We start from the raw sequence: 57,671 nt of genomic DNA, 5'->3' as shown, positions 1-57,671 counted from the left end.
TTGGGGTTACTATACGGTCTGATTTGTTGAAGATGTCGAAACGAAGAAATACTTCGTAGGAACCATCACTGTACTTTTCTATATCAGTGGATTGATAATCGTAGGCCACACCCGCGAAGAAATTGGGCGATATTTGGAATCCTGCCAACGCACTTACCGAAGCACTCCATCTGTACGAAGCCCCCACTGTGAACTTTTCATTGATCAAGAAGTTGGCTGAAATATCCCATTGTAATGGGGAACCACTTACATATTTTACCAGCGTTGCTGGTTTGAACTTTAAATTTTCATTTAAGTCGAAAACATAACCTGTGATGAAGAAATAGTGCAAACGTTCAATGGCAATATCATCGGTATTGGCATTTTCCAAGGAACTTTCATCGAAATGTTTGGTGTTCAAAAAGTTGGGTACGGACAGCCCTGCGTAGAACTTATCATTGTTCAAATATAAACCTGCTCCAACTTGCGGCTGCAGTTCATTGTCCACATTGGATTGAAAATAGGGATCGTTTTGTTCAGAAAGTGTCAATTTCGAGTAATCCACATCCAACATATCCAACCCGGCTTTTACGCCGAATGCTAGTTTTGTATTATAAGAAAGGTTTATGGAATACGAATAGTCAACAACCACATTGGACTCCACGGCCGGACCAATTTTATCGTATATAATGGATAATCCGAGCCCCATGTTGTCGTAGAGCCCAATAGGGGAATTCACGGTAAAGGTCCCGGTTTCGGGAGACCCTTTCAAACTTACCCATTGTGTTCGTCCCAAAAGTCCAAAACTCAATACTTCCCTGTTGCCGGCATAGGCAGGGTTCACGACCTGGGTATTGTACATATATTGTGTGTATTGTGGATCTTGCTGAGCCTTCGATGTATAAATGGTGGATAGAAGCAGCAATGCAAACAGGCAATGGTTTCTATAGGTTTTTAGATGTATCATCCTCTCGTTAAATTCTTTGGTTCTTGATTACTTTATTGTGTGGGTTGTATTAGTTCCTATTTATATATAGGTATCCCGAATAGCTTTCATTCCCGGGGTTGACTTCACTGGTAAAAGTCAGTATGTAGAAATAGGTGCCACTTGGAAGTTCACGGTCCTTCTGTAGGGTTGCTCTTCCTTCTGATAAACCATAGAATAAGTTATTGCCTTGCCCATAGCTATCTATTTGATAGACTTGCACACCCCATCTATTGAAAATTTTCACATTGTTATCGGGATAATTTTCTATTCCCTGGATTCGGAAGTAATCATTCAACCCATCGCCATTCGGGGTCATTCCGTTGAATATTTGGAAATCAGAGCCTCCTCCAGTGTATTCGCAGAAGGTGGATACATTTACGGAAGTGATGTCATTTTCCTCATAACTATTATCGTCGGAATTATCAAAAACAGAATCCGTAGTATCTATTAAATCTGCAGTGACCACAGCTTGATTATCCACAAAAACACCATCGATATCCTCTTGTGTTGGATTATAGGTAGCTGTATAGGTCCATTCTTCGCCAGATTGAAGTATGCCATCTTCCGTTTCGGTTGTATTGATTAATCCAGTTATGGTACCGCCCAAAAGGTCGTCGTTTAAAACAATGTTCTCTAGCTCTACAGTTCCTGAGTTGATAACAGTAAATGTGTAATTGATACTATCATCACAACCATCGATATCAGTGTCGATTCCTTCTCCTGTTTTTATAAGTGCAATACCGAACAATGGGGTTCCGTCACCACCTCCATCACCTGGACAAGCATCATTGGGGACTTCTGTTCTGGTTGGGGTATTCTCGAAGTTACTGTCATCATCGGACAAATCGAAGACAATGAAATTGGAGTCTACAAGTTCCGCGGATATAATGGCTTGATTAATTACAAAACCATTGTCTATATCTTCCTGAGTTATTGGGTAAATGTCCGTGTATAACCATACTTCACCAACCTGTAGTATTCCATTTTCGGCTATACTTTCTGAATCTGGACCTGGAATTTCCTCCTGTCCAAAAAGTACTTCGTCAATCAATGAAACATTGTCCAGATCACTACCACCGATATTGGTAACTATGAAGGTATAGCGAATACTTTCTATACAACCGTCTTGATCAATATCGACAAGTTCAGCTTCCTTTATCAATCCAATATTACCTCCATCGGTACAAGCATCGTTCGGTACCGCAGTCCTTGTGGGCTCATCTTCGAAAAGACTATCATCATCCGACAGGTCGGATACCCCGATTTCCGTGTCGACGATTTCCCCATTGACTTCAGCTTGATTGACCACGGCTGCATTGTCGATGTCCTCTTGGGTAATGGAGTGGATGGCCTCATAGGTCCAGGTCTCCCCGACGGATAGGATGCCATCGTTATTGGTATCGGTTCCATCAATGGGACCGGACACCTCTCCGCCAAGGAGCTCGTCCTCCAACGTGATCTCGTCAATGTCCACACCTCCCGTATTGGTAAGGGTAAATGTATACAGGATACTTTCAATACACCCATCGCCATCAATATCCACGGCTTGCCCCACTTTTATCAAACCGATTTCGGCAGAGCCATCGGTGCAAGCATCGTTCGGCACCGCAGTCCTTGTGGGTTCATCTTCGAAAAGACTATCATCATCCGACAGGTCGGATACCCCGATTTCTGTGTCGACGATTTCCCCATTGACTTCAGCTTGATTGACCACGGCAGCATTGTCGATGTCCTCTTGGGTAATGGCGTAGATGGCCTCATAGGTCCAGGTCTCCCCGACGGACAGGATACCATCGTTATTGGTATCGGTTCCATCAATGGGGCCGGACACCTCTCCGCCAAGGAGCTCGTCCTCCAACGTGATCTCATCAATGTCCACACCTCCCGTATTGGTAAGGGTAAATGTATACAGGATACTTTCAATACACCCATCGCCATCAATGTCCACGGCTTGGCCGACTTTGATCAGGCCTATGTCAGGCACGGAACAGGAGGATAGATCAATAACCGTTGGGTCATCCTCCAGAACACTGTTATCGTCTGATAGATCTATGGCCATTTGGTTGAGACCTTGAATATCGGCTGATACAGTGGCCTGGTTTTCAAAAAAACCATTATTGAGATCTTCTAGGGTTATATTGTAAACCGCAACATAAGTCCATGCTTCATCCACGTCCAGAAAACCATCGTCATTATCATCTCCTCCGGATGGACCTGCAATGTCCCCACCAAGCAGTGGATCGTTCAAAACCACATTCTCTAAAATATTTACCCCTTGATTGGTCACTGTAAACTCGTATAAAATTATATTACAACCAGGGCCTGCCTCAATATCCTCCAATGCAGCTCCAGTTTTAACTACTGCTATATCGTCTTTGGATGGACATGAAGGCAAGGTTACCACGGTTGGGTCATTTTCCAATACACTGTCATCATCCGATAAATCCAGTACAAGGGCATTAGGATCTCCTTGGATATTTGCAGTTACCACAGCTTGATTGACAACCTCTTCGTTAAATTTATCCTGAATTGTTGTTGCATATGGGACGGTATAAACCCAGGTTTCACCAACTTCCAGCAAACCATTGACGATTATGTCTTCATTATCAGGGACACCTAGATCTCCTCCTAATAAAGGGTCGTTGAGCACCACATTTTCCAAGACATTTCCACCTTCATTGGTTACGGTAAACTGGTACAATATCAAGTTGCACCCTGCCATTCCACTGTCTATGCTTTCTAGGGGATTACCTGTCTTTATCACAGCTATTTCCGTGCTTAATGGACAAGAAGGTAAAAGAACAATCGTGGAATCATTGTCACTGACAATTTGATCTGGTTGTCCTACAACGTTGGCCGAAACCGACGTCATGGTTTCTACTTGATCATCTATTTTTTCTTGTGGCGTAGTAACATGGGCAGCATTATAAGTCCATACTTCTCCAACTTCCAAAATATTGTCAGGGTTCATACTTTCTGTTGGACCCGTAATGATTCCATCCAATAGATTATCACTGACCACAACATTTTCCAAATCATCTGTTCCTGTATTGGTTACGGTAATCTCGTACAGTACAAGGTTACAACCGGGATTTCCTTCCAAGGCGTCCAACGGATTCCCATTCACATTAATGGAAATATCCGGCACAAATGGTATATAACCCAAAGCATTGGTTTCAGCTTTGCCGACCAATATGTTGTTGGGATGATTGATGGTCTCTGCTAAGACCATGTAAGCAATAAGTAAAGTGAAAATGGGAATTAGACTTTCCTTAATTAATTTCTTCAGTGAGTTGGGGAGGGTAGTATTGTTCATGTGGAATGTTTTAATACTAATACATTGAAAGTGTTTCTGTTTATAAGGACAAATACAAAAACTCCTTTTAAAAAAGCTGATCAAACCGTATAAAACTTTTGGAAATCAGTATTTTATAAGGATGGTTATAGTTGTATTATGGGTCCAAATATCTACCTAAACATTTTTATATGTTGCCCTGAATTGACGAACGGGTGGGTTCAATTGACGTAGAGTGGATATGAATTCACGGATGGTTTTTGTGGAAAGTGAGAAAAGGCGATTTTTCCCTTTTATTTGAAAATAACAGGAAGAAAAAAGACACCCATTTAAGTGAAACAGGTGTCTTTGTTTATTTGATCGGCAAATGGTGATTTAAAGGCTGTTCTTTAAATATTTTGCGGTGTGGGATTTTGTGTCCTTGATGATTTCCTCAGGAGTGCCTTCCACCACTAAATTACCACCTTTTTCGCCACCTTCGGGACCAAGGTCGATAATGTAGTCAGCACATTTGACCAGCTCCATATTATGTTCGATAACAATTACCGAATGTCCTTTGTCAATGAGCTCATCAAAGGATTTAAGCAGTTTTTTAATGTCATGGAAGTGAAGTCCCGTTGTGGGTTCATCAAAGATGAACAAGGCTTTTTCCTTGGTATGGCCTTTTACCAAAAAGGAAGCGAGCTTTATCCGTTGCGCCTCACCACCGGAAAGGGTAGAGGAAGACTGTCCAAGTGCCACGTAACCCAATCCGACATCTTGCAAAGGTTTCAATTTGGCCACGATCTTATCTTGTTTGTGGGCTGCAAAGTGCTCAATGGCATCATCTATGGTCATATTAAGGATGTCGTCGATGTTCTTTCCTTCAAATTGCACCTCCAAAATATCCTTTTTGAATCGTTTTCCATTACAAGCATCACATTCCAAATGCACATCTGCCATAAATTGCATCTCTACCGTGATTTCTCCTTCGCCCTTACATTTCTCACAACGGCCACCATCCACATTAAAAGAAAAGTGTTTGGCCTTGTAGCCACGGAGCTTGCTCAATTTTTGTGAAGCAAACAGGCTGCGGATATCATCGTAGGCCTTGATATAGGTAACGGGATTGGAACGTGAAGAACGTCCAATGGGGTTTTGATCCACAAATTCCACGTGTTTGATGTGGGCGTACTTGCCTTCCATTGCCGAGAACTGACCGGCCTTTTCGCCATAACCACCCGTCTCCTTTAATATGGAAGGATACAGTATTTTTCTGACCAAGGTACTTTTTCCACTTCCTGATACACCCGTGACCACGGTAAGCACATTCAATGGAAATGTGACATCTATATTTTTAAGGTTGTTTTCCCGGGCTCCCTTAATTTGAATGTAGTGTTTTGAATTTCTACGCTCCTTGGGAACGGGTATTTCCATGGTTCCATTAAGGTAGGATGCCGTCAACGAATCAGATTGGAGGATGGTTTCCCAATCGCCTGTGGCAACGACTTTTCCGCCAAGAGTTCCTGCTTCCGGGCCAATATCAATAATTTCATCGGCAGCCTTCATAATATCCTCATCGTGCTCTACTACAATAACGGTATTGCCCAAATCACGAAGCGATTTTAAAACCTCGATTAAATTTTCGGTGTCCCGTGGGTGCAATCCAATACTGGGCTCATCCAAAATATACATGGAACCGACCAAACTGCTTCCCAATGATGTGGCCAAGTTAATCCGTTGACTTTCCCCACCCGACAGCGTATTGGATTTCCTATTCAAGGTAAGGTAGCTGAGACCCACTTTGTCCAAAAATTCCAAACGCGTGGTGATTTCCTTCAACAGTCTTTTAGAAACAGAGGTGTCGTGTTCGGAAAGTTGTAATTCTTCAAAAAATGGCATCAACTGGTTGATGGGTTGTTCAATCAAATCTGAAATGGATTTACCACCAACTTTTACATAATCTGCTTCTTTGCGCAGTCGTTTTCCTTTACATACGGAGCATCTGGTCTTGCCGCGGTAACGGGAAAGCATTACCCTGTTCTGGATTTTATAGCTTTTTTCCTCCAGTTGCTCAAAGAACTTATGGATTCCTATAAAATGGTCGTTCCCATCCCAAACCAATTGTTTTTGTTCTTCGGAAAGTTCAAACCAAGGTTTATGGATTGGAAAATCGAATTTATAGGCAGAATTTACCAATTGATCTCGGTACCATCCCATACTTTCGCCCCGCCACGGAAAAACGGCATTCTCATAAACTGATAGAGCCGTATTGGGAATCACCAAATCTTCATCAATACCGATAACATCCCCATAGCCTTCACATTTGGGACAGGCCCCATACGGATTGTTGAAACTGAACAAATGGACGTTGGGCTCCAAAAACTTCATCCCGTCCAGCTCAAATTGGTTGCTAAAGGTTTTTAGGTCTCCCGATTGAAGGTTCTCAATGGCACATTGCCCTTTGCCTTCAAAAAAGGCATTGTCCACGGCATTGGCCAAACGATTGTAAAAGTCCTCGTCATCTTTTACAATGATTCTATCCACAACCAAATCAAACTCCCTTTCGATATCTTCGGGAGCTTGATCGATTCGGATGACTTCCCCCTTGTACTTGATACGGGCATACCCTTGCTTGGAGAAAAGTTCCAAGGACTTTAAAGGATCGCGTTCTTCGGAAATGGTAATGGGTGCCAATAACAGGAGCTTGTCTCTCTCGCTCAATTCCTTTATATAATCAATGACATCGGTAACCGTATGCTTTTTTACTTCCTTGCCCGAAATAGGGGATAGGGTCTTCCCGATTCTCGCATACAACAACTTTAGGTAGTCGTAGATTTCCGTAGTGGTCCCGACCGTAGATCTTGGGTTGGTGGAATTTACTTTTTGTTCAATGGCAATCGCAGGGGCTATACCTTTTATATAGTCCACTTTTGGCTTGTCCAGTTTTCCTAAAAACTGTCGTGCATAGGAGGAAAGACTTTCCACATATCTACGTTGGCCTTCAGCGTATAGTGTATCAAAAGCTAAACTGGACTTCCCAGAACCCGATAAACCCGTGATAACCACCAATTTATTCCTTGGGATGACAACATCTATATTTTTAAGGTTATGTAGTTTAGCTCCCTTTATGATAATATTCTGCTTGGGATCTACGTTGATATTGATTGCCATTTGTTAAAATTAGGGTCTCAAAGATACGATACACAACACTTAATACGTATATTGCATCAGTTAACATATAAAAATCGTCAACTCACAACATAGATTTTAGGTCGCCTACCTGTTTATCTATATTTGAAGTGTAATTAAAATCCTGATAGGCCTATACAGAATAATTACTTTTTAAAGATTAAAAACTGAATAACTAAAGTCTTTCTTGGTAAAGGAAGGACTGTGATTTTAACCCAAAAAAGTAATTTGTATGGAACAACTACAGATTAATGATTCGATTTTAGTAAGGAATTACATTGACGGAGACGAAAAGGCTCTTGAAATCCTGATCAACAGGCACAACCAAAGAATCACCAGCTTTATTTACAGCAAAGTTTTGGACAGGGATGTTGCAGAGGACATCTTCCAGGACACTTTCATCAAGGTGATCAAAACCCTTAAAAGAGGAAAGTACAGTGAGGAAGGCAAATTTTTGCCTTGGGTAATGCGTATTGCCCACAACTTAGTAATAGACCACTTCCGTAAGAACAAAAGAATGCCCAAATTCGAGGGTAGTGATGACTTCAACATCTTTTCTGTTATACACGATGAGAAGTTGAATGCTGAAAAGCAACTCATCAAAGATCAAATTGAAAGCGATCTTACCCTTTTGATAGATGAATTGCCAGACGATCAAAGAGAAGTGTTGGTCATGCGTATATACAAGGATATGAGCTTCAAGGAAATATCCGAAAACACAAACGTGAGCATCAATACAGCTTTGGGAAGAATGAGATACGCCCTTATCAACCTTAGAAAAATCGTAGAGCGTAAGAATATCGTTTTAACGAATTAATCGGCATTACGTCGAAGCCAACAATATTTCCAATCTAGCGCCGTTATATAATGGAAACAATTACTTACGCTAGAATATGGAAAACATTTACTCTGAAGAACAAAAATCCGTAAAAACGGTAAAAGCGAGTCAGAAAACAGTAGATTTTTTGCTTAGCTTTTCAAAATCGATTCATGTAGTTGACTACAAAAAACACCAGTTTGAAGTAACATTGAATTAATTTAAGGATCAAACTGACGAAAAGAGCCGCTAAATGCGGCTCTTTTTGTTTTTATAATAATCGTTGATCACGGTTTTTCTTCCAATGGTCCTGGTTATAATGTCTTTTTCCAAATCCCATCCTCTTGCAGGGGAATATTCCCGACCATACCAAATAATCTGAAGATGTAGTTTATTCCAGATTTCTTTTGGGAACAATCGCTTGGCATCACGCTCGGTCTGAACCACGTTTTTTCCAGTACTGAAACCCCATCGGTACATCAACCTGTGAATATGGGTATCAACCGGGAAGGCCGGTATTCCAAAAGCTTGGGAAACCACTACACTGGCCGTTTTATGTCCTACGGCAGGCAGTTCCTCAAGTAAAGCTATGTCCCGAGGTACTTTACCGTTATACTTTTCAATCAGTATTTTGGAGAGTCCGTAAATTCCTTTCGATTTCATAGGGGAAAGGCCGACAGGTTTAATGATTTCCCGAATTTCCTCCTCCGAAAGTTTTACCATATCAAAGGGATTGTCCGCTTTTTCAAATAACAACGGAGTAATCTGGTTTACCCTAACATCCGTACTTTGGGCCGATAACAGCACGGCAACCAATAGAGTATAAGGATCTTTATGGTCTAATGGAATAGGGATGGTAGGATAGAGTTCATCCAAGGTTTTAATGGTAAAATCAACCTTTTCTTGTTTGGTCATATTTGTTTAACTTTGATAAAGTAAATATTAAACAATTAATTCAAGAGCAACGCACATGAATATGTTAAAAGTAGGAGATAAAGTACCTGATTTTTCAGCAAAAGACCAAGACGGAAATACAATTAATCTTAGTGATTATAAAGGAAAAAAACTAGTGGTCTTTTTCTATCCAAAGGCAAACACGCCTGGTTGCACGGCAGAGGCCTGTAATCTACGTGACAATTATAAGGAATTGCAAGACCAAGGTTTTGAGCTTTTGGGTGTAAGCGCTGATTCAGAAAAGAAGCAAACCAATTTTAGAAATAAATATGAGTTTCCTTTTCCATTATTGGCTGATGAGGATCACACGGTAATCAACACCTTTGGTGTTTGGGGACCTAAAAAATTTATGGGCAAAGAATATGATGGTATCCACCGAACCACTTTTGTTATTGATGGAGAAGGTGTAGTGGAAAATGTTATTGAAAAAGTGAAGACCAAGGATCACGCTGCACAGATATTGGCATAAAAAGGCATAGAGATAGCAGATTCTTCACTTCGTTCAGAATGACAAAATGGACATTGGATAACATTCCTTATTCTGATTGAAATTTATCGTGTCATTCTGAAGGAGCAACGTGACTGAAGAATCTCAACATCAAAGTGGCTGTAGATGATTTTTGCTACACTCATTATGACATGTATAAACGTAATTCCGTACGGATGCTAGCTAGTGCAATCGCTGTAGGCATATAAAGTAAAAAAGGCGCTTGATCAGCGCCTTTTCTTTTATTATTCTTTTTCTTCCAGAACTTTTCTGGTAAACAATTCCTTTTCTTTTATTATTTCGGCAATACCTTCCGGTAGTTCTTTTTCCCAACCTTCATCTTTCTTGATGATTTTTTTGAGCACATCCCTTGAGAATATATGAAGCACATCCGGATCATAATCGATAATATCCATTACTTTTCCATTGTACTTAAAGAATTTGTAAAGCTCCTTCATTCTTGGATGGACCTTTACATTGTTACTGGTAAGCACTTGACCGGTCTCTGGATCTTTCATCGGATACAGATAAACCTTAAGATCTTTAAAGAACAACTTTCCGAATGCTTCAAGAATACCTCCACTTAAGTGACGGTAGTATTTCTCATCAAATACATCCACCAAGTTGTTCACACCCATGGTCAATCCAATCTTGGCTTTGGTGTAATTATTAAAGTATTCTACCAGTTTATAGTATTCCTGGAATTTGGATATCAATACCGTATGGCCAAGGGAGCAGAGTAGTTCTGCCCTGTCCATAAAATCCTGTTCATCAATCTCGCCTGAGGCTTTTAAGTTGGAAAGGGTTATTTCAAATACAACTATGGCATTTTCCATATCCACTGTCTGCTCCCGAATGAAGATATCGTACGACTTCTGGAACATATCCATATTTACCTTGGTCACAGGCCTAAAACTACCGCGAAGTGCCAAGATGTTTTTCTTGTACAAAACAGCCGCAGGTAGTAGATTGTTTCCATCTGGGCCGAACATTACCGCATCGGTCATATCGTTTTTAATAAGCTGAAGGCTCATCAAACGGTTATCGACATCGGCAAAATTGGGTCCAGTAAAGTTGATCATGTCTATCTCCAAAGTATCATGGTCGATATGATCGTAAAGGTATTTTAGAAGTTTTTTAGGCTTATGGAACTTGAAGAATGCCCCATACATTAGGTTCACACCCAATATACCGAGGGTCTCTTGTTGTAACCTAGCTTCATTTTGCTTAAAACGGATATGAAGCACGATTTCATCATATTCCTTCTGATCAGGATCTAACTGGAACCGAAGTCCTACCCAACCATGTCCCTTGTATCTTTTGGAAAAATCGATGGTAGCCACGGTATTGGCATAGGTAAAGAACAAATAATCGGGGTTATTATCCCTGCTGATTCGTTCTTCTACCAAATTCATTTCATGGTCCAGCATCTTTTTTAAACGTGACTGGGTAACATAGCGCCCATCTTCCTCGATGCCATAGATGGCATCACTGAAAGATTTATCATACGCGCTCATCGCCTTTGCAATGGTACCGGAAGCTCCTCCTGCCCTAAAGAAATGTCTGGCGGTTTCCTGTCCCGCACCAATCTCGGCAAAGGTTCCGTAAATATCACGGTTTAAGTTTATCCTTAGGGTTTTCGCCTTAATGGAAGGAATATTCTCAAAAGCATTTTCTTTGCTTGGTAAGCTAGGCATGTCCGTTTTTTTAATGTGAAGCAAAGTTACACTCTTCACGCAATCTATTAAATAAATAAGTTATAATTTTGGATTTAATGGATGATAAGATGACCATTACTTTTTTGGGCACGGGAACTTCACAGGGAATACCGGTAATCGGAAGCAACCATCCCGTTTGCCTTAGTAAAGACCCAAAAGACAAAAGACTGCGCGTATCCGTATTGATTTCGTGGAAAAATTACAACTATGTCATTGATTGCGGGCCGGATTTCAGACAACAAATGTTGACCAATCCCATAGAAAAATTGGATGGGATTCTGTTTACCCACGAGCACGCCGATCACACCGCGGGGATTGATGATATTCGCCCTTTTTTCTTTCGACAAGGAGACATTCCCATCTATGCACACCCAAGGGTGCTTGATTCCCTCAGAAGACGTTTTGATTACATTTTTGCAGATGAAGACCGTTATCCTGGGGCTCCTGCCGTACAGGTCCACGAAGTTTCAAAGAGCGAGAACATTCCCTTGGGCGATTTGGATGTGGTGCCTATCGAAGCCTATCACAACAGATTGCAGGTTTTTGGATACCGTTTTGGCGAGTTCATCTATATGACCGATGTGAAACGGGTAGAGGAAGAGGAAATCAAAAAAATGAAAGGCGCCAAAGTGTTGGTGATAAATGCGCTTCGGCTCGAGCCCCATCATTCCCATTTCAATTTGGAGGAAGCTATTGAATTTGCTGAAAAAGTAGGGGCAGAGCAAACATATTTCACCCATATCAGTGCTTTGTTGGGTTTCCATGAAGAAGTGGAAAAAAGTCTTCCCAAAAACATACATTTGGCCTACGATAACCTACAGATTAAAATTTAAATCCATGAAAAGAAACATATTTCTATACCTATTTGTTTTTGCCGCTCTATTGGCCCTTTTTCAATATGTGACTGGAAACAATATGCAAAAAGCATTGACCTCAGATGTAAAACAGCTTGAAGAAGAGGTGGTGGAATTGAAGGATTCATTGCAGACCATGCACTTAAAGGTTTTGGATATGCAATACTTCAGTTTGGATAACAATGATGACGCTTTGGCGTATTATGATCATTTAAATTTGGAGAATCCATCGCTCTATATTCAAGATAAGTTACTGGAAACCAATGAAAAAAAAGGAGACAACCCTTTGATTCCCTACGCAGGAATGGAAAGTGATTTTAAAATCAACAAGATCAAGGTACTGAACCATAAATGGATATTGGCGGATTTCTCCGATGGGAAATATTGGGGCGACCTAATTATAAAATATGAGTTAAAGGATGATTTGAGCGTGGACTTTACCCTGGCCGAACATTTACTATACGCTCCGCAGGACTACTAATAACTTACTTGTCGTTGCCCTGAGCTTGCCTGTCTACCGGGAAAGGCAGATTTTAGGGTCTCAGTTTGTGGGATGGGATTCCGTGTCAAGCACGGAATGACAACTAATATTTAAATATGCTCCTCCAACCACTTTTTAAACGAAAGGAAATTCTGTTGTGACACGCCATGCCCCACAGGAAATTCCTCGTAAGTTGTTGGAATATTCAATTTTTTCAGGAATGCAGGGGATTTTTCGGCCCATTCCAAAGGAATCACTTGGTCGACTTGCCCATGCGACACATAAAAATTAAGATTGCTGTGGTCTTTATCTGAATAGCCGTCCATCAAAATATTTTCATTGATGTATCCACTAAGTGCAACCACATTCTTCACTTTTTCCGGATATGACAGGGCAACTGCATAGCTCAAAATAGTTCCTTGGCTAAATCCTAAAAGGGTAATGTTTTCTTTATCAAGATTATAGGCTTCAATAGCCTCATCAATAAAAGTCACAATCCTCTCCCTAGACTCCTTGGCCTGTTCATTATCACTCCATTTGCCCTGTTCCGCATCAAAATTAATAGCGTACCAAGCGTGTCCAAAGGGTTCTAGGTTATAGGGTGCTTTTACGGAAATTACCATTAACTCATCGGGTAGTTCCGATGCAAAGGAAAAAAGGTCTTCCTCATTACTACCATACCCATGAAACATAAAAAGGGCTGGGATTTTTCCTGAAATCTTGGATGATGGTCGAAGTAAATATTCTAGAGATAAGGGCTTTAGGGACATTGTATTGGTTTATGATATGAATGTAAACCATTTTTGAAAGTATTCACCCAATACGGGCAATGGTTTTGTTTTTTCGTTAAGCACTTGCAAAAAACCAAACACCCATATAATAAGATAAAAAATATAGATTGGAAACGATAAATAAACATATCCAGTGTATGTAAGTAAAATAGCAAGGGCGTGAAAAAGCACATGAATGCCAAATGCCTGCCGAATATGAAAACGGGCAAAAGCATTTTTAGGCTCAATGTTCATGGTAATGGCTATTAAGCAACCTATTATGGTAATATATGACACAATAGCCGTGGTTTTTCCTGGGGTGGAATTACTCATTATAAAGTACTTTGATTATTGTTGATGACTCCGTAAACCTTTCCTTTTAAAGCAGCTCCCACGAACATACTGTTTTTTGATGTTGAAAGAATGTCTGTTGCCTCAAAGGTGTACTCCCCATCAGGATTGAACAGGGTAAGACAAGCTTTGGCACCTTCTTCCAGTTTGGGTGCATCGATTTGGTATCGTTCTCGTCCCTTTGTCAATAAATTGATGGTTTCATCCAGTTCAAAAATGGTGTTCAAGCTACCAAAAGCGGATTCCAATCCAAGGCTCCCACTTTTAGCATTATCAAATTCCACACGTTTGTGTTCAACATCCATGGGAATGTGGTCCGAGGTCACAAAATCTATGGTTCCATTTTTCACACCTTTGATCAAGGCCTTGCAATCCACTTTTGTCCGTAGGGGAGGAGATACCTTAAAGTGGGTATCAAAACCTACCAAAGTCTCATCTGAAAAGAAAAGATTGTGTACAGCAACACTACAGGTCACGTCCAACCCTTTTTTCTTGGCTTCGGCAATCAGTTTTACCGAACCTGCCGAAGAAATCGTAGGGATATGGAGTTTTCCACCAGTGTATTCCAATACGAACAAATCCCGAGCAATCTGAAGTTCTTCAGCCAAAGCAGGGATTCCTTTGAGCCCCAGTTTTGTTGACACCTCGCCTTCATGCGCGACTCCTTTTCCTTTAATGTCCCCATCTTGAGGAAAAGAATACACCAATCCGTCAAAGTTTTGGGCATACAACAATGCTATTTTAAGCAAATTGGGGTTGGAAATTTGTTTTTTGAAATCATAAAAGGCAACTGCACCTGCATTTTTCATATCAAAAAGCTCCGCAAGAGCCTCTCCATCTGAATTTGTGGTCAAAGCACCTATCGGATGAACTTTGGTGGCCTTTCCTTGTCCGCGTTCCTTTAAAAACACGACATCGGAACTTGTATCTGGAACGGGGTGGGTGTTGGGATTGAGAACAATATCGGTAAAACCACTTTTACCCGCTGTATAAAGTCCATTGGCCATGGTCTCGCGTTCCTCAAACCCTGGTTCGCCAAAACTTATGCTACTATCAAACCATCCAAGGGAGACGTGCAGGTTCTCTTTTTCCACGACCTTACTATTGGCAGGGGCTTCCACAGAGGCACCAATCTTTTCGATTAGCCCTTTTTTGATAAGGATATCTCGCTTTTTCAGGTGAAGTGCCTTGTTCTCTGGGCATACAATTTTTGCAGACTTCAGCAGAATGTTCATGTAACAAATTTTTGAATGAGTACCTCAATAAGCGCCAGAAGCAACGCTAAAATAACAAACCATTTCCAATATGCGGCAATGTTGTTCTCAGCTTCTAGATATTCAAATAACTCTGGAATGGAATCCATGGTGTTCACATTTTCCAATGTGCCCATATCCAGATATTTGAGCTGGCTTTCCGTTCTCGGATAGTTGAAACTTATATTTTGTAATGCTTGATCGTTCTGTACAATCGAGTAAATACCATCTTCGGACGGGCTTTGATCAAAAGTAAGTCGTACCCGATTGGGGAAAGCTTGTTGGAGCGGAATAAATTCATGCCCCTCTTTGGAAACCTTTAAAATATCATCTGTGCCGATTTCCGCAGAAATATCCACCGTGTTGACGTCGCCAAGCGTTTGGTATGACTTTGGAGCCTGCAAACTCGACTGTGCCATATTATAAAAAGTGGGTACGATCAGCGGAGAGTTGATGAAATTTGAGTTTTCCAAATCCAAAGGAGCCGTAAACACATACAATCCATCATCGCCAACTAAAAAGGGATCACCACCGTCCATCGACAATGCCGTAGGAAGACTAGTCTGTGTGTTGAAATGCTCTTTTACCGATGGATATTGAAAATTCGTTACTTCCTGCTCAAATACATTATGGTACAACGGATGACCGTAGCTTATGGTAGTCAATTGTTGGTCCCCAACAACCTTTTCAGAAAACCTGGTGGATGATAAGCTCGTTAATAAGCCATTGTATGAAGAAATATCACTATTGCCATCAGGAACAACGATTAAAGTGCCTCCGTCATTTTTAAATGTACGTAAGATATTTTGGAGGCTACTTGGAATTGATATCTGGGAATCCAAAATAACCACATTTTGATTGTCCAAACCACTGTAATCCAATTGATTTAAACGATATTTTTGAAGTTCGAACTCCTCTCCACGAAAAAGACGGTTCAAATAATCACTATCCGAATCACTTATGGCCAAAACCTTTATTTTTTCCGGAGTATTGATATTGAAATAGAATCGATTATCATACCCCAATACATTATCGATGATACTCAAACGCCCATTCAATGCTTCATTGGCCGGAATGGTAAATTCGACTTCAGCATCTTTATCGGATTTAAACTTTGCGGCTGTTTTGGCAATCAATTCGTCACCATTATAAAGTGAAATGGGCAAAGCCTCATCTTCGTTGCCGCCAGAAAGAAAAACATGGAGGCTGGCCTGATCGTTGACATTTTCATCCACAAAAACAGAATCAATGGAAATATTTTGGAGTTCCTGTGCTTGCATTGGAACAAAATACGTTGACAAAGAGGAATCTATATCAACATTCCCTTCGGATATCCTTTCCTGAAAATCAGAAACTACAATCAGGTTTTTGACCACCCCATTGCTTTGGGAAAATATGCTCTTGGCCTTTAGGCCAATCCCATTAAGATCAAGTTGTTTGTATGAGTAGGGGAGCGATAACACTGAATTTTGGATATCAGACATTCGAACATTACTAAATGTTTTTTCGTTGGTAAACAGACTGAATTCTGATTCCTCGTCAATATTCTTGATCAAATCCTGAACGGCTTTCTCCAAAAGTGAAATGCCATTGTTCTTGGCCTGCATGCTGAAGGAATCGTCCAAATACACAACGGTCTCCTTTTCTTGAAGTGCTGTGTTAGACGAAGTAAAGGGTTGTGCAAAGGCAATAATAATGGCAGCCAGTAATGACAAACGCGTAAATAAAAGCAACCATTTTTTAAGGGTGTTGCTTTTTCTGGACTCCGAGGCCACTTTTTGCAGCATGGCCACATTCGTAAATGGAGTTTTGGTAAAGCGTCGTAGTTGAAATAAGTGAATTAAAACGGGTATGACTAGAAGAAAAAGTGCCCAAAGAATTTCTGGATGTTTAAACTGCATTCCCAACATTGCTTGGTCAAAGATAGGCATTAAAACATTCTGATTTTAAACTTCATTTGTCAATGACCAATTAACAACCCACAATTTATTGTCATTCTGAGCATAGCGAAGAATCTCTTTTCTGAAAAAACGGTCAAAGCCTAACAAAAAAAGAAGTAATCCTGCATTGGGAATTGACCTAACTCGGCAAAATAACCACGGATTTCTTTTTGTGCATCTTCGTTGGCAACGGTTATGATACTTTGTGGATCTTTCAAATCCTCTAATGCCTCAAAATGGACCAATTCTTTATCGTGGATTTTTTTACCGATTTTTTTTGGATTGTCGCACAGCCACGTAAAATCCAAACCCTGTTTTTTAAGTCCTTTGGCAATCTTCTTTCCTTTGAATCCTGCTCCCCAGACCACTAATGGTCGGTTTGAATTATGGTTCAACTTCAAAAAATAATGGAGTTTGATGTCTAAAAAATAATTTTGGGCATAGTGTTCATGGGTTCTGGAAGTACGGGTATCATAGTCACGCCAAAGATGTAAAACTTGGTCGCAAGGAATAATTTTAAAACTATTTTCGTAAAATCGAAAGGTCAGGTCGTAATCTTCAGGATACCGCTGTGGCTCAAAACCTTTACATTTTTCAAAATCATCACGATGTACCATCCAGCAAGGGGAAGGAATCACACATTCTTTGTAAATCTCATCAAAATTGTTTCCTTCTGATGTCAAATGGTTCAACCATTGTTCATATCGTTCGTAACCATTGCTGATGCCTCGGTTTGAAAAATACTTCACTTGTCCAACCGCAATATGACCGGTGCCGTTTTCTTTTAGAGAGTTGACCATGACCTCCAAACGGTTGGATTTCATGATATCATCGGAATCCATTCGGGTTACAAATTGACCATGACTCTCGGCGTAGCCCGTTTGAAGCGCGGGAATGATTCCATTTCCTTTATTCTGATAAACTTTGATACGTTTATCTTTCTGGGAATAGGAGGTAAGAAGCTCAAAACTTCCATCGATGGAATGGTCGTTGACGGCCAATACTTCCCAATCGGTGTAAGATTGGTTCACAATGGAATCCAAGCATTCAGGGAGGTAATGTGAGGTATTTTTAAAGGGAATAATAATGCTGATCTTGCCGTTTTGCATGCTGCAATGTAACTAAATCTTTACAGGCAACTCAAGTGAAAGGAAGCAAATCGGGCTCCAAATATGCTGTTTTTGCTTTTTGGTCCGCAAGTACATTTTCTCCATAATGCTGGAAAAGTAATTCTTTAAATGAAGTGACTAGTCTTGGATACTCGCATACAAATTCATCAAACGTAATTGCATTGGATTTTTGCCTGAAATGATGCACCACTTTTACTGCAGCCACTGTTAATGTCATATGATATTTGGTGCCATCCCCATGAAGCTTATCAAAATTTTTGATGGCTTCACAAGTTTTGGAAATGGCAGTTTCCTCATCAAACAGATTCAGGTATATCCAAGCCAGTTTTATGTGCGCCTTGTGATGGAACTGCTCTGGTGGGAATTTGCCTGTTTCAAAAGCTTTTATAAAATCGGCATCGTTCATTTCACTGGTTTTTGAGAGTCTTATCGATAGCATCTTTTACCATTCTCTCCATAACCTCATAACCCGCTTTGGTCACATGTACTTCATCTGTGGTCAACTCCGATGGCAGACCATTTCTGTCATCGGCCATTTCAGAGAAATAATCCAAATACATGGCCCCCTCGTTTTCTGCCATTTCTTTGAGCATCTTGTTCAGTTTCGGAATTTTGATATTTGGTTGCAAACCAGGACGCCAAGGATAATCGTAGGCGGGGAGTACGGAACAAACAATCGGCTTAATGCCGTTTGCTTTGGCCAGTTCTACCATGGAAAGGATATTATCATGGATTTGTTCCAGTGTCATGGGGCCGGTGTTGCCTGCAATATCGTTGGTTCCAGCCAAAACCACCACCGCTTTCGGGCTCAAATCAATCACATCTTGGCGAAAACGCAACAGCATCTGAGGAGTTGTCTGTCCACCAATGCCGCGATTTACATACGGATTTTCAGCAAAAAATTCTGGATGGGTGCCTATCCACATTTCGGTAATGGAATTTCCCATGAACACCACCCGATTTTCACTTTCTGTGGGAGCGGGAAGTTCTGTATTCTCATTTTTATACTTTTCCAAATTGGGCCAATCCTGTGCATTGACTTTTGAGGTAATTGACAATCCTAAGAACGATAGCATGATCCAAAGTATGGTTTGTTTTTTCACTATGTGCGGTTTTTGTTAAAAATAGAAAATTATCACTGCACAAAAAGTAAATACAAAATAAAAAAGAGTAGTATCGTGGTTATTATGGCAGAAAACATTATCCTCTTTTCTTTTTTATTCTGAATGATCATCTTTTTGCGAATACGTGCAATATCATGCGGAGTGGACTTTTTAAAATGTAATTTTGTGACGCTTTTTTTACCGTAAACGTCATCAATGGATTTCAACTTTCTCTTTTTTAGCATGCTCCTGTTGACCTTAAAGCTATTTATAGCATGCATCATACTTCCTTCACCTCCCATAATTGATATATTTTACATTATAAGTGTCGATTATTGCACTTTTGTTACACATAAAACCACTTTGTAGTTTATTCTTCAATAAAAAAGCGGTATAACTTAAATATCATACCGCTTCTACAATTTAAATGTCGTTTAAATCAATACTTCGCGCTCTTCTCGTTGGCTTGGGTTTTTAAAATAAACGCTCTAATATCTTCATTGGCTGTTTTCAAATCTTCTTTCCTCAAATACATCATGTGACCGGAGCGATAACCCTTCCACTCGAATCTATCCTTCATTTTGCCACTTGGATCCACTTGTGACATGGTGTACTTGGCCGCAAAATAAGTACAGGCACCATCATAATAACCCGATTGAACCAAAACGTTCAAATACGGATTCTGTGCCATGGCTTGACGTAAATTGTCTCTAACATTGTCATTGCTATCATCCCAAGGATGAACAGGGCCGAACATGTTGTACTTAATATCGGTTTTAAAATCAAGTTCTTCCTGCAAGTAATAGTTGATGGCAGGGGTAAAACTGTGCAACCAAGAGGTCAACTCGGGGGAATAATCCGGTCGAGTACCCGCCAAGGTTTTGTCGATTCCCAAATAACGGCTGTCCAAACGCCCGATGGTATACCCACTTTTGTCCCTCAATAGTGCTTTCCAGAAAAATTGCGTTGGCACATCCAAGTTGTGATCAATAATGTCCTTGGCATCCAATCCAGAATAGCGGGCCATTTTATTGGCAACGGCTTTGCGTTCAGCATCTGGGATAAAGCCACCTTTGGCAAGGGCAGGCAATAATTCATTGATGGTAAATTCCTCTACTTCGGGCAACACTTCCAGTAAGTCTTTGCTTTGCAAATCAGATGGTAGCGCCTTGTGGTGCCATGCCGTGGCAGCAAAATATGGTAAGTTCAATGCGCTGGAAACAGGGTCGTTGTCACGGAATACCTTGTAATCGGCAGGGGAAACCATGATCACACCGTTCAGATACATCCATTGTTGGTTTTGTAGTGCCAACGAGAGCCCCATTACTCGGGTGCCTCCGTAACTTTCGCCCACAATATATTTCGGGGAATTCCAACGGTTGTTTCTGGACACAAAAGTGTTCAGCCATTCAGCCAAGTATTTGGTATCTGCATTGATTCCGAAGAATTTTTTACGGTCTACTTCTTTTCCTGTTTCGGGTATGGTACGAGAATAACCCGTGTTCACTGGGTTTACATACACAATGTCAGTCACATCCAAAACGGAATAAGGATTTTCCTTGGCACCATAAGGCTGCACAGGGTATCCTTCATCATCGATTTTAAGGATACGCGGACCCGTGTAGGCCAAGTGCATCCAAACGGAACCGGAACCAGGTCCACCGTTAAAAGAAATCAATAAGGGTCTGGACGATCTATCCTTTATACCGTTTTTAGTGTAGTAGGTGTAATGCAAAGATGCAATAGGCTCCCCCAATTCATCCCAAACGGGCTGTGTCCCCGTGGTTGCGGTATAATCGATTCGTGAACCGTTGATGGTTACCGAATGTTGTGTGGTCACAGTAGTGTCAATGGGTAATTTTCTGCTTTGTGAAAATGCCAATGAGGTGCAAAGAGCCATCCCCAGTAGTAAGAGTTTTTTCATTTTAAAGGGTTGAATTAGTAGTCCATAAAAATAAGGAATTTGAAAGTTCTTGTTCCACTATAAGGACTACAAATGACCCTATTCAAGGTATTTATCATTATTTTTAAGTTCACACACTAAATTCAATTTCCATGAAGCGTTTTACTCGAAGAAATTTCAACAGCCTTACCGTAAAAGGAATTGGGGGAGCTGCCTTGTTGACATCCGCACCTTTTGCTTGTGCCATGGGTGCTGGTCAGGAGAAGAAGAAATTAGGAATAGCCCTAGTGGGATTGGGTAGTTACAGCACTTATCAATTAGCACCTGCTTTGCAGAGCACCCAACATTGCTATCTGGCCGGAATTGTAACAGGAACCCCTCAAAAGGAGAAAATTTGGGCGGATAAATACGGAATTCCAGAAAAGAACATCTACAACTATCAAAATTTTGATGATATCGCCGACAACGAGGATATTGATGTGGTGTATGTGGTACTTCCCAACAGTATGCATGCGGAATTCAGTATTCGTGCAGCACAAGCAGGCAAACATGTGATTTGTGAAAAGCCGATGGGCATCAGTGTGGCCGAGTGCGATGCTATCATCAATGCCTGCAAGGAAGCAGGCGTAAAACTGGGAATGGGCTACAGATTACATTCCGAACCCTACACGCAGCAGGTCAAGAAGTTTGTCCGGGAAAAGACTTTTGGGGACATTTTGTTTGTTTCTGCAGATGCCGCTTACCGTTCCAATGGTAATCCAGACCAATGGCGATTGAACAAGAAATTATCCGGTGGTGGCGCTTTGATGAACATGGGCGTATATGCTGTGCAAAGTACCATTTATGGTACAGGTGAAAATCCGATTTCCGTTGCGGCTCAGGAATTCAGCACTCGCCCCGAGTATTTTAAAGACACCGACGAGACCATTACCGCACAATTTGAATTCCCGAGTGGGGCAGTGGGAAACATTTCCACCTCACATAACTTCAATGCCAATGCCATGTATGCTTCAGGAAGTTCGGGCTGGTTTCGATTGCAGCCAGCGAATAATTATGGCCCTTTGAGCGGTGTGACCTCCAATGGGGACGAAATCAAATTCCCGCACGAGAGCCAGCAGAAATTACAAATGGACGATTTTGCACGACACATTTTATTTGATGAGCCCAACAAAGCCCCAGGAGAAATGGGCAAACGCGATATGATGATCGTTGAGGCCATATACAAGTCCATCGCGAATGGAGGAGAGACCATTGCACTTGATTTCGAACCTGGTTATGGGTTTGGGGGGTGATTTAAATGATGTTATTCAAATCTTGGCTTCCTATGATGGCCATTATTTCAACGAAATCATCATTTAATTTATAATATATACTGTCTGAACCACATACACAACGTTTGTATCCTTTTTTGATATGATCAATGGATTCAAAGGAATAGGGCTGTTGAGCAATGATATCAAAGTATTCAAAAAAAGTTTCAAAATATTTATCAGCCTGAGCCATTCCAAACTGTTGGACTCCATACTGATGGATTCTAATTAAATCTTCCTTTGCGGTATTACTCAGTTTATATTTAGCCATTTAGCATTGACTTCGATTCAGCTAGAATAGCTTCTTTACTATCATGGGTAAATCCGCTATTCTCAGCTCTTTCCAACCTAGCCTTTATCCAATCAATTTGTGCTTGTTGCTTTCTGGCTTGTCTGATCAAATCATTGACAAGCTCACTTTTACTGGAATATTCTTCGCTATCCACTTGTGATTTTAACCATTCATCATTCGGTTTGGTAAAAGAAATGCTTTGACGAGCCATAGTTTATGATTATTTGATTCGATGCAAAAGTACACCAAAAACGAACCAAACACAAGCACTTTATGGCTTTACAACCTGATTTTGAACTAAAACCTCTCAAAAACCCCCAACCCAAATAGCGCAAAATCATATTTTACAGGGTCGGTAGGGTCCAGTTTTCTTAAGTTTTTGTCCAATTCCTGTAGGGCTTTGGCATCGTTCTGTTTGCGTTTGAGCAGTTTTAGTTTACGGGCCACATTGCCTGAGTGTACATCCAACGGGCAGGAGAGTTTGGCAGGGGAGATGCCTTTCCATAATCCAAAATCCACGCCTGTACTATTGTCGCGGACCATCCAACGTAAAAACATGTTGATGCGTTTGGCCGCAGACCCTTTGTTTGGGTCGGAAACATGTTTTTGAGTTCGACTTTGATGGGGCAGTTCAAAAAACCGTTCCTTGAACCTGGAAATGGCAGGCTGCATGGAATCCTTGGTCTGGTGTTCGGTAAAGACAGTCTCTAAACCACCATGATTTTTATAGATATTTTGGAGACTGGTTACAAAGTAACCAAGGTCTATTCCATTAAAAGTTCGGTGCACAAAAGGGGAAAGCTTATCCAAGTCATCCTCGGTATGGGCCATTACAAAATCGTATGGAGCGTTGCCCATGAATCCCATTAATTTTGTTGCATTGTTGATAATACTCTTGCGGTTGCCCCAAGCAATGGTAGCCGTCAAGAATCCGCTGATTTCAATATCTTCCTTTTGGGTGAACAGGTGAGGAATCTGAATGGGGTCATCTTCTAAAAACCTGGGATGGTTGTAGTCCAACACCTTAGTATCCAAAAAGTCCTTGAGTTCTGCTTTGGTCATATCAGTCTTTGGAAATAATCAAACCATCCACCATCGTGAGCTTTCGGTCCGCCATATCTGCCAATTGGAGGTTATGCGTTACCAAAACAAAGGTCTGCCCAAACTCATCGCGTAGTTGAAAAAACAGCTTGTGCAAATTATCCGCACTTTCGGAATCCAAATTCCCACTGGGCTCATCGGCCAAAACCACAGAGGGATTGTTCATTAGGGAACGAGCCACGGCAACACGTTGCTGTTCTCCTCCTGAGAGCGCATTCGGCTTATGGTCGTAGCGATCTTTTAATCCTAAAAAATCCAACAATTCCTTGGCACGCTTTTCAGCTTCGGATTTCGGTGTTTTTTTGATAAAAGCGGGAATACAGACATTCTCCAAAGCCGTAAATTCGGGAAGCAACTGGTGAAACTGAAAAATAAACCCAATATGTTCATTTCGGAATTGGGCCAAATTCTTGTCGTTGAGCTGGTTTACATCAGTGTCGTTGATCAATAAGGTGCTTTCGCCTTTGTTGGTAGGAATGTCCAAAGTACCCAAAATTTGTAAAAGGGTGGTTTTTCCTGCGCCAGATGCCCCGACTATGGAAACTACCTCACCCTTTTTTATTTCCAAATCCACCCCTTGTAAAACCTTGAGGTCTCCGTAACTTTTTTGAATATTTGTGGCCTTTATCATAAGTACAACTTCGCTGGTCGAAGATAATGATTACTGTTGTATCGCAAAGATTGCATTTTCAGAATATAAATTTGTCAATTTGATTGATTTTTGATTAAAACAAATAATCACAATTAGTTTGAACAGATAAGTTCATGAAGATGGATTCGACCAAAGAAGGAATAAATATTTGCTAGGGTTTATTTTTCCGAATAAATATTGTTTAATTTTGAAAAAAAATGGATAAACAAAATAATTCAAAATTGGAAACCGCCATTTTTGCTGGTGGCTGTTTTTGGTGTACTGAAGCTGTTTTTCAGCGGCTTGATGGAGTAGTGGAGGTAGTATCCGGCTATACGGGCGGAACCATTAAAAATCCTGCTTATCGTGAGATTTGTACTGGACGAACCGGTCATGCTGAAGGAGTAAAAATCACTTTTGACCCATCAAAAATATCGTATGCTGAGTTATTGGAGGTGTTTTTTGCCACACACGACCCCACGACCCTGAACCGACAAGGCAACGACATAGGCACACAATATCGTAGCGAAATTTTCTATACCAATCCTGAACAGAAACAGTTGGCGGAGGATTTCATCAAACTATTGGGAAAAGAAAACATTTTTAATTCTCCCATTGTAACGGCCGTATCTTCGGAAAAACCCTTTTATTTGGCAGAAGAAGCGCATCATAACTATTACAATGATAACCGGGAACAACCCTATTGTCAGATTATAATTGACCCAAAAATCAAAAAACTGAATAACTATTTTTCAAAAAAACTAAAGCATGGCACCGTATAGAAACCTCGAAGAGTACAATATTGAAATCACCAATGAAGTCAAGGACCATTTTGCCAACATCATGACCGACATTGGGGAGGATGTGGAACGTGAAGGACTGCTAAAAACCCCAGAGCGTGCGGCCAAAGCTATGCTTTTCCTTACCCAAGGCTACAAACAGGATGCAGTGGAAATCCTTAAGGGAGCTATGTTTGCCGAGGATTACGACGATATGGTCATTATCAAGGACATTGAACTGTATTCCCTTTGCGAGCACCACATGCTTCCGTTTTTTGGAAAAGCACATGTTGCCTACATTCCCAACGGACACATTGTTGGTTTGAGCAAGATACCTCGTGTGGTCGATGTGTTTGCACGTCGATTGCAAGTGCAGGAACGACTGACGCATGATATTTTGGAATGCATCAACAATACATTGAAACCCAAGGGGGTTGCCGTAGTGATTGAAGCTGCCCACATGTGCATGATGATGCGTGGGGTGCAAAAACAAAACTCGGTTACCACGACTTCTGGATTCCGCGGACAGTTTGAAAAAATCGAAACCCGAAACGAATTTTTGAAGTTGATCAGCGCCGATTTGTCTTAAACCGCTTTTTCAATTAAGTTGGAATTGCTATTTTTCCCTTATGACAGAAGAAAACGATAACAAGTACCGCAATCTCCTATTGGGTTTTTTGTTTGATGGCATTGGTATGCTATCCTTTGTGATTCCTGGGATTGGGGAATTTTCCGATGTGATTTGGGCACCACTTGCTGGTTGGCTCATGACCCGTTTGTACAAGGGCAGGGTAGGGCAAGCAGCAGGTTTGATCACTTTTACCGAAGAATTGGTACCTGGTATGGATGTGATTCCCACCTTTACCCTCACTTGGATCTATACCTATTTGTTGAGTAAGAAAAAAGGTCAATCCATGAAAGATTGACCTTGATTTTATATTGATGAATTTTCTGTTCGTTACAACGGCACATTCAAATTGAAAGAAATATTCCTTCCGATATTGGCTATGCCATCCGCCTTTAATCTAGAAAGGTGTGAGATATAGTTCTTGTCAAAAAGATTGTTTCCTGTAATGGAATATCCCACCTTTTGATTGAAGATTTTCATGTCACCGCCAACACCAACATTAAATAGGTTATATCGACCAGTTGGTGTTTCAAAATCAGCCACTTTGTTCTGGTCAAAATGTGTTTGAAGCGTTACGAATGCATAGCATTTGTAGTCCTGATTTCTTTTTTTCCATTCCACTCTGAACGTATTTGTCCAGCGATTGGCAGGAATCAGGGGTAAATTGGAATTATCTTCCAATTTACCAAAAACAATGTCATAACTACTTTCCAAGTGCAGCCAATCAATAGGGTGGGGGTGCAAATGGAACCCAAATTCACCACCATACAAAATCGCATTTTGCTGCTGGAAATCATAAATCGGATCCATTTCCCTAAATTCTCCGGTCGGCTCCAAATAAATGTAGTCGTTTACAATATTGTAGAACGAGTTGATATAAGCTTCAAGATGTTTGTTTCCATATTCCAAAGCCAAATCAACCTGAAAGTTTTGCTCGCTATCCAAGTCCGGGTTCCCGATTTCCACACGGTTGGCCCCACTGTGCAATCCATTGGATGATAATTCAGATAAGTTCGGAGCCCTGAATCCAGTGGCCAAGTTCAATCGGCCTACAATATTTTGGGTTAAATCCATACGATACCCCATGGCAGCATTGAAGCTGTTGAAATCTTTGTCCAAAGCTGGGATATATTCCTCATCCCCTTCGATTCCACTTGCTTCGCCATTGATGGATCTAAGGTCATATCGCAATCCAATTTGAAGGTCACTATTATTGAAATGGATGTGTGAGGTGGCCAAAACCCCAAAATCGTTGGTTGTGGCATTGGGCACCAATACTTCTTCCCCAAAGTTTTCATTGGTTTGATGCATTCCTTGAACCCCGAAAATGGTCGTCATTCTACCCCATTGTGGGTTGAACTGAATATTGTAATTGAACGTGCTCAAACGCATGTCCAGTGCGGCGCCTTCGTGACCTTCTTCCTCATGCTCTTCCTCTTCATCATCATGTTCTTCACCTTCTTCGTGTTCGTGCTCTTCCTCATGATGATGTTCCTCAAACTCTTTTCTATTGTTGACCGTATAACCGAAAGTGGCCTCTAGGCTCGATTTTTTGAAAAAGAAATTGTTTTTGGAGCTCAAAATATGAGTGGATAACTCTTGATAGGGCATCAAGGGGTCACGGTCGTTGTTCTGAACCCCTATTTCTTCGGGAATACCCAAATCCGAAGTATTATAGTTGTAGCGGAGTTCCGTTTTAAACGTTGAGGCTTGATAGGCAAGTCCCGTTTTTAGGTCAGCCTCCTTAAATCTGGAATTGGTAACACTGGTTCCATCCCCAGTTTCGTAATCTGCATTGGAAGCGTAGGCGCCACGAACCAAAAACTTCAATTTATCTCCAGAAGTCTTAAATCCAGCATTAGCATTATAACCCAGAGTATTTGTGAAATATCTCATATTCACATCGCCCGATGTTTCTCCTGAGTTTTCAAACCTCTCAGGATTTAAATAGAGTACCCCACCTAATGCATCGGAACCATAAAGCAAAGATGCAGGTCCCTTGATCACCTCTACACTGGACACACCAGCATCGTTGACGCCTAAACCATGTTCGCCACCATACTGTTGGTTTTCAAGGCGAACACCTTGCGTGTAGACCAAGACACGGTTAAAACTCAATCCTCGGATAACGGGCTTTCCGATTCCAACACCTGTTGAAACGGAGGAAACCCCGGGGATGTTCGTAATTCCTTCGGATAGTGTTATCCCTCCTTGTTGCTTAAGTTCTTCCATGGATTTTTGCTCCACCTTCATCACATTTTCGCGTTGTAGTTTGTGGAATGGAGTGGAAAGGACCACTTCGTCCATTTCTATAGCTGATGGGGCCATTTGGTAATCAAATTGATTGCTTCCCGCATTGATTTCTATGGAAGTGGAGTAGGTCTCAAACCCGATATAGGAAATAACCAGTTTATAATTTCCCTCAGGTAAGTTCCTCAAGGAAAAATTTCCATTCAAATCGGTTACGGTTCCGTTTTCCAATTGCGGAATATATACCGAGACCTGTTCTAGAGGCTCGCCAGTTTCAACATCGGAAATGTTTCCTGAAAGTGTATTTTGTGAAAAGGTATAAATAGACGTCAATGCCAGAAGCATTGAAATATAAAATTGTTTCATTGTAAAAAATAAAAGGTAAAAACTTAAATCGATCGGCAATCATTATGAAACTGACGGGGGTGCACGTAAATCCCGGAAAGAAACCTCTTTGGGCTTGTAAATGAAGGTGTAGACTGATGTCGTGTACCTTATTTCCGGTATTTCGACAGGAAAGTAGGTAAATGATGAGTTGAAGAGCACCTTATTGGCCAGGGTAAAATCATGGAAATCACTATTCAATCTGCCATGGTGAACATGATTTACACCATTGGTAATACACTGTGCTTCTTGATTATGCTTATACAAAGCGTGCCCTAGTTTTATAATAGAAGGAGCTAATATGACCACCACCATCAGTAGGAAACCCAATATGAATATACACTTGTGGAGGTTGGTAATCATAATTACGTAAAATAACCAAGGTTGCCACTCTTTTTGTGTTAAGGAAACCTTAAACTATTTAAGGAATACCCCTAAACCCATACGTTTCAGCATCTTTTTTTCAAAATTCCAGAAGAATTGATACTGGCCGAACAACCAGCCGATACCAACAAGAAGGATTTGATAAATAGGAAAAATAAGAAGAATACGTAGTGTCCAGTATACTGCTCCGTGTACATTTTCATTGTCCAATCCAATCCAATGCACCAATGGACCAGCCAATTTTCCTGCAGCACTTCCCGTCAGTGCGAAAACGATGAAAATGGCGATCATTTCCCATTTATAATCTACTTTCCATTTATTCTCCACCTTTTTAAAACACCAAAGAAAAAATTTTACCAAACCAAAATAGAGTATGGGAGTGACAACAATAAGAATGAGCCAATCATAGGCATAACCATTGAATCCGAATGAATGGACGAAGCCTTGGACAATAAAATAAGAAGTCAAAAGCGTTAATGCAGCACCCAAAAGTGGAAAAAGAATTTGCCAGTTCTTTTGGATTTCCCAACGTTGTTTTAATTTTTGCATGCCTCAATTGATTGATGGCAAAAATAATACTTTAAATTCTTGGAAGAAAAGGACCTAACCGTTGATTATATTTTCTTTGAAAATAAATGAAGTAATTGTAAAGTTTGTAATTGACCTCATACCCATAATCTATGCTCGGATCGTAATTGATTTGCATTTCGTACAGGTTGGGATTCCATCTGAGCGGTTGCATTGCTCTCTGGTTCCAAGTCGTAACCATTATGGCATTCCTACTCTCCAAAAATGATTGTGAGTAGTATCCTTCTGGACGGGCTATGGAATTTAACCACGTGTTGAAACCCGGTTCTATGATGATGATCTCGTATTCGGTTTCGTCATCGGCTATTTCAACAGGCTCTTCATCATCGGAATCAAAAAGGGCTTTCTCCTCACTGGTAACATCCAAGGTTGATTTTTGCGAGGTACAGGAAACCAGTCCGATACAAAGCATCAGACCAAACAGTAATAGGCTTATATTTTTCCTTTTCATAATCTTAAAATACAAAAAAAGCCGCTTGAAAACTCAAGCGGCCCTGTTAAATATCGTTAAGCAGATGTTCTTACTTTCCAAAAAGTCCCCCCAGTATTCCGCCAAGGCCACTTTTTTTCTGACTACCCCCAAGGGCAATCCCGGCCAAATCATCAATGACACTACCATCGCCATCACTATCCAGAAAGGTCTCGATCAAAGATTGTTGTTTGGCCGCTGTTTTGTTGCCACCCATCAATCCGCCCAACAAACCATTAAGGCCGTCAGGACTGCTCACATTTTGCTGTCTCGTCTGTTTGCCCAAATATCCCAAAAGGATTGGTGCAGCGATTTTCAAAATTTGTGATATGGAACCTGCATCGATTCCTGATTTGGTGCTAAGGGCATTTTCAACCTGAGGTTGTTTGGAACCAAAAACGTGACCAAGAATGCCTGCTCCGTCGTCCATAACATTCTGGTCCACGCCACCACCAAAAAATCCACCCAAATCATCCAAAATACCACCATCGTGTTTGGAGGATAGGGCGTTCATTAATCCTTGCGCTCCCCCAGGGGTGGATGCATTCTTTTTCATGGCGCCCATTAATAGGGGCATGGCCATGCTCAAAACTTCTGCTGTTTTATTTTCGGGTTGTCCGGTTTGCCCAGCAACTCCGCTGACCAACTGTTTGCCCATGGGGCTGTTGATCAAATCCAATAATCCTGACATTGTGTTAGTGTTAAGGTTAAAGCGACAATGTACAAAAAAGTCGGTTTTCAAAGGGTAATCGGGCTTAAAAAACCTATGGTTTTAGCAATTTGATAACTTTCTGTGCCAATTCAACACCAATACGTTGCTGTGCTTCAACAGTGGAACCTCCAACATGTGGGCTCAGTGAAATCTTGGGGTTCATCAATATTTTGATTTCGGGATTGGGCTCTGATTCATACACATCGAGTCCAGCAAAGGCCAAATGATCGGTGTCCAAGGCTTCAACGAGGGCGACTTCATCCAAAACACCGCCTCGCGAAGTGTTGATTATTGCAGAACCAGGCTTCATGAGTCCAAGTTCTTTTTTGCCGATCACATATTTGTCTTGTGCGGGCACATGAAGACTTACAAAGTCTGAATTTGCAAGAACTTCTTTGAATTCGCTGCTTTTCAATGCAAAATCAACGGATTGACCGTCAAAAAAAGAAAGGTTCAAACTCGCTTCTTTGGTATGATGATCAGCGAACATAACTTCCATGCCCAATGCAAGCGCCATTTTTGCGGTAGCTTGACCTATTCTTCCAAAACCTACAATACCCAAGGTTTTTCCCCGAAGTTCAATGCCACCAGCGTAACTCTTTTTGAGTTGTTTGAATTGACTATCACCTTCCAAAGGCATATTTCTGTTGGAATCATGCAAAAACCGAACACCATTCAATAGGTGTGCAAAAACCAATTCCGCTACGGATTCCGAAGATGCTTCGGGCGTGTTGAAGACCTTGATGCCTTTGGATTCGGCATATTTTACGTCAATATTGTCCAAACCGACACCGCCTCTTCCTATCAATTTTAAATCGGGACAGGCATCAATAAGTTTTTTATCGACTTTGGTTGCGCTACGCACCAATAATCCTTCAATTTTGTTTTTGTTGATATAGTTTGCCAATTGTTCTTCGGCAACACGGGTATTTTTAACTTCGAAGCCTTCTTTTTCAAGCAAATCGATTCCCTCTTGAGCAATTCCGTCGTTCGCCAATATTACCTTCATAAATGTTAAATTATAAATTTTGAGTGCTAAATACTTTTTTGACTTGTTTTCACGATTTTAATGATTTGGTCAATTTCATTAAGATATTCTGACAGCTCCAATTGCGATAAATTAGCTTCCTTTATCAATCTTAACCAATATCTTGTTTCTCTCGCTTCTTTCGAAGCGATTGCCATTTTCGAAATAAAATCTTTCTTTGATTGTCCTGCTCCTGCTTCCGCTACGTTGGCTCCAATGCTCGTAGAAGAACGTAAAAGTTGATTTGCGAAAATATATTCATTATTTTCCTTCAAGTCTTTTACCAACTTGATGATACGTAAAGAGAACTGAAAACTTCTTTCTCCAATCAATATTCAAAATTTAGAACTTAAAATTGAATAAAGTTATCCTTTCTTTTCAAGTTCACTCATAATGTCCACCAACACGCCAACACTTTCCAAAGGAAGTGCATTGTACATTGATGCACGATAACCGCCAACAGATCTGTGCCCATTGATTCCGTTTATTCCAGCTTCTTTGCACATTTCATCAAACACATCCTTTAATTCATCATCAGTTATATTGAATGTGGCATTCATGATCGAGCGGTCCTCCTTGGCTGCAATTCCTGAAAATACAGGGTTGAGCTCAATTTCGGAATAGATCAAATTGGCTTTACGCTCATTGATTTCCTCAATGGCAGCAATTCCGCCCAAATCCTTCAACCATTGCATGGTAAGCATGGAAACATACACGGCAAAGACGGGCGGGGTGTTAAACATACTGTCTTTGGCTACGTGAACCGAGTAATCCATCATAGATGGTATTTTACGGGATACCTTGCCCAAAATATCCTCTTTTACCACCACAAGTGTAGTCCCTGCTGGTCCCATGTTTTTTTGGGCACCGGCATAAATCAGGTCAAATTGGGAAAAGTCCATTTGTCTGGAAAAAATATCCGAGCTCATATCGCACACCAATGGTACATCGGTTTTTGGGAATTCCTTGAACTGTGTTCCGTAAATGGTATTGTTGGAGGTAAGGTGCAGATAATCCAAATCGGATGGAATATCAAAGCCTTTGGGGATATACTTGAAATTATCTTCTTGGGAGGAGGCTACTTCGATAATATCGCCGAACAAGCGGGCCTCCTTAATGGCTTTTTGGCTCCAGGTTCCTGTGTTTACATAACCTGCTTTTTTGTCCAATAGATTAAAAGCCGTCATTAAAAACTGCATACTTGCCCCTCCTTGAAGGAACAAGGCTTGATATCCTTTACCTTCAAGCCCTAAAAGTTCTAGGGCGAGGGAGCGTGCCTTTTCCATAATGGCCACAAACTCTTTGCTGCGGTGCGAGATTTCAATAAGTGAAAGCCCGATACCATCCAATTCCTGAACGGCCTCGGTAGCCTTTAACATTACCTCTGCAGGTAAAATACATGGACCTGCGCTAAAATTGTGCTTTTTCATTGACTAGGTTTAAGGAGTAAAGGTCTAAAAAATTGTTGGATCTATAAACGGTTCCAAAGGTTAGGATTATCTTAAAGTTTCAATAGGAATTCCATGGTGTCGATTCCATCCGCAAAGTCGCTTAAACTTGGCTTTTGGGTATCTCCGAAGTTTATATCTCTTTCTGCATTGGAAACCACGCATTGAATTTGTTCTTCCATATACTGCAGCTTTTCTCTCAAGCTCGTTTCATCGTCATAATACGAATAGAACAAAGCAGAAATAGGGGAGGTGAGCGCCTCGTCCTCTTTCAAAATCAAAAAGCCGTTATCCAGGATTTTGAATTCACTCATTAAATAAACCGCCTTGTTGTAATCGTAATTATTGGCATACTTATGTTGATGGATAATGTCCTGATAATGGAACAAGGCATTAAAAAGGGAATCAAAATCATAACCCTTAGGCACATAGATTTTGGACACATTTCGGCAACCCAATCCGTAATACCTGAAAATATCCTCTCCGAGCGCTTTTAGCTCTTCCTCGGTTTCATTTCCGATAAGCACCGCAACCGAATTTCTATTTTTTCTGATGATATTGGGTTTCTTTCCAAAATAGTATTCAAAATAGCGGCTGGTGTTGTTGCTTCCTGTAGCGATGACCGCATCAAAATTCTCGAGTTTGTCTTCTGTGAATTCGATTTTATCCGATAGTGAGGGCTCTTGTCGAATTAAATAATTGGATATGTATGGTAGCAACACTTTATCATTGGACGATAGCTTGGCCAAGACTTTGTTTCCTGATAGCAACACAGATAAAAAGTCGTGAAAGCCCACCAATGGGATGTTCCCCGCCATTACGATGCCTATGGTTTTTGGTTCGCTATTCTCATTAAATGAATAGTTGCTCAACCAGTCCTTTATATTTTTCTCAGTAAGCAAATCGCCCCATTGTTGTAAGGAAAACAGAATGTTGTCCTCGGTAAACCACCCGTTTTGGTGACCTGCCCGCGCAATGATTTCCTTTAAACCTTGATCAACCTGTGGAGCGTTGGAATAACATTTATCACAAAAATCCGTTAGGTATTTTCCAAGTTTAACAAAAGCATCTATGGTATTTCTATCTGGTGCCATTAAATTTGTACACTAATTTACTAGGGTTTATTTTTGTCAAAAGTAAGCATGCTGATAGGAATCAGCCCAAAAGGAAAAGAAAATTATGGCAATTATTATAACAGATGAGTGCATAAATTGTGGTGCTTGCGAGCCGGAATGCCCCAACACAGCAATTTATGAAGGTGCGGATGAGTGGAGATATAGCGAAGGAACCTCACTGACCGGCGATGTAGTTTTACCTAACGGAAAAGAGGTCAATGCAGATGAAGTTCAAGAACCTGTTAGCGACGAACTTTATTATATAGTTCCGGATAAATGTACAGAATGTAAAGGGTTTCACGAAGAACCACAATGTGCGGCCGTTTGTCCGGTTGATTGTTGTGTTCCCGATGAAGACCACGAGGAAACCGAGGAAGAACTATTGGGCAAGCAAAAGTTCATGCACCCCGATGGTTAAGCAATAAAAAACATTTAATTTAGCCCGAATCTTAAATGGTTCGGGTTTTTTTATGCAAGAAAAAGAGAAAGCATACAATGGTATTTGGAAACAGGTGGGATGTATACTGTCCTTGATTGCCATTTTTGGTATTATCGCCCTGGTTTTTATGGGCTTTTACTTATTGATTCAAGGTTATTAGGCACCAGTACCAAAACTTCAACTTATATTTGCAGCCTCAAAACACAAAGAATTAGATGAAAGCAGGTATTGTAGGGTTACCCAATGTAGGAAAATCAACACTTTTCAACTGTTTATCCAATGCAAAGGCACAAAGTGCCAACTTCCCCTTTTGTACCATTGAGCCTAATATTGGTGTGGTCAACGTGCCCGACCAACGTTTGGAAAAATTGGAAGAATTGGTAAATCCAGAACGTGTTCTCCCAGCTACTGTGGAGATTGTGGACATTGCTGGTCTGGTAAAAGGAGCAAGTAAAGGAGAGGGGCTTGGGAACCAGTTTTTGGGGAATATCCGTGAGACCGATGCCATTCTTCACGTACTACGCTGTTTTGATAACGACAATGTGGTGCACGTTGATGGTTCCGTAGATCCAATCAGGGACAAGGAGACCATTGATATGGAATTGCAATTGAAAGATTTGGAGAGTGTGGAAAAGAAGCTCGATAAAGTGAAGCGTGCCGCCAAAACCGGAAACAAAGAAGCACAAAAGGAAGAAGTCGTACTTTCAGCACTGAAAGAAGGTTTGGAGGCTGGGAAATCTGTTAGGGCCATTCAAGTTAGCGAAGATGATCGTGAAGAATTTGTAAAACCGTTACAGTTGATTACAGACAAGCCCGTAATGTATGTTTGCAATGTGGACGAAGGAGCAGCTGTTGAAGGAAATGCCTACGTTGAAAAGGTAAAAGAAGCCGTTGCCGACGAAAATGCCGAAGTTATCTTTTTGGCAGTGGGAACAGAAGCGGATATTACCGAATTGGAGACCTATGAAGAGCGTCAAATGTTCTTGGAAGATTTGGGACTCTCCGAGCCAGGGTCGGCCAAATTGATCCGCGGCGCATACAAACTACTGGATTTGGAAACTTATTTTACCGCAGGCGTAAAAGAGGTCCGTGCTTGGACCATTCCTGTTGGGGCGACAGCTCCACAAGCCGCAGGTGTCATCCATACCGATTTTGAAAAAGGCTTTATCCGTGCCGAGGTCATCTCTTATGACGATTATGTACAATATGGTAGTGAAGCCAAAGTGAAAGAGGCTGGCCGTATGCGTGTGGAAGGCAAAGAATACATTGTCAAGGACGGTGATGTGATGCACTTTAGATTCAACGTATAAGCGCTGGGCATTGTAATCCATACAATTCATGGTTTTCCAATTTCTGGGTATAAAATAGCTTTGCTATATGTCCAGTAAAAGCTTGGGGATTTTATACGGGGTCTTGGGAGTGGTACTATTCTCCTCCAAGGCCGTAATGGTGAAATTAGCGTACCGCTACAATGTGGATACGCTCGATTTATTATTGTTCCGGATGCTGTTCTCCCTTCCTTTTTACATTTTTATTCTATTCCTGATTCGAAAGAAATCGGCAAAAGCAAAAATTGAGACCAAAGATTTTGCATGGCTCTTTCTTTTTGGCTTTGTGGGCTATTATTTGGCCAGTTATTTCGATTTTGAAGGATTGAATTATATCAAAGCAGGCTTGGAACGAATCATCCTTTTTGTATATCCGACCATTGTGGTATTCCTGAGCTGGTTGATTTTTAGGCAAAAGATAACTCGGGTACAATTCATTGCTATTCTTGTAACTTATGTTGGTGTACTCATTACCTTTTGGGATGAATTGGATGTCTCTGGCAACGAAGTATTATTGGGAGGTTTTTTGGTATTGTTGAGCGCCATTACCTACGCCTCCTATTTGGTGGGCAGTGGTTGGTTGATTCCAAAATTTGGTGTACTCCGATTTACCTGCTATGCGATGATTGTGTCCACCGTCTGCATTGTGATTCATTATTTGGTATCCGGCAATTGGGGGCTTATGGATTATCCTTGGCCTGTATACGCCTACGGTTTGGCCATGGCCATTTTCGCGACATTGATTCCGTCATTTTTGGTGTCCGCGGCCATCGAACGATTGGGCGCCTCCAACTTTTCAATTTTGGGAAGCCTGGGGCCTATTTCCACAATTTTGCTTGCCTTTGTGTTTTTGAACGAAAAACTCACGTATTGGCAGTTGGTTGGAATGCTGGTTGTTATTTTTGGGGTGACATACCTGTCAATCCAAGGCAAAAAGCGGGCTAAAGGCTGATATATATTAACAATTATTGTTTTTCATTGTTGATTACTTTCTACCGTTCACCCTTTTATTTTTGCTCCTAAATTTTATATTGCAATGATTAACCCTTAACTCATGGCAGACACCCAATATACTGAGGATAATATCCGTTCGCTGGACTGGAAGGAGCATATTCGTATGCGTCCGGGGATGTACATTGGAAAATTGGGCGATGGATCCTCCGCAGATGATGGTATTTATATTCTTTTAAAAGAAGTACTAGATAACTCCATAGATGAGTTTGTGATGGGGTCGGGGAAGACCATCGAAATCAACATCAAGGAAAATACGGTGCACGTTCGCGATTATGGTCGTGGTATTCCGCTTGGAAAAGTAGTGGACGTTGTGTCCAAAATGAACACCGGTGGCAAGTACGATACCCGGGCCTTTAAAAAATCCGTTGGATTGAACGGGGTAGGTACCAAAGCCGTGAATGCGCTTTCCACTTACTTTAGGGTGGAATCCAACCGAGACGGACAATCCAAATCAGCAGAGTTTGAAACAGGGAACTTGGTCAACGAAGAACTTTTGGAGGAATCATCCCGGAGAAAAGGGACCAAGGTAAGTTTTACCCCCGATGAATCCATCTTCAAAAAGTACAAATACAGAAACGAGTATGTGGAACGCATGCTCAAAAACTATGTCTATCTAAATCCAGGCTTAACGATTGTTTTCAATGGCGAAAAGTTCCATTCTGAAAATGGCCTGAAGGATTTATTGGAAGACAATAACAATAATGAGGATTTCCTCTATCCCATCATCCACTTAAAAGGCGATGACATCGAGGTTGCGATGACCCATAGCAAAACCCAATACAGTGAGGAGTACCATTCCTTTGTGAACGGACAGCATACCACGCAGGGAGGAACGCATCAATCAGCTTTTAGGGAAGCTATCGTAAAAACCATCCGAGATTTTTACGGTAAAAACTATGATGCCTCTGATGTTCGCAAGTCAATCATTTCTGCGGTTTCCATTAAAGTGATGGAACCTGTTTTCGAGAGTCAGACCAAGACCAAGCTCGGTTCTACCGATATGGGAGGGGATTTGCCAACAGTGCGCACCTATATCAACGATTTTATCGGCACGCAATTGGACAACTACCTCCATAAAAACCCTCAGACTGCAGAGGCGCTCCAAAAGAAAATTGTCCAGGCTGAAAAAGAGCGTAAAGAACTTTCGGGCATTAGAAAGCTGGCAAGGGACCGTGCCAAGAAGGCGAGCCTTCACAACAAAAAACTACGTGATTGCCGTGTGCATTTGCAGGACATGAAAAAGGACCGTCGTTTGGAAACCACCCTCTTCATTACCGAAGGGGATTCCGCATCGGGCTCCATTACCAAATCAAGGGACGTGAATACGCAAGCGGTATTCAGTCTACGGGGAAAACCATTGAATTCCTACGGGATGTCCAAGAAAATTGTTTACGAGAACGAAGAATTCAACTTGCTTCAAGCCGCACTCAATATCGAGGATTCCATGGAAGACCTGCGCTACAACAATATTGTGATCGCTACGGATGCCGATGTGGACGGAATGCATATTCGCTTACTACTGATTACTTTCTTTTTACAATTTTTCCCTGAATTGATCAAAGAAAATCATTTATACATTCTTCAAACCCCATTATTTAGGGTACGCAATAAAAAAGAGACCATTTATTGCTATAGTGATGAAGAAAGAAGACATGCCATTGAAAAACTCTCCGGAAAACCAGAAATCACTCGGTTTAAGGGATTGGGCGAGATTTCCCCGGACGAGTTCAAAAACTTTATCGGTGATGATATCCGTTTGGAACCCGTTATGCTGGACAAAGCCATGAGCATCGATGCCCTGTTGAAATTTTATATGGGCAAAAACACACCGGACAGGCAGGAATTCATCATCAACAACCTTAAAGTAGAGCTTGATCTTGTCGAAGAAAACCAACTACAACCCAAATAAATGCCACCTTTCTAAATGGAAGAGAACGAAGAACTGAACGATGAAAGTTTAGAAAACCAAGACGAGTCCCAAGATAGCCTGGTAAAGGTTACCGGGATGTACAAGGATTGGTTTTTGGATTATGCTTCGTATGTAATATTGGAGCGTGCCGTACCCGCTATCGAAGATGGATTTAAGCCTGTGCAGCGAAGAATCATGCACTCGCTCAAAGAGCTGGACGATGGTCGCTATAACAAAGTGGCGAATGTGGTAGGGCACACCATGCAATACCACCCCCATGGTGATGCCAGTATTGCCGATGCCATGGTTCAACTCGGTCAAAAGGATTTGCTTATCGACACCCAAGGTAACTGGGGAAACATTTTAACAGGTGATGGGGCAGCGGCACCACGTTATATCGAGGCCAGGTTGTCCAAGTTTGCTTTGGAGGTTGTGTACAGCCCAAAAATCACGGAGTGGCAGCTATCCTACGATGGCAGGAAAAAGGAGCCCGTTAATTTACCCGTTAAGTTTCCGCTTTTATTGGCACAAGGTGCAGAAGGGATTGCGGTTGGACTTTCCACAAAAATTTTACCACACAACTTTAACGAACTCATCGATGCTTCGATAAAACACTTAAAAGGAAAAAGGTTCACCATTTACCCAGACTTCCCCACCGCGGGAATCATCGATGTGACCAATTATAATGATGGTATGCGAGGGGGCAAGATCAGGGTGAGGGCCAAAATATCAACTTTGGACAAGAACACCTTGGTCATCAATGAAATACCTTACGGAACCAACACTTCTTCTTTAATTGATTCCATCTTAAAGGCTAATGATAAGGGGAAAATCAAAATAAAAAAGATTGAAGATAACACCGCCGCCGAGGTAGAGATATTGGTACACTTGCCAAATGGTATTTCGCCCGACAAAACCATTGATGCGTTGTATGCCTTCACAGCTTGTGAATCTTCCATTTCTCCATTGGGCTGTGTAATCGAGGACAACAAACCGCTGTTCATCGGTGTCAAGGAAATGCTTGAAAGATCCACGGACAATACGGTGGAGTTACTTAAAGCAGAACTTCAGATTCAATTGGATGAACTCGAAGAGCAATGGCACTTCTCTTCTTTGGAACGGATTTTCATTGAAAACAGGATTTACCGGGAAATCGAAGAGGAGGAAACTTGGGAAGGTGTCATCGAAGCCATTGACAAAGGCTTGAAGCCACACATTTCCCATTTAAAAAGGGATGTGACCAAAGACGACATTGTCCGGTTGACTGAAATCCGAATCAAGCGTATTTCAAAATTTGATTTAGACAAGGCGCAGCAACTTATTGAAAGTTTGGAGGATAGAATTGCACAGGCCAAGTATCATCTGGAGCATTTGGTGGATTTTGCCATCGACTATTTCAAAGAACTTAAAAAGAAATATGGTGTGGGTCGAGAGCGAAAATCAGAAATAAAGATTTTTGATGACATTGAAGCCACCAAGGTAGTCATCAGAAATACCAAGCTCTACGTAAACCGCGATGAAGGATTCATCGGAACCTCATTAAAAAGGGATGAATATGTTACGGATTGCAGCGACATAGATGACATCATCGTTTTTACCGGAAAAGGGGAAATGATGGTCACAAAGGTGGATTCCAAAGTGTTCATCGGAAAAAACATTATCCACGTAGCTGTGTTTAAAAAGAAAGACAAGCGAACTACCTACAACATGATCTACAAAAGCATGAAAGGCGGTCCTAGCTACGTGAAGCGCTTTAATGTTACCAGCATGACCCGTGATAAAATCTATCAACTCGCTGGCGACAAAGCATCTTCCGAAGTACTGTATTTCTCTGCTAACCCCAATGGTGAGGCAGAAGTGGTCACGGTAATGCTACGTCAATCTGGAAGCATCAAGAAACTGAAGTGGGACCTTGATTTCTCGGATGTTTTGATCAAAGGAAGAAGCTCCAAAGGTAATCTGGTCACTAAATATCCAGTAAAACGCATCGAACTAAAAGAAAAAGGCGTATCCACATTGAAACCGAGAAAAATTTGGTTTGATGATGTCGTGAGCCGATTGAATGTTGATGGAAGAGGGGAGTTGCTTGGCGAATTCAAAGGTGACGACTTACTTTTGGTCATCGATCAAAAAGGAATTGTTAAAACCATTCCACCCGATTTGCTCACTCGCTTTAGCGATGATATGATTGTTCTGGAAAAGTGGAACCCCAACAAACCGATTTCCGTGGTACATTATGTTGGCGATAAAGAGCGTTTTTACCTAAAAAGGTTTTTGATAGAGAACCCCAATAAGGAAGAAGTGGTCATTGATGAGGATTCCAAATCCTACATGGAATTGGTATCCACGGATTGGAGACCTCAATTGGAAATCGAGTTTGTCAAACCTCGCGGAAAGGACCCCAAACCAAATCTAGAGGTCGATGTTGAGGAATTCATAGCCATAAAAGGAATCAAAGCACTTGGAAATCAACTCACTCCCGAAAAGGTGAAAAATATCAATGTTTTGGATCCGCTACCTTATGAAGAACCCGAAGAACAAGAGACCGAGGATATCGAAGTTGTTGACGAGGAAGAAATAGAAAGCAATGATAATGATATAGAGACAAAGAATGATAGTTCTGATCAAACCTCTTTGTTTTAAAGGTTTTTATGTCTAATTTGCCCAATTCAGTTACACACCAAAAAAGCAGACCGCTTAACATATCTTTATGGATTTCACGAACCCCCTGGTATATGGCGTACCAGTTTTTATTGCCTTTATTTTATTGGAGTTGACCTACAGTAAGACCCATGACCATGAAAAACACGACCTGTACAATTGGAAGGATCTAGCTGCGAGTGGATTCATGGGAATTGGTTCCGCCATATTGGGACCCCTGTTCAAGGTTGCATTTGCCATACTTCTTTTTGAAGGTGCTTATGAACTTTTCAATCCGGTAACCGATGGGGTCAGGACCAACATTATGGGGTACGAATCCTTTGGATATGCTTGGTACGTGTGGATTTTGTGTCAATTGGCAGATGATTTCACTTATTACTGGTTTCATAGGGCCAATCATGAAATACGTATTTTATGGGCCGCACATATTGTTCACCACTCTTCAGATAATTTTAATTTAGGTACTGCCATAAGAAATGGTTGGTTTACCATTTTGTACAAGCCTTTCTTTTATTTATGGATGCCAGCCATTGGATTCCCTCCCGAAATGGTATTGGTTTGTCTAGGTATTGAAGCTTTGTGGCAATTCCAATTGCATACCGTGTATGTTCCCAAACTAGGATTTTTGGAAAAAATATTCAATACGCATACCATGCATCAGGTACACCATGCACAAAATGTGGAGTATTTGGACAAAAACCACGGTGGCTTCCTGAACATTTTTGATAAGATATTCGGTACTTGGAAAGAGCTGGACGATGATATTGATGTAAAATACGGAGTGATTCACGCTCCAAATTCCTATAATCCCGTAGTAATACTCACACACGAGTTCAAGGACATTTGGAACGATGTGAAAAAATCAAAAAAACTCTCCCATAAGTTAATGTACATCTTTGGACCTCCAGGATGGAGCCACGATGGAAGCACACTTACCGTAAAACAACAACAGCGATTGTTCAAAAAACAAAAAGAAGCCAGTCCTGAGCTTGCATACCAAAGACCTAATTAAATTTGGTCATCGGGCGTAATATGCTCTCTTTCTTGTGTGTTTTTTTGCATTCTCAGGTTGAGGAACTCCACCATCAGGGAGAAAGCAATGGCAAAATATAGGTATCCTTTTGGAATGGCACCGACTTCGTTGTCGAAAATCTTCAAATGAGATAAGTGTGCTGATTCCGCAATCAGCATGAATCCTATCAAAATCAAGAACGACAAGCCCAACACCTGTATAGAAGGATGCCTGTTGACGAATTCCCCGACTGGGTTTGCAAACAACATCATGATGATAACCGAAATTACTACTGCGGCAATCATCAGAACCAATGCATCCGTTGGATTTGGAGAAATACCGTTGGTCATCCCTATTGCCGTCAAAATGGAATCAAAGGAAAAAACAATATTGATCACGGTTATTTGAACAATGGCGTTCATCAAGGAGGAAGACCTCGACTTTTTCACTTCTCGCTCATCATGACCACGATCTTCTATTTTCTCATGGATCTCCCGAGTACTTTTATAGAGCAAGAAAAGCCCCCCGGCAAATAGAATGACCGCTTGCCAGCTAACCCCACCGGTCAACCAAGACTCATTGAAAACCAAAAAAGGTTTTTTCATCTTGGTTAGCCATGTGATACCAAAAAGCAAGATGATCCGTAGTAACATGGCTAGTACAAGCCCTATGTTCGTTGCCTTTCTCCTATCTTTCTTCTCCAGCTTACCAGCGGCAATGGAAATGAAAATAATATTGTCGATACCCAGCACTATTTCCAAAAAAGTCAGGGTCAACAACGCCATCCAGGCGTCCGGACTTGCAAAAATATCAAACATGGCTAGTCTATTTTATGAGCGGTTCCTTTGAATTTTTTACTATTACCAACAACATTGTATTCAAAGGTATATGAAGACTCCGTTGTCGTCAATATTTTTATGTGAATAGGTTTTTCCTCTGCTTTGTTCTTTGGGTTCAAATTCTTCAGCACATACTCACAATCATTTATCCAGCGAATGGATGAAGAGTCCACTTTCCCTTCATATTCATCAACTTCCAATGACAAGTTTCTGTGAAAGGCGGTTTTTTTCTCCTCACCATTTATTGTCGCGGTAAAGGTAAATTTACCTGTTTTAAAATCTTCACAATTACGTTGCGGCGGTTGGCCACAAGCAAAAAACAAAAGTGCTATGAATCCGGAAAAAAGGTATTTTGTCATACCTACAAAGTAACGGAAACTACCCGAAAGGGTCAATCCTTTTTAGCATGGAACGTCTCAAAAGTACCATCTGAATAGAACATAACGATTTTATAGGGCTCCTTAGAAGGGTTTGAGCTTTTAAGATGTTTTACGGAATAACTTTCAGACGAGGATTCCGTAGTGCTTTCCTCCAATTTTTCGTCAATAATGGAAGCAGGAGTAGCCATAGTTTGATCCGTTTTCTTTGGAAAACCACCTTCTCCCTTCAACAACCAATATAGGTCAACTTCGGGGTAGGTGTCCACCAATTTCATCACAAAATCCAAACTGGGCTTATTTCTTCCATTCAGTAAATGGGACATGCTAGAACGCTGCACACCAATTTCATCAGCAAAGGCTGAAACGGATATTTCCAGATGGTCCACAACGGTTTGAATACGCGACACAATTCCTTTATTCACAATTGTAAATTTATATGAAACCAAGTTAGTCATTCTGAATGAAACTACACTATAAAATAATTAAATGCTGTCTCAAATATATAATTTTATACTTTATATAAAGTTCTATATATAATTGATTTATAAATATTTATTAATTTACATTTACATTTGTATATAATTGATGAAATCCTCACGCAAATCAATTACAAATGTGTATTAAAGCGATGTAATTATAATTTACATTTGTAAAAATCAGTATGGTTACTTTTGTAAACTTTAATTGACAACTTAGATGCTCGAATATTCATTATATAAGGAAGAATCCATTCAAGGACGATATATCAATAAGGACTCCATCCAACCGTGTTTTGCTAAGCTTTCCGTGCCTATTAACTGTATTGGGAAATCTGTAGAGAATGTTGACATCAATGCTTTCAGAATTGGAAAAGGAAACAAAAAAGTACTTATGTGGTCTCAAATGCACGGAAATGAATCCACGACAACAAAAGCGGTTTGGGATCTTGTGAACTTCTTGCAGTCCGAAAATGAGCTGGCCAAAATCATTTTAAGTGAATGCACGCTTACCATTGTACCTATGCTGAATCCTGATGGGGCAAACGCCTACACCCGTGTTAACAGTAATGAAGTTGATCTTAACCGGGATGCCAAAAATTTAACCCAGCCCGAAAGTGTTGCTTTTAGAAAACTGTTTGATGCATTCCGGCCAGATTTCTGTTTCAACCTTCACGATCAGCGCACCTTGTTCAGCGCAGGTAAGACCAATAAGCCCGCAACGGTTTCCTTTTTATCCCCTGCAAGTAATAAAGAAAGACATATCACACCATCGCGCGAGGTGGCCATGAAGTTGATCGTGGCCATGAATCTCATGCTTCAGGGACACATACCGGGACAGGTTGGGAGATACGATGATGGTTTTAACGACAATTGCATTGGCGACACACTTCAAATGTTGGGCGTGCCCACTATTTTGTTTGAATCGGGGCATTATCCGAACGATTATCAAAGGGAGAAAACACGGGAATTGATTTTCCTTTCGATAGTGGAAGCCCTAAAAACCATTGCAACGGATAAAATCGATGATTATAAAACAGGGGACTATTTCTCCATTCCAGGAAACGATAAACAGTTTTTTGATGTTTTGGTAAAGCATCCAGAGATAGTGAACAGGGAGTTTGAGGCCGGACATTCCGTCGGAATCCGATATAAGGAAGTATTGATCGGTGAAAAAATAACTTTTCAGCCTGAGATCGCTGAAATTGGGCCGCTTGAAGGTTTTTACGGACACCAGACCATAGAATGTGTTGATTCCAAGGATTTTGGCTTTGCATCCGATGAAAAGGAAATTCTTGATTTGCTCCTGAAATTCAATAATTAAGGGGCATTTTTTAGAGGTTCTTGCATATTATTTAAAAAAGAACCATTTTTATTACGTAAATTTCCTTTTTTAACTACTTTTGCTGCAAAATTCAATGTAATGAACAAAGTAAAGCTAGACGAGATAGACCACCAGATATTGGACATGTTAATCGATAACACCCGTACACCATTTACGGACATCGCCAAAAAGTTGTTGATTTCCGCAGGTACGGTTCATGTCCGAGTCAAAAAAATGGAAGAGTCAGGAATCATTAAAGGTTCTTCCCTTACCCTTGACTATGTAAAACTTGGCTACTCCTTTATCGCCTATGTCGGCATATTCTTGGAAAAAACCCACCAGACCAAATTTGTTTTGGAAAGGCTGAGCCAGATACCTTATGTTACCGTGGCCCACATTACCACAGGCAAATTCAATATCTTCTGTAAAATCAGGGCCAAGGATACCACACACGCCAAGAACATCATTTTTAAAATAGATGATATTGAAGGTATCAGCAGAACGGAAACCATGATTTCCTTGGAGGAGAGCATCAACGATAAGAGACGTTTGATGCACACTATCTTCAACGAGCTGTAACCATATTCACATATATGGTACTTTTGGAACTTCCGTCTTCTGAATACAATCCATTTTACCAGACCTACATTATGGCACTGGATAATGTGGAACTGATAGAAGAATTAAAAAACGGGAAGAAAACACTTTTGTCCCTTTTAGACGAAATTCCAGAAGAAAAACTCAATTATGCTTACGCCGAGGGCAAATGGTCCTTGGCGGAAGCATTGGTTCACATGATGGATACCGAACGTATTTTTCAGTACCGTGCTTTATGCATTGCCAGAAACGACAAAACCCCTTTACCTGGTTTTGATCAAGATAACTATGTGCCATTTTCCAATGCGGCCAACCGTTCCAAAACTAGCTTGGTTGAAGAATACAGTACGGTGCGAGACGCCACAATATCCCTGTTCAACTCGTTTGATGATGAAGCCATTACCAGAGTTGGTCTCGCCAGTGGTTCAAAAATGAGTGTACGCGCCCTTGGATTTATCATTAGTGGACACCAAGCCCACCATGTTCGCGTGATAAAGGAGCGCTATTTGGCCTAGATCAATATTGATCGTCGTCTTCCATTTCCTCGGAATCGGAGTCCATTCCTTCAAAAGAATCTTCCTCAAATTCGGAAGCCACTAGTTCTTTGTCCAGCTCCTTTTCTATGGTTTCCTCAAAATTGGCTATAAAATTGGAAAGACTCTTACTTATCTTGACCATATAGATGGTATCCGCTGTTTTCACTTCAACGGCTTCGATTACTTCCCCGTTCGGTTTTTTAATGGTAATAATATCATCATCCCCATAACCATCTGGGTAGGAGTCTATTAGTTTGGCGGCCACCTTATGGTCCAACTTTTTGTAGTCTATCAGAATTCGTTTCATAGTGGTTAGTTATTAAAGTCGTTCCTAAACTAGGGATTTTTAAATCCGATGGACCCAAAGAGTTGTAAATACAAAAAATAAGTATGCGAAGGGGTTATTCCTTGTAGTATGCAAATGCTTTTTGGAACAGTTCTTCCGGAATTCTAATATCCGTAACAGCTTTACCAATTTCCTGAAGCAGGACAAAATTGACATTGCCGTGAGAGTTCTTCTTGTCGTATTTGAGCAATTGTAGAATAGCATCGATATCATCCTCCGTAAAGTCCACCTTGTCAAAATGCTTCAAAAACCCTTTTTTGATCTCATCGACGGATAATTTGGATAGTCCGCGCATCTCGTGAGACAAATATCCTTCCAAAATCATACCTGCGGCAATGGCTTCGCCATGCAACAAGGTCTTTTTATCATGATTGTCCAAACAATAGGATTCAATGGCGTGACCCAAGGTATGCCCAAAATTCAAAATCTTGCGAAGACCCTGCTCGGTAGGGTCCTGAAGTACCACCTCATTTTTTATGGCAATGGATCGCTGTATGCATGCAGCATCAGTAAAATCACCATCTTCGATAAGGTCGTTCCAATATGAACTATCCTGTATAAGGCCATGCTTCAACATCTCGGCATACCCACTTTTAGTTTGTCGCGGGTCCAAGGTTTTCAGGAACTCCGGAAAAATCAATACCATTTGTGGTTGATTTATCACACCGACCTGATTTTTCAACGAACCCAAATCCACACCTGTTTTTCCTCCGATGGATGCATCGACCATGGAAAGTAGGGTGGTGGGGATGTTGATGAAATCAATCCCCCGCTTAAAGGTAGAGGCCACGAATCCGCCCATATCCGTAAGCACGCCACCACCTAGATTAATGAGCAGGCTTTTACGATCCCCATCCAAGTTGGAAAGATCTTCCCAGAGCTGTAAGCAAGTACGAATATGTTTATTCTCCTCGCCAGATTCAATTTCCAGAACGGAATCAATAGGGAAATCGATCATTTCATTGAAAATGGGCAAACAATGTGCTTTGGTGTTTTCATCCACCAAAAGAAATATTTTGGAATAGCTGGTTTTGGCAATATGCTGGTTAAGAGCAGCTTTTGCCAATTCATTGATGTGTACCTCGTAGGACTGTGATTTTACCGATTCCATAATTTGAATTACACTGCTAAATAAAGATTATTTTTATAGATACCATTCTAGTTTACGTACTTATATTTGAATCTTTAACGGATGATAATTAATGCGACCAAATTTTGAGAATACTGCAATAGCTTTTGAGCTAAAGTCGGACTCCCAATTGGAGCGGGCTTATTTTCTTTTTAAGATGATTTCCAACGAACCTTTGGTTCGCATTGGAACAGCAGCGACCAATTTTGCCATTAAGGCGCATTTGCCTGTTGAGGGTTTGATCAGGGCCACTGTATTTGACCATTTTTGCGGTGGGGTAAGCGAAAAGGATTGTTTGCCCATAATCGACAATATGTATGGCAATGGTGTCTGTTCCATTTTGGACTATTCCGCAGAGGGGAAAGAAGTGGACAATCAGTTTGATTTTGCCATGGAAAAGACCATGGATATCCTCGATTTCGTCAAGGAAAAAGATGCCATGCCCTTCGCTGTGTTCAAACCTACGGGTTTTGGGCGTTTTAAATTGTTTGAGAAAGTTACCGCAGGTAGCGAATTAACGGAAAAAGAGCAGGCCGAATGGGGGAGAATCGTAAACCGGTTCGAAAAAGTCTGTCAAAAAGCACACAAACTCGATGTGGCCCTATTGATTGATGCTGAGGAAAGTTGGATGCAAGGTGCCGCCGATGGCCTTGTACTGGAAATGATGCGCAAATACAACAAGGAGAAGACCATCGTGTTCAATACTTTCCAAATGTACCGTTGGGATAGAATGCCCTACATCATCAAATTGTTCAAACAAGCTGAAGAGGAAGGTTTCAAGATTGGGGCCAAAGTTGTTCGCGGTGCTTACATGGAAAAGGAAAACGATAGGGCAGAGGATAAAGGGTACAAAAGCCCCATTTGCGAAAATAAACAACTTACAGATGAAAACTTTGATGCCGCCATCGACTACATGATGGATCACTTGGATTATTTTACCATATTCGCCGGCACACATAACGAGAAAAGCACCCTTCGATTAGTGGATTTGATGGAGAAACGGGGCATTGCTTCCGATGATGGTCGAATTTGGTTTGGCCAGTTATTCGGCATGAGCGACCATATTACCTACAACTTGGCTGCCCATGGCTATAACTCCGTAAAATATCTTCCGTATGGCCCTGTGAAAGATGTGATGCCCTACTTGATCAGAAGGGCAGAAGAGAACACTTCTGTTGCCGGACAAACTTCACGGGAATTGGCTTTGATCACCAAGGAGCGGAAGCGAAGGAGGTTGGAAAGTTAATGCTGTGCGGTTATTTTTTCCACAGTAACTCCTTCCTCACAATTCTTGGCTTCTAGCTCCAATGCTTCCCCCTTGTATTCGTGGGAGATAAAATACGTTTTGCAGGGCTCGGATGTAGTATCGCTTTTACCAAAATCCACATCCCCATCTTCCAAAAACGATTGAATCATAAGAGTGTCTCGGTATTGTTCAAGGAGAGATTGAGAGAAGGTCAAAGGTTTGGAGCGCATATCCTTGAGGACCCTACAATTGGGCAAATAGCAAAAATCAATTCCCTCTTCGCCTGATTTTTTCTTCAAGATAAAAACCAAAAATATCAATCCTATGGACAGTCCAACCAAGTACCATCCCAATCGTTTCAAAAATGCCATCTACATTAAAAAATAAGAAAGTTAATATCGTTGTAATTCAACCCGAACCAATCGCCCACTGACTTGTTGGTCAGGATACCGTGGTACATATAAAGTCCGTTGCGCAAGCCTTTATCAAACCGAAGCGAATGCTCCAAACCGCCTTCCTCACCAATCTTCAACAAATAAGGCGTAAAGATATTACTGATGGAAATGGAAGATGTTCTCGGATACCGTGATGGGATATTGGGCACACCATAATGGATCACTCCATATTTTTCAAAAGTGGGTTTTCTATGGGTAGTTACTTCTGAAGTTTCAAAACAGCCCCCCATATCAATACTCACATCGATAATCACAGCCCCTTTTTTCATGTTTTCCACCATGGAGCTGGAAACCACTACGGGCGAACGGTCTTTGCCTCGAGTGGCACCAATGGCCACATCACATCTCTTTAAGGATTTGATCAAATTCTTGGGCTGTACGGTTGACGTGTACAGGGTTTGGTTCAAACTGGTTTGAAGGCTCCTCAATTTACTGATGGAATTATCAAACACCTTAACATTGGCACCCAATCCCAGAGCCGACCGAGCAGCAAACTCACCCACTGTTCCCGCACCGATAATAACGACCTCTACGGGTGGGACCCCGCTAATGTTCCCGAACATCAATCCATTGCCCGTATTGGGGTTGGACATTAATTCCGAAGCGATCAAAATGGACGAAATCCCGGCAATTTCGCTCAAAGAGCGAACAGCTGGATAATTGCCGTCATCGTCCCTAATGTATTCAAAAGCAATGGCCGTCAATCGTTTCTTGGCCATGATCTCAAAATACTCCTTGTTCTGGGTTTTGATCTGCAAAGCAGAAATAACGATGGTCTGTGGATTGAGCAAATCTATCTCTGAAAGAGTAGGGGGCTCAACTTTCAATATAATAGGGCAGGAGAATACTTTTTTGGTGTCCCTCGTGATTTCAGCACCGGCGTTGGTGTAGTCGAAATCAGAAAAATTGGCTCCTTCGCCTGCGCCTGTTTCCACCAATACCCGGTGTCCGTGGGCCGTAATGGCATTCACGGCATCAGGGGTAAGGCAAACACGCTTCTCTTGATACTGGTTTTCCTTTGGAATGCCAATAAACAATTCCCCCTTTTGTTTTACAATCTCCAGGGTTTCTTCTTGGGGAAGCAATTGTTGTTTGCTAAATGGGGAGGCAGCGTGGCTCATAAAACGTAAATCTAATCAGGATACCATAAGGTATGGCAAATTTACATTTTTTTTGAAGCAGTCTTTTGGCGTTGCTCCAATTTCTCTCGCTCCTTTCTTAATTCCTCTTTTTCCTTTAGGATCTGCAGCTCGGTGTCCATGGCTTCCAGGTCTATTCCATGGACATGTTTGTCCACCAGCTTTACCCTGATGAAGTAGACCACGGGCACTACAACCATGGTTACGGCAATTACATACATTACTTCATTCTCATCCACTATTCCGGACTCAAATGTTAGCACGGCAAATAATTGAAAGCTGTACATCGCAATGGGAATCAATATGGCATAATACCACCACTCTTTTGATGTAATAAACCAAATGATCAATAATAATAGGGGCACAATTTTACCGAAGTAGTAATAAAAGGAATCTGCTACATCATTAAAACCATTGTCTCCAAATTCAATTCCAAAGAATAAATAGGATGTGCTCCCCACGGGTATATACTTATACCAATAAAACAATATGGGGGTTATTGCAATTAAAATTGCAAATATACCCTCCAAAATCAATTTCTTCCTGATACTTTTTTTACTGCTCATCACTGTTGATAACATCAAAAAGTAAAAATTATTGTAAAAAAAAACGGCCCTATATAAAAATAGAGCCGTTTTAGTCTGAATCGGTTAAGAGATTATAATTTCTTAATGTCCGATTTTTTGATACTAGTTGTTTGATTGTCGTCAAAAGTTACTGTAGTTGATACAGCGGTCATTGCCAAAAATGCAACAGCTAGCAATCCAAAAAAAACTTTTTTAGTGTTCATCGTAAAAGAGTTTTTGGTTAATAAATGAATTAATTCACAAAGCAAATGTAGGAAAATATTTCAACTAATCATACCTTTTATCGATAAAATTGGTTTTTAAACGTAAAAAACTCACTTTTCATCGAAATCGACTTGCTCTGCGCAATAATTTCCATGAAGATAGAGTGATTGCTATTTAAGGAACATTTAACTCGATTGAACGCGTGCTTTCCTCGATAAAGTGCAGGAATACCCCCACAGCGTCCTCAGGTAGGAGAGAGGAAATTTTATCGGGCCATTCAATAAAGACCCATGCATCCGAATTCAAATAATCCTCGAAACCCATATCCAATGCCTCCATTTCGTCATTGAGGCGGTAAAAATCAAAATGATAGGCTAAGGGCACATCATTCTTATCGAAATACTCATTGACCAAACCAAAAGTCGGGCTGTTGGCCACATCAACGGCTCCAAGTTGTTTGACCAAGGCCTTAACCAATGTAGTCTTGCCAACGCCCATGCCCCCATATAAGCATAATACCTTGTTCGGTGCTTTTTCCAACAGCTCTGTGGCCACTTCTTGGATTTCATCCAATTGAAATGTTCTCTTCACTCAAATACTATTTTGGGTCCAAAACTACAAAAGGAACAATCATCTCCTCCAACGAAACACCACCATGCTGGTATGTATTTCTGTAATAGCCCACATAGTGGTTATAGTTGTTCGGATACGCAAAAAAGAGATCGTTCTTTGCAAAAATGAAGCTACTGCTCAAATTAATGTTCGGCAAGTGAATCTCCTGCGGATTCTTTGTGGCCAACACATCTTTATCTTGATAAGTAAGGCTTCGCCCGGTTTTGTAACGCAGGTTTAAGCTCGTTTCCCTATCTCCAATTACCTTGGAAGGCTGCTTTACATTAATGGTGCCATGGTCCGTGGTCAAAATCAGCTTCATACCCAAATCTTGCGCCTGCTGGATTATATCCAATAAGGGGGAGTTTTTAAACCAGCTTAAGGTAAGGGAGCGATAAGCTTTATCATTTGAAGCAAGTTCCTTGACCACTTCCATTTCTGTTTTGGAGTGGGAGAGCATATCCACAAAGTTGTAGACCACCACGGTAAGATCATTGTCCTTTTGTGATTTAAAATTGGAGGCCAATTGCTTCCCTTGTTTCAGGTTGCTGATTTTATGGTACTCCCAATTGAGGTCCAACCCCAGTCGCTTTAATTGTTCACCCAAAAAATCAGATTCATGAAGGTTTTTGCCTCCCTCATCGGTATCATTTTTCCACCAATCGGGATAACGTTTCTCCATTTCGGCGGGCATCAGGCCAGAAAAGAGCGCATTGCGGGCATATTGTGTGGCCGTTGGTAAAATACTAAAGTAGGCGCACTCCTGCTTCTTTTTATAGTGGACAGACAGTGTTTTTTCAAAGGCCAACCATTGATCATACCGTAAGTTGTCAATAACGACCAACAGGGTCTTGTCATCCTCCAATTCAGGCTGAATTTTGTTCTTGAATAGAGTGTGGGACATTACTGGGGCATCTCCATCCTGAAACCAACTTTTATAGTTTTTATCGATAAACTTCCCAAACTGGGAATTCGCTTCCACTTTTTGGGATTCCAATATTTCGAACATACCGGAATCCTCGATTTGCTCCAGTTCCAGCTCCCAGTAAATCAGTTTTTTATAAAGGTCCACCCATTCCTCTTGGGTATTGATCATGGACAAATCCATGGCAATCTTCCGAAACTCCTGCTGATAATTGGCAGTGGTTTTTTCGGATACCAATCGGGAGTTGTCCAAACTCTTTTTTAATGAGAGTAGGATTTGATTTGGGTTAACGGGTTTAATAAGGTAGTCCGCAATTTTGGAACCGATGGCCTCGTCCATAATATATTCCTCTTCACTTTTGGTGATCATTACCACAGGAATGGAGCCGTCATACTTCTTTATTTCGGTCAAGGTTTCCAAACCGGAAAGTCCTGGCATATTCTCATCCAGAAAAACAATATCAAAAAAGGTGTCCTTTATTTCTTCAATGGCATCCTGCCCGCTTTGACTCGTAACTACTTTATAGCCCTTGCTTTCTAGAAATAATATATGTGGTTTTAATAGGTCTATTTCATCATCGACCCAAAGAATTGTTATCTTGTTCATATAGTGATTATCTTTGTGGGAATTAAAACAAAAAACTTTGGTAAAAACCAATAAGCTTAATGTTTTCAACGATCCAATTTACGGTTTTATTGGAACTCCCAACGAACTAATTTTCAGTCTTATCTCGCACCCTTACTTTCAAAGGCTGAGGAGGATATCGCAAATGGGGCTTTCCTATTTGGTTTATCCCGGCGCACATCATACCCGATTCCACCATGCGCTGGGCAGCATGCATTTAATGACCAAGGCCATTCAGGTTTTAAAATTAAAAAATGTTAAGATTACCGAAGAGGAAGAAAAGGGATTGTTGTGTGCCATTTTACTGCACGATATTGGCCATGGACCATTTTCCCATGCCCTTGAAGGTTTTGTTGCCAAGGAAATCAGTCACGAACAGATTTCCCTTCGCTTTATGATGGAGTTGAACAAGGAGTTTGATGGCCAGTTGGATATCGCCATTTCCATTTTTAAGGGGGATTATCCGAAACCTTTTTTGAACCAACTCGTATCAAGTCAATTGGACATGGACCGTTTGGATTATTTGAAACGCGATAGTTTTTACTCAGGAGTGACCGAGGGAAACATCAATTCAGAGCGATTGATTTCGATGCTGAATGTAGTTGATGGCAACTTGGTCGTAGAGGAAAAGGCCATTTATGCGGTAGAAAAGTTTTTGATGGCCCGTAGGTTCATGTACTGGCAGGTATACTTGCACAAGACGGGACTGGTGGCCGAACAGCTCTTGGTCCGCATCATGCAACGAGCAAGATTGTTATTGAGCCAAGAAGAAGATTTGAAAGGCAGTGAACCGCTTTTATTTTTTCTGAGGAACAACGGAACTTTGACCTTTGATGCTGGAGTTTTAAAAACTTTTGCCGAACTTGACGACATTGATATTCTTGGTGCTTTGAAAGGCTGGCAATTTCATGATGATTTTGTGCTTTCCAAGCTCTGCAAGATGTTGCTGGACAGAAGGCTACTACATGTGAAGGTAAGAAAGAGGCCTTTGACCACTGAAAAACTCAATGAAAAGATGGATTGGATCATGGAAAAGCATGATATTTCCATTGAGGAAGCTTCCAATTTTGTTTTTCAGGGAGAAATATCCAACAAGGCTTACAGTAAGGATGAAGCCATTAGAATTTTAAAAAAGAACGGAAAAATTTCAGATGTGCTTAAGGAGTCGGATCAACTTAGCTTAAAAGCTTTGGCCAAAACCGTCACTAAATATTACAGCTGTTATCCAAAGAAAGCCGTTTAACAAATTTTGTTACTTTTGCACCAATGAAATTTACAGCTACCCAAATTGCCGGAATCTTAGAAGGGGAAGTTGAGGGAAATCCTCAAATCGCTGTCCACAAATTATCCAAGATCGAAGAAGGGGAAAAGGGTTCGTTGACCTTTTTGGCCAATCCAAAATATACATCTTACATCTATTCCACAAAGGCTTCGATTACCATTGTAAACAAGGATTTTGTTCCTGAACAATCCGTTTCCACCACATTGATAAAGGTGGATGATGCGTATAAATCCTTTTCCAAATTGTTGGAATACTACAATCAGGTCAAAAACAATAAGGTAGGGGTGGAGAACCCTTGCTACATCTCTGAAAGCGCAAGCTACGGAGAAGGTTTTTACCTTGGAGCATTTGCCTATTTGGGAGAGAATGTGAAAATTGGGGACAACGTAAAAGTATACCCAAATGCCTACATTGGCGACAATGTGAGCATTGGCGATAATGTCATCGTCTTTGCAGGGGCCAAAATATATTCCGAAACTATTATAGGAAACAATTGTGTAATCCATGGAGGAGCGATTATCGGAGCAGATGGATTTGGTTTTACCCCAAATTCGAATGGGGAATACAGTAAAGTACCACAGACAGGTAATGTTATCATTGAAGATAATGTGGATATCGGTGCTGGCACGACCATAGATCGAGCTACCCTGGGATCGACCATATTAAGAAAAGGTGTCAAATTGGATAATCAAATCCAGATTGCGCATAATGTGGAGATCGGCGAGCATACCGCTATTGCCGCACAAACTGGCGTGGCTGGTTCAACCAAAATCGGCAAAAACTGCTTGATTGGTGGTCAAGTCGGTATTGTTGGGCACATTACCATAGGTGATAGGGTCCGCATCCAGGCCCAATCTGGAATCGGAAGAAACGTAAAAGATGATGAAGTGCTTCAGGGATCACCGGCATTGAGCTATGGAGACTTCAACAAATCATATGTACACTTTAAGAATTTGCCGAAATTGGCAAATCAAATCTCCAACATAGAAAAAAGAGTTGAAGGTGAGCAAACCAAGTAACAAACAATGCACCATAGCCAAAAAAGTCACGCTACAAGGTGTAGGACTACATACAGGTGAAAATGTAACCATGAGTTTTCTTCCTGCGGACGAGAACCACGGTTATGCGTTCAAGAGAATTGATTTGGAAGGTGAACCCATAATCGAGGCTGATGCCAATTATGTGGTAAACACCCAACGTGGAACCAATTTGGAAAAGAACGGAGTTAAGATTCATACCTCGGAACATGTGCTTGCTGCACTCGTGGGGTTGGATATCGACAATGTTCTAATCGAGTTGGACGCCCCAGAACCGCCCATTATGGATGGTTCGTCCAAATTTTTCGTGGAAGCTTTGGAAGAAGCGGGTATCGTGGAACAAGAGCAGGAGCGTGAAGAATATGTGGTAAAAGATGTCATCTCATACAAGGATGAAACCACAGGGAGTGAAATTACCATCATTCCTTCGGATGAATACCAAGTGACCACTATGGTGGATTTTGGAACCAAAGTTTTAGGCACCCAAAATGCTACTTTGGAAAAAATGTCCGATTTTAAAGAAGAGATTGCCGATTCGCGTACTTTTAGTTTTTTGCATGAATTGGAAATGTTACTGGAAAACGGTCTGATCAAAGGCGGAGACCTTAATAACGCCATTGTGTATGTGGACAAGGAAATTTCCGAATCCACCATGAAGAAGTTGGAAAAAGCCTTTGGTAAAGAAAAACTTTCCGTAAAGCCCAATGGTATTCTGGACAATCTGACCTTGCATCATCCCAATGAAGCAGCACGACACAAACTATTGGATGTAATTGGGGATTTGGCCTTGGCCGGAACTCGTATTCGAGGTAAAGTAATTGCCAACAAGCCCGGGCACTTTGTGAACACCCAGTTTGCCAAAAAACTGTCCAAAATCATCAAAATAGAAAAAAGGAACAAGGTTCCCAGCTATGATTTGAACCAAGAGCCTTTAATGGACGTGAACGAAATCATGGCAAGGTTACCGCACCGCCCACCATTCTTATTGGTCGATAAAATCCTGGAACTCTCCGATACCCATGTGGTGGGAGTGAAAAACGTGACCATGAACGAACCTTTCTTCGTAGGTCACTTTCCTGGAGCCCCGGTAATGCCCGGTGTGTTACAGGTGGAAGCCATGGCTCAAACAGGAGGGATCCTAGTATTGAGCACGGTTCCAGACCCAGAAAACTACCTGACCTTCTTCATGAAGATTGACAAGGTAAAGTTTAAACAACAAGTAGTGCCAGGGGATACTTTAATATTTAAATGCGATTTG

Annotated in this window: 56 protein-coding genes (2 of these 56 cut by a window edge); 21 read left to right on the top strand and 35 right to left on the bottom strand. The window is 41.1% G+C overall.

Annotated elements, in window-relative coordinates:
- The 3 genes from PY092_RS14065 to uvrA form a co-directional block, all read right to left on the bottom strand.
- Window positions 1-946 carry the 5' portion of a PorP/SprF family type IX secretion system membrane protein gene (locus PY092_RS14065; RefSeq protein WP_275616438.1) on the bottom strand. 11 nt of this gene lie to the left of the window's left edge, so 946 of the gene's 957 nt are visible here — the first part of the coding sequence; the start codon lies at window positions 944-946; its stop codon lies off the left edge, out of view.
- A 49-nt stretch (window positions 947-995) separates the two neighbouring features.
- The gene (locus tag PY092_RS14060; RefSeq protein WP_275616437.1) at window positions 996-4,283 is read right to left on the bottom strand and encodes a gliding motility-associated C-terminal domain-containing protein; all 3,288 of its coding nucleotides are present in this window, start codon (window positions 4,281-4,283) and stop codon (window positions 996-998) included.
- Between the two features lie 354 nt (window positions 4,284-4,637).
- On the bottom strand, window positions 4,638-7,415 hold the full coding sequence (uvrA, locus tag PY092_RS14055) for an excinuclease ABC subunit UvrA (RefSeq protein WP_275616436.1): 2,778 nt from the start codon (window positions 7,413-7,415) through the stop codon (window positions 4,638-4,640).
- 250 nt (window positions 7,416-7,665) lie between these two features.
- On the opposite strand from uvrA, the gene PY092_RS14050 reads away from it, so the two are divergent.
- Window positions 7,666-8,250: an RNA polymerase sigma factor gene (locus PY092_RS14050; RefSeq protein ID WP_275616435.1), complete on the top strand. Its 585-nt coding sequence runs from the start codon at window positions 7,666-7,668 to the stop codon at window positions 8,248-8,250.
- A gap of 249 nt (window positions 8,251-8,499) precedes the next feature.
- Here the strand turns inward: PY092_RS14050 and PY092_RS14045 are convergent, their stop codons facing one another.
- Entirely contained in the window at window positions 8,500-9,165 is a 666-nt protein-coding gene (locus PY092_RS14045; protein ID WP_275616434.1) for an endonuclease III domain-containing protein, read from the bottom strand.
- Window positions 9,166-9,220: 55 nt separating this feature from the next.
- Here PY092_RS14045 and bcp point away from each other — a divergent pair, with 55 nt between their 5' ends.
- On the top strand, window positions 9,221-9,673 hold the full coding sequence (gene bcp / locus PY092_RS14040; protein WP_275616433.1) for a thioredoxin-dependent thiol peroxidase: 453 nt from the start codon (window positions 9,221-9,223) through the stop codon (window positions 9,671-9,673).
- Between the two features lie 263 nt (window positions 9,674-9,936).
- Here bcp and PY092_RS14035 read toward each other — a convergent pair whose 3' ends face one another.
- Entirely contained in the window at window positions 9,937-11,388 is a 1,452-nt protein-coding gene (locus tag PY092_RS14035; RefSeq protein ID WP_275616432.1) for a TonB-dependent receptor, read from the bottom strand.
- An 89-nt stretch (window positions 11,389-11,477) separates the two neighbouring features.
- Between PY092_RS14035 and PY092_RS14030 the strand changes: the two genes are divergently transcribed.
- Both PY092_RS14030 and PY092_RS14025 read left to right on the top strand, forming a co-directional pair.
- A complete protein-coding gene (locus tag PY092_RS14030; RefSeq protein WP_275616455.1) occupies window positions 11,478-12,242 on the top strand; it encodes an MBL fold metallo-hydrolase in 765 nt (254 codons plus the stop codon).
- 4 nt (window positions 12,243-12,246) lie between these two features.
- Entirely contained in the window at window positions 12,247-12,744 is a 498-nt protein-coding gene (locus PY092_RS14025; protein ID WP_275616431.1) for a hydrolase, read from the top strand.
- Window positions 12,745-12,854: 110 nt separating this feature from the next.
- Here PY092_RS14025 and PY092_RS14020 read toward each other — a convergent pair whose 3' ends face one another.
- The 8 genes from PY092_RS14020 to PY092_RS13985 all read right to left on the bottom strand — a co-directional run bounded on the left by PY092_RS14020 (window position 12,855) and on the right by PY092_RS13985 (window position 21,215).
- Window positions 12,855-13,514, bottom strand: coding sequence for an alpha/beta hydrolase (locus PY092_RS14020; RefSeq protein WP_275616430.1), 660 nt, complete (start codon window positions 13,512-13,514; stop codon window positions 12,855-12,857).
- Window positions 13,515-13,523: 9 nt separating this feature from the next.
- Complete coding sequence (locus tag PY092_RS14015; protein ID WP_313790225.1) at window positions 13,524-13,769, bottom strand: hypothetical protein; 246 nt, start codon at window positions 13,767-13,769, stop codon at window positions 13,524-13,526.
- A 77-nt stretch (window positions 13,770-13,846) separates the two neighbouring features.
- Entirely contained in the window at window positions 13,847-15,100 is a 1,254-nt protein-coding gene (locus PY092_RS14010) for a dihydroorotase (RefSeq protein WP_275616428.1), read from the bottom strand.
- Entirely contained in the window at window positions 15,097-17,049 is a 1,953-nt protein-coding gene (locus tag PY092_RS14005; protein WP_275616427.1) for a BatA domain-containing protein, read from the bottom strand. Before PY092_RS14005 ends, PY092_RS14010 begins: the two co-directional genes overlap by 4 nt.
- Before the next feature lie 110 nt (window positions 17,050-17,159).
- Complete coding sequence (locus PY092_RS14000) at window positions 17,160-18,167, bottom strand: glycosyltransferase (protein WP_275616426.1); 1,008 nt, start codon at window positions 18,165-18,167, stop codon at window positions 17,160-17,162.
- A 31-nt stretch (window positions 18,168-18,198) separates the two neighbouring features.
- Window positions 18,199-18,594 carry a hypothetical protein gene (locus tag PY092_RS13995; RefSeq protein ID WP_275616425.1) on the bottom strand — a complete coding sequence of 132 codons (396 nt, stop codon included), beginning with the start codon at window positions 18,592-18,594 and terminating at the stop codon, window positions 18,199-18,201.
- Between the two features lies 1 nt (window position 18,595).
- Entirely contained in the window at window positions 18,596-19,291 is a 696-nt protein-coding gene (locus tag PY092_RS13990; protein ID WP_275616424.1) for an SGNH/GDSL hydrolase family protein, read from the bottom strand.
- A gap of 439 nt (window positions 19,292-19,730) precedes the next feature.
- Complete coding sequence (locus PY092_RS13985) at window positions 19,731-21,215, bottom strand: S10 family peptidase (RefSeq protein ID WP_275616423.1); 1,485 nt, start codon at window positions 21,213-21,215, stop codon at window positions 19,731-19,733.
- A gap of 131 nt (window positions 21,216-21,346) precedes the next feature.
- On the opposite strand from PY092_RS13985, the gene PY092_RS13980 reads away from it, so the two are divergent.
- On the top strand, window positions 21,347-22,486 hold the full coding sequence (locus tag PY092_RS13980; protein WP_275616422.1) for a Gfo/Idh/MocA family protein: 1,140 nt from the start codon (window positions 21,347-21,349) through the stop codon (window positions 22,484-22,486).
- Between the two features lies 1 nt (window position 22,487).
- Here PY092_RS13980 and PY092_RS13975 read toward each other — a convergent pair whose 3' ends face one another.
- The 4 genes from PY092_RS13975 to PY092_RS13960 form a co-directional block, all read right to left on the bottom strand.
- Window positions 22,488-22,775, bottom strand: coding sequence for a type II toxin-antitoxin system RelE/ParE family toxin (locus PY092_RS13975; RefSeq protein ID WP_275616421.1), 288 nt, complete (start codon window positions 22,773-22,775; stop codon window positions 22,488-22,490).
- A complete protein-coding gene (locus PY092_RS13970) occupies window positions 22,768-23,007 on the bottom strand; it encodes a ribbon-helix-helix domain-containing protein (protein ID WP_275616420.1) in 240 nt (79 codons plus the stop codon). Before PY092_RS13970 ends, PY092_RS13975 begins: the two co-directional genes overlap by 8 nt.
- Window positions 23,008-23,093: 86 nt before the next feature.
- Window positions 23,094-23,858 carry a TIGR02757 family protein gene (locus PY092_RS13965; protein ID WP_275616419.1) on the bottom strand — a complete coding sequence of 255 codons (765 nt, stop codon included), beginning with the start codon at window positions 23,856-23,858 and terminating at the stop codon, window positions 23,094-23,096.
- 1 nt (window position 23,859) lies between these two features.
- On the bottom strand, window positions 23,860-24,528 hold the full coding sequence (locus tag PY092_RS13960) for an ABC transporter ATP-binding protein (protein ID WP_275616418.1): 669 nt from the start codon (window positions 24,526-24,528) through the stop codon (window positions 23,860-23,862).
- A 218-nt stretch (window positions 24,529-24,746) separates the two neighbouring features.
- Between PY092_RS13960 and msrA the strand changes: the two genes are divergently transcribed.
- Genes msrA through PY092_RS13945 form a run of 3 tightly spaced genes read left to right on the top strand, consistent with a single transcriptional unit; the run spans window position 24,747 to window position 26,233 of the window.
- Complete coding sequence (gene msrA, locus PY092_RS13955) at window positions 24,747-25,310, top strand: peptide-methionine (S)-S-oxide reductase MsrA (RefSeq protein ID WP_275616417.1); 564 nt, start codon at window positions 24,747-24,749, stop codon at window positions 25,308-25,310.
- Window positions 25,297-25,896, top strand: coding sequence for a GTP cyclohydrolase I FolE (gene folE, locus PY092_RS13950; RefSeq protein ID WP_275616416.1), 600 nt, complete (start codon window positions 25,297-25,299; stop codon window positions 25,894-25,896). The genes msrA and folE overlap by 14 nt, the downstream gene beginning before the upstream one ends.
- A 40-nt stretch (window positions 25,897-25,936) precedes the next feature.
- Entirely contained in the window at window positions 25,937-26,233 is a 297-nt protein-coding gene (locus PY092_RS13945) for a hypothetical protein (protein WP_275616415.1), read from the top strand.
- Window positions 26,234-26,265: 32 nt separating this feature from the next.
- Here PY092_RS13945 and PY092_RS13940 read toward each other — a convergent pair whose 3' ends face one another.
- From PY092_RS13940 to PY092_RS13905, 8 genes are all read right to left on the bottom strand, one after another.
- The gene (locus tag PY092_RS13940) at window positions 26,266-28,551 is read right to left on the bottom strand and encodes a TonB-dependent receptor (protein WP_275616414.1); all 2,286 of its coding nucleotides are present in this window, start codon (window positions 28,549-28,551) and stop codon (window positions 26,266-26,268) included.
- Between the two features lie 435 nt (window positions 28,552-28,986).
- On the bottom strand, window positions 28,987-29,502 hold the full coding sequence (locus PY092_RS13935; protein WP_275616413.1) for a DUF6787 family protein: 516 nt from the start codon (window positions 29,500-29,502) through the stop codon (window positions 28,987-28,989).
- A gap of 31 nt (window positions 29,503-29,533) precedes the next feature.
- Window positions 29,534-29,992: a DUF6146 family protein gene (locus PY092_RS13930; protein WP_275616412.1), complete on the bottom strand. Its 459-nt coding sequence runs from the start codon at window positions 29,990-29,992 to the stop codon at window positions 29,534-29,536.
- Between the two features lie 70 nt (window positions 29,993-30,062).
- Entirely contained in the window at window positions 30,063-30,701 is a 639-nt protein-coding gene (locus PY092_RS13925) for a DUF937 domain-containing protein (RefSeq protein WP_275616411.1), read from the bottom strand.
- A 73-nt stretch (window positions 30,702-30,774) separates the two neighbouring features.
- The gene (locus PY092_RS13920; RefSeq protein WP_275616410.1) at window positions 30,775-31,731 is read right to left on the bottom strand and encodes a D-2-hydroxyacid dehydrogenase; all 957 of its coding nucleotides are present in this window, start codon (window positions 31,729-31,731) and stop codon (window positions 30,775-30,777) included.
- Between the two features lie 26 nt (window positions 31,732-31,757).
- A complete protein-coding gene (locus PY092_RS13915; protein ID WP_289623254.1) occupies window positions 31,758-32,081 on the bottom strand; it encodes a four helix bundle protein in 324 nt (107 codons plus the stop codon).
- A gap of 33 nt (window positions 32,082-32,114) precedes the next feature.
- A complete protein-coding gene (serC, locus tag PY092_RS13910; RefSeq protein WP_275616409.1) occupies window positions 32,115-33,179 on the bottom strand; it encodes a 3-phosphoserine/phosphohydroxythreonine transaminase in 1,065 nt (354 codons plus the stop codon).
- Window positions 33,180-33,250: 71 nt separating this feature from the next.
- Window positions 33,251-34,291: an acyl-CoA reductase gene (locus PY092_RS13905; protein ID WP_275616408.1), complete on the bottom strand. Its 1,041-nt coding sequence runs from the start codon at window positions 34,289-34,291 to the stop codon at window positions 33,251-33,253.
- 85 nt (window positions 34,292-34,376) lie between these two features.
- On the opposite strand from PY092_RS13905, the gene PY092_RS13900 reads away from it, so the two are divergent.
- From PY092_RS13900 to PY092_RS13875, 6 genes are all read left to right on the top strand, one after another.
- Window positions 34,377-34,730 (top strand): 4Fe-4S dicluster domain-containing protein, encoded by a 354-nt coding sequence (locus PY092_RS13900; protein ID WP_275616407.1) that lies wholly within the window; start codon window positions 34,377-34,379, stop codon window positions 34,728-34,730.
- 236 nt (window positions 34,731-34,966) lie between these two features.
- Window positions 34,967-36,061, top strand: coding sequence for a redox-regulated ATPase YchF (gene ychF / locus PY092_RS13895; RefSeq protein WP_275616406.1), 1,095 nt, complete (start codon window positions 34,967-34,969; stop codon window positions 36,059-36,061).
- Window positions 36,062-36,128: 67 nt separating this feature from the next.
- On the top strand, window positions 36,129-37,031 hold the full coding sequence (locus PY092_RS13890) for a DMT family transporter (RefSeq protein ID WP_275616405.1): 903 nt from the start codon (window positions 36,129-36,131) through the stop codon (window positions 37,029-37,031).
- 102 nt (window positions 37,032-37,133) lie between these two features.
- Window positions 37,134-39,002, top strand: a complete 1,869-nt coding sequence (locus PY092_RS13885; RefSeq protein WP_275616404.1) for a DNA topoisomerase IV subunit B — start codon at window positions 37,134-37,136, stop codon at window positions 39,000-39,002.
- Window positions 39,003-39,017: 15 nt separating this feature from the next.
- Window positions 39,018-41,645: a DNA gyrase/topoisomerase IV subunit A gene (locus PY092_RS13880; RefSeq protein WP_275616403.1), complete on the top strand. Its 2,628-nt coding sequence runs from the start codon at window positions 39,018-39,020 to the stop codon at window positions 41,643-41,645.
- A 67-nt stretch (window positions 41,646-41,712) separates the two neighbouring features.
- Entirely contained in the window at window positions 41,713-42,675 is a 963-nt protein-coding gene (locus PY092_RS13875) for a sterol desaturase family protein (protein ID WP_275616402.1), read from the top strand.
- On the opposite strand, the gene PY092_RS13870 is transcribed toward PY092_RS13875, so the two are convergent.
- From PY092_RS13870 to PY092_RS13860, 3 genes are read right to left on the bottom strand one after another with little or no spacing between them, the layout of a single operon-like run.
- Window positions 42,672-43,493 carry a TerC family protein gene (locus tag PY092_RS13870; RefSeq protein ID WP_275616401.1) on the bottom strand — a complete coding sequence of 274 codons (822 nt, stop codon included), beginning with the start codon at window positions 43,491-43,493 and terminating at the stop codon, window positions 42,672-42,674. The genes PY092_RS13875 and PY092_RS13870 overlap by 4 nt on opposite strands.
- A gap of 2 nt (window positions 43,494-43,495) precedes the next feature.
- Entirely contained in the window at window positions 43,496-43,873 is a 378-nt protein-coding gene (locus PY092_RS13865; RefSeq protein ID WP_275616400.1) for a DNA topoisomerase IV, read from the bottom strand.
- Between the two features lie 32 nt (window positions 43,874-43,905).
- Window positions 43,906-44,316 (bottom strand): helix-turn-helix transcriptional regulator, encoded by a 411-nt coding sequence (locus PY092_RS13860; RefSeq protein WP_275616399.1) that lies wholly within the window; start codon window positions 44,314-44,316, stop codon window positions 43,906-43,908.
- 274 nt (window positions 44,317-44,590) lie between these two features.
- On the opposite strand from PY092_RS13860, the gene PY092_RS13855 reads away from it, so the two are divergent.
- The 3 genes from PY092_RS13855 to PY092_RS13845 all read left to right on the top strand — a co-directional run bounded on the left by PY092_RS13855 (window position 44,591) and on the right by PY092_RS13845 (window position 46,806).
- A complete protein-coding gene (locus tag PY092_RS13855; RefSeq protein ID WP_275616398.1) occupies window positions 44,591-45,694 on the top strand; it encodes a M14 family metallopeptidase in 1,104 nt (367 codons plus the stop codon).
- A gap of 99 nt (window positions 45,695-45,793) precedes the next feature.
- Window positions 45,794-46,273: an Lrp/AsnC family transcriptional regulator gene (locus tag PY092_RS13850; protein ID WP_119609545.1), complete on the top strand. Its 480-nt coding sequence runs from the start codon at window positions 45,794-45,796 to the stop codon at window positions 46,271-46,273.
- A 14-nt stretch (window positions 46,274-46,287) separates the two neighbouring features.
- Window positions 46,288-46,806: a DinB family protein gene (locus tag PY092_RS13845; RefSeq protein ID WP_275616397.1), complete on the top strand. Its 519-nt coding sequence runs from the start codon at window positions 46,288-46,290 to the stop codon at window positions 46,804-46,806.
- Window position 46,807: 1 nt separating this feature from the next.
- On the opposite strand, the gene PY092_RS13840 is transcribed toward PY092_RS13845, so the two are convergent.
- Both PY092_RS13840 and aroB read right to left on the bottom strand, forming a co-directional pair.
- Entirely contained in the window at window positions 46,808-47,134 is a 327-nt protein-coding gene (locus PY092_RS13840; RefSeq protein ID WP_275616396.1) for a hypothetical protein, read from the bottom strand.
- Window positions 47,135-47,228: 94 nt separating this feature from the next.
- Window positions 47,229-48,284 (bottom strand): 3-dehydroquinate synthase, encoded by a 1,056-nt coding sequence (aroB, locus tag PY092_RS13835; protein WP_275616395.1) that lies wholly within the window; start codon window positions 48,282-48,284, stop codon window positions 47,229-47,231.
- 91 nt (window positions 48,285-48,375) lie between these two features.
- On the opposite strand from aroB, the gene PY092_RS13830 reads away from it, so the two are divergent.
- Window positions 48,376-49,548, top strand: a complete 1,173-nt coding sequence (locus PY092_RS13830; RefSeq protein ID WP_275616394.1) for a proline dehydrogenase family protein — start codon at window positions 48,376-48,378, stop codon at window positions 49,546-49,548.
- On the opposite strand, the gene PY092_RS13825 is transcribed toward PY092_RS13830, so the two are convergent.
- The 5 genes from PY092_RS13825 to porX form a co-directional block, all read right to left on the bottom strand.
- On the bottom strand, window positions 49,545-49,919 hold the full coding sequence (locus tag PY092_RS13825) for a DUF4258 domain-containing protein (RefSeq protein ID WP_275616393.1): 375 nt from the start codon (window positions 49,917-49,919) through the stop codon (window positions 49,545-49,547). The genes PY092_RS13830 and PY092_RS13825 overlap by 4 nt on opposite strands.
- Before the next feature lie 5 nt (window positions 49,920-49,924).
- Entirely contained in the window at window positions 49,925-51,124 is a 1,200-nt protein-coding gene (locus tag PY092_RS13820) for an alanine dehydrogenase (protein ID WP_275616392.1), read from the bottom strand.
- A 41-nt stretch (window positions 51,125-51,165) separates the two neighbouring features.
- Complete coding sequence (locus PY092_RS13815) at window positions 51,166-51,708, bottom strand: hypothetical protein (RefSeq protein ID WP_275616391.1); 543 nt, start codon at window positions 51,706-51,708, stop codon at window positions 51,166-51,168.
- Window positions 51,709-52,107: 399 nt separating this feature from the next.
- Window positions 52,108-52,524 carry a tRNA (adenosine(37)-N6)-threonylcarbamoyltransferase complex ATPase subunit type 1 TsaE gene (gene tsaE / locus PY092_RS13810; RefSeq protein WP_275616390.1) on the bottom strand — a complete coding sequence of 139 codons (417 nt, stop codon included), beginning with the start codon at window positions 52,522-52,524 and terminating at the stop codon, window positions 52,108-52,110.
- A 7-nt stretch (window positions 52,525-52,531) separates the two neighbouring features.
- Entirely contained in the window at window positions 52,532-54,076 is a 1,545-nt protein-coding gene (gene porX / locus PY092_RS13805; protein WP_275616389.1) for a T9SS response regulator signal transducer PorX, read from the bottom strand.
- A gap of 37 nt (window positions 54,077-54,113) precedes the next feature.
- Between porX and PY092_RS13800 the strand changes: the two genes are divergently transcribed.
- The 3 genes in view from PY092_RS13800 to PY092_RS13790 are tightly spaced (at most 23 nt apart) and all read left to right on the top strand, a layout consistent with a single transcriptional unit that may run on beyond the window.
- Window positions 54,114-55,337, top strand: a complete 1,224-nt coding sequence (locus PY092_RS13800; RefSeq protein ID WP_275616388.1) for an HD domain-containing protein — start codon at window positions 54,114-54,116, stop codon at window positions 55,335-55,337.
- A gap of 23 nt (window positions 55,338-55,360) precedes the next feature.
- Window positions 55,361-56,395, top strand: a complete 1,035-nt coding sequence (gene lpxD / locus PY092_RS13795) for a UDP-3-O-(3-hydroxymyristoyl)glucosamine N-acyltransferase (RefSeq protein WP_275616387.1) — start codon at window positions 55,361-55,363, stop codon at window positions 56,393-56,395.
- Window positions 56,379-57,671, top strand: partial view of a bifunctional UDP-3-O-[3-hydroxymyristoyl] N-acetylglucosamine deacetylase/3-hydroxyacyl-ACP dehydratase gene (locus tag PY092_RS13790; RefSeq protein WP_275616386.1) — the 5' portion only. 120 nt of this gene lie beyond the right edge of the window; the window shows 1,293 of its 1,413 coding nt (coding positions 1-1,293); the start codon lies at window positions 56,379-56,381; its stop codon lies beyond the right edge, outside the window. The genes lpxD and PY092_RS13790 overlap by 17 nt, the downstream gene beginning before the upstream one ends.

The sequence above is a fragment of the Flagellimonas yonaguniensis genome, assembly GCF_029193885.1.
GTDB classification, from domain to species: domain Bacteria; phylum Bacteroidota; class Bacteroidia; order Flavobacteriales; family Flavobacteriaceae; genus Flagellimonas; species Flagellimonas yonaguniensis.
This window is presented reverse-complemented; position numbering and strand designations above follow the sequence as displayed.

Coding starts and splice junctions, on each gene's coding strand:
- PY092_RS14060 (WP_275616437.1), bottom strand. CDS start 4,283: ATGAACAATACTACCCTCCCCAACTCACTGAAGAAATTAATTAAGGAA.
- uvrA (WP_275616436.1), bottom strand. CDS start 7,415: ATGGCAATCAATATCAACGTAGATCCCAAGCAGAATATTATCATAAAG.
- PY092_RS14050 (WP_275616435.1), top strand. CDS start 7,666: ATGGAACAACTACAGATTAATGATTCGATTTTAGTAAGGAATTACATT.
- PY092_RS14045 (WP_275616434.1), bottom strand. CDS start 9,165: ATGACCAAACAAGAAAAGGTTGATTTTACCATTAAAACCTTGGATGAA.
- bcp (WP_275616433.1), top strand. CDS start 9,221: ATGAATATGTTAAAAGTAGGAGATAAAGTACCTGATTTTTCAGCAAAA.
- PY092_RS14035 (WP_275616432.1), bottom strand. CDS start 11,388: ATGCCTAGCTTACCAAGCAAAGAAAATGCTTTTGAGAATATTCCTTCC.
- PY092_RS14030 (WP_275616455.1), top strand. CDS start 11,478: ATGACCATTACTTTTTTGGGCACGGGAACTTCACAGGGAATACCGGTA.
- PY092_RS14025 (WP_275616431.1), top strand. CDS start 12,247: ATGAAAAGAAACATATTTCTATACCTATTTGTTTTTGCCGCTCTATTG.
- PY092_RS14020 (WP_275616430.1), bottom strand. CDS start 13,514: ATGTCCCTAAAGCCCTTATCTCTAGAATATTTACTTCGACCATCATCC.
- PY092_RS14015 (WP_313790225.1), bottom strand. CDS start 13,769: ATGAACATTGAGCCTAAAAATGCTTTTGCCCGTTTTCATATTCGGCAG.
- PY092_RS14010 (WP_275616428.1), bottom strand. CDS start 15,100: ATGAACATTCTGCTGAAGTCTGCAAAAATTGTATGCCCAGAGAACAAG.
- PY092_RS14005 (WP_275616427.1), bottom strand. CDS start 17,049: ATGCCTATCTTTGACCAAGCAATGTTGGGAATGCAGTTTAAACATCCA.
- PY092_RS14000 (WP_275616426.1), bottom strand. CDS start 18,167: ATGCAAAACGGCAAGATCAGCATTATTATTCCCTTTAAAAATACCTCA.
- PY092_RS13995 (WP_275616425.1), bottom strand. CDS start 18,594: ATGAACGATGCCGATTTTATAAAAGCTTTTGAAACAGGCAAATTCCCA.
- PY092_RS13985 (WP_275616423.1), bottom strand. CDS start 21,215: ATGAAAAAACTCTTACTACTGGGGATGGCTCTTTGCACCTCATTGGCA.
- PY092_RS13980 (WP_275616422.1), top strand. CDS start 21,347: ATGAAGCGTTTTACTCGAAGAAATTTCAACAGCCTTACCGTAAAAGGA.
- PY092_RS13975 (WP_275616421.1), bottom strand. CDS start 22,775: ATGGCTAAATATAAACTGAGTAATACCGCAAAGGAAGATTTAATTAGA.
- PY092_RS13970 (WP_275616420.1), bottom strand. CDS start 23,007: ATGGCTCGTCAAAGCATTTCTTTTACCAAACCGAATGATGAATGGTTA.
- PY092_RS13965 (WP_275616419.1), bottom strand. CDS start 23,858: ATGACCAAAGCAGAACTCAAGGACTTTTTGGATACTAAGGTGTTGGAC.
- PY092_RS13960 (WP_275616418.1), bottom strand. CDS start 24,528: ATGATAAAGGCCACAAATATTCAAAAAAGTTACGGAGACCTCAAGGTT.
- msrA (WP_275616417.1), top strand. CDS start 24,747: ATGGATAAACAAAATAATTCAAAATTGGAAACCGCCATTTTTGCTGGT.
- folE (WP_275616416.1), top strand. CDS start 25,297: ATGGCACCGTATAGAAACCTCGAAGAGTACAATATTGAAATCACCAAT.
- PY092_RS13945 (WP_275616415.1), top strand. CDS start 25,937: ATGACAGAAGAAAACGATAACAAGTACCGCAATCTCCTATTGGGTTTT.
- PY092_RS13940 (WP_275616414.1), bottom strand. CDS start 28,551: ATGAAACAATTTTATATTTCAATGCTTCTGGCATTGACGTCTATTTAT.
- PY092_RS13935 (WP_275616413.1), bottom strand. CDS start 29,502: ATGCAAAAATTAAAACAACGTTGGGAAATCCAAAAGAACTGGCAAATT.
- PY092_RS13930 (WP_275616412.1), bottom strand. CDS start 29,992: ATGAAAAGGAAAAATATAAGCCTATTACTGTTTGGTCTGATGCTTTGT.
- PY092_RS13925 (WP_275616411.1), bottom strand. CDS start 30,701: ATGTCAGGATTATTGGATTTGATCAACAGCCCCATGGGCAAACAGTTG.
- PY092_RS13920 (WP_275616410.1), bottom strand. CDS start 31,731: ATGAAGGTAATATTGGCGAACGACGGAATTGCTCAAGAGGGAATCGAT.
- serC (WP_275616409.1), bottom strand. CDS start 33,179: ATGAAAAAGCACAATTTTAGCGCAGGTCCATGTATTTTACCTGCAGAG.
- PY092_RS13905 (WP_275616408.1), bottom strand. CDS start 34,291: ATGGCACCAGATAGAAATACCATAGATGCTTTTGTTAAACTTGGAAAA.
- PY092_RS13900 (WP_275616407.1), top strand. CDS start 34,377: ATGGCAATTATTATAACAGATGAGTGCATAAATTGTGGTGCTTGCGAG.
- ychF (WP_275616406.1), top strand. CDS start 34,967: ATGAAAGCAGGTATTGTAGGGTTACCCAATGTAGGAAAATCAACACTT.
- PY092_RS13890 (WP_275616405.1), top strand. CDS start 36,129: ATGTCCAGTAAAAGCTTGGGGATTTTATACGGGGTCTTGGGAGTGGTA.
- PY092_RS13885 (WP_275616404.1), top strand. CDS start 37,134: ATGGCAGACACCCAATATACTGAGGATAATATCCGTTCGCTGGACTGG.
- PY092_RS13880 (WP_275616403.1), top strand. CDS start 39,018: ATGGAAGAGAACGAAGAACTGAACGATGAAAGTTTAGAAAACCAAGAC.
- PY092_RS13875 (WP_275616402.1), top strand. CDS start 41,713: ATGGATTTCACGAACCCCCTGGTATATGGCGTACCAGTTTTTATTGCC.
- PY092_RS13870 (WP_275616401.1), bottom strand. CDS start 43,493: ATGTTTGATATTTTTGCAAGTCCGGACGCCTGGATGGCGTTGTTGACC.
- PY092_RS13865 (WP_275616400.1), bottom strand. CDS start 43,873: ATGACAAAATACCTTTTTTCCGGATTCATAGCACTTTTGTTTTTTGCT.
- PY092_RS13855 (WP_275616398.1), top strand. CDS start 44,591: ATGCTCGAATATTCATTATATAAGGAAGAATCCATTCAAGGACGATAT.
- PY092_RS13850 (WP_119609545.1), top strand. CDS start 45,794: ATGAACAAAGTAAAGCTAGACGAGATAGACCACCAGATATTGGACATG.
- PY092_RS13845 (WP_275616397.1), top strand. CDS start 46,288: ATGGTACTTTTGGAACTTCCGTCTTCTGAATACAATCCATTTTACCAG.
- PY092_RS13840 (WP_275616396.1), bottom strand. CDS start 47,134: ATGAAACGAATTCTGATAGACTACAAAAAGTTGGACCATAAGGTGGCC.
- aroB (WP_275616395.1), bottom strand. CDS start 48,284: ATGGAATCGGTAAAATCACAGTCCTACGAGGTACACATCAATGAATTG.
- PY092_RS13830 (WP_275616394.1), top strand. CDS start 48,376: ATGCGACCAAATTTTGAGAATACTGCAATAGCTTTTGAGCTAAAGTCG.
- PY092_RS13825 (WP_275616393.1), bottom strand. CDS start 49,919: ATGGCATTTTTGAAACGATTGGGATGGTACTTGGTTGGACTGTCCATA.
- PY092_RS13820 (WP_275616392.1), bottom strand. CDS start 51,124: ATGAGCCACGCTGCCTCCCCATTTAGCAAACAACAATTGCTTCCCCAA.
- PY092_RS13815 (WP_275616391.1), bottom strand. CDS start 51,708: ATGAGCAGTAAAAAAAGTATCAGGAAGAAATTGATTTTGGAGGGTATA.
- porX (WP_275616389.1), bottom strand. CDS start 54,076: ATGAACAAGATAACAATTCTTTGGGTCGATGATGAAATAGACCTATTA.
- lpxD (WP_275616387.1), top strand. CDS start 55,361: ATGAAATTTACAGCTACCCAAATTGCCGGAATCTTAGAAGGGGAAGTT.